41 protein-coding genes and 2 tRNA genes (1 of these 43 cut by a window edge) are annotated in these 52,266 nt (G+C 64.6%); 10 read left to right on the forward strand and 33 right to left on the reverse strand.

The window, feature by feature from the left end; all coding sequences use genetic code 11:
* The 6 genes from AB0323_RS07000 to AB0323_RS07025 form a co-directional block, all read right to left on the reverse strand.
* Positions 1 to 28, reverse strand: the 5' end (the start) of a protein-coding gene (locus AB0323_RS07000; protein WP_234748189.1) for a gluconate:H+ symporter. It extends 1,346 nt beyond the left edge of the window; only the first 28 of its 1,374 coding nucleotides appear in the window; its start codon is at positions 26 to 28; the stop codon falls past the left edge of the window.
* On the reverse strand, positions 25 to 570 hold the full coding sequence (locus AB0323_RS07005; protein WP_366176672.1) for a gluconokinase: 546 nt from the start codon (positions 568 to 570) through the stop codon (positions 25 to 27). Before AB0323_RS07005 ends, AB0323_RS07000 begins: the two co-directional genes overlap by 4 nt.
* 74 nt (positions 571 to 644) lie before the next feature.
* The gene (locus AB0323_RS07010) at positions 645 to 1,424 is read right to left on the reverse strand and encodes a PIG-L deacetylase family protein (protein ID WP_366176673.1); all 780 of its coding nucleotides are present in this window, start codon (positions 1,422 to 1,424) and stop codon (positions 645 to 647) included.
* 5 nt (positions 1,425 to 1,429) lie between these two features.
* A complete protein-coding gene (locus AB0323_RS07015) occupies positions 1,430 to 2,383 on the reverse strand; it encodes an electron transfer flavoprotein subunit alpha/FixB family protein (RefSeq protein ID WP_366176674.1) in 954 nt (317 codons plus the stop codon).
* A 14-nt stretch (positions 2,384 to 2,397) separates the two neighbouring features.
* On the reverse strand, positions 2,398 to 3,198 hold the full coding sequence (locus tag AB0323_RS07020) for an electron transfer flavoprotein subunit beta/FixA family protein (protein WP_366176675.1): 801 nt from the start codon (positions 3,196 to 3,198) through the stop codon (positions 2,398 to 2,400).
* A gap of 274 nt (positions 3,199 to 3,472) precedes the next feature.
* Entirely contained in the window at positions 3,473 to 5,140 is a 1,668-nt protein-coding gene (locus AB0323_RS07025) for a trypsin-like peptidase domain-containing protein (RefSeq protein WP_366176676.1), read from the reverse strand.
* A 343-nt stretch (positions 5,141 to 5,483) separates the two neighbouring features.
* Between AB0323_RS07025 and AB0323_RS07030 the strand changes: the two genes are divergently transcribed.
* Complete coding sequence (locus AB0323_RS07030; protein WP_366176677.1) at positions 5,484 to 7,547, forward strand: TPM domain-containing protein; 2,064 nt, start codon at positions 5,484 to 5,486, stop codon at positions 7,545 to 7,547.
* A gap of 99 nt (positions 7,548 to 7,646) precedes the next feature.
* Positions 7,647 to 8,435: a PspA/IM30 family protein gene (locus AB0323_RS07035; protein WP_364533141.1), complete on the forward strand. Its 789-nt coding sequence runs from the start codon at positions 7,647 to 7,649 to the stop codon at positions 8,433 to 8,435.
* A gap of 60 nt (positions 8,436 to 8,495) precedes the next feature.
* Here the strand turns inward: AB0323_RS07035 and AB0323_RS07040 are convergent, their stop codons facing one another.
* The 6 genes from AB0323_RS07040 to AB0323_RS07065 form a co-directional block, all read right to left on the reverse strand.
* Positions 8,496 to 9,632 carry an acyl-CoA dehydrogenase family protein gene (locus AB0323_RS07040; protein ID WP_366176678.1) on the reverse strand — a complete coding sequence of 379 codons (1,137 nt, stop codon included), beginning with the start codon at positions 9,630 to 9,632 and terminating at the stop codon, positions 8,496 to 8,498.
* Between the two features lie 64 nt (positions 9,633 to 9,696).
* Complete coding sequence (locus AB0323_RS07045) at positions 9,697 to 10,629, reverse strand: hypothetical protein (protein ID WP_366176679.1); 933 nt, start codon at positions 10,627 to 10,629, stop codon at positions 9,697 to 9,699.
* Between the two features lie 90 nt (positions 10,630 to 10,719).
* Positions 10,720 to 11,691 carry an electron transfer flavoprotein subunit alpha/FixB family protein gene (locus AB0323_RS07050; protein WP_366176680.1) on the reverse strand — a complete coding sequence of 324 codons (972 nt, stop codon included), beginning with the start codon at positions 11,689 to 11,691 and terminating at the stop codon, positions 10,720 to 10,722.
* A 13-nt stretch (positions 11,692 to 11,704) separates the two neighbouring features.
* Positions 11,705 to 12,472 carry an electron transfer flavoprotein subunit beta/FixA family protein gene (locus tag AB0323_RS07055; RefSeq protein ID WP_366176681.1) on the reverse strand — a complete coding sequence of 256 codons (768 nt, stop codon included), beginning with the start codon at positions 12,470 to 12,472 and terminating at the stop codon, positions 11,705 to 11,707.
* 186 nt (positions 12,473 to 12,658) lie between these two features.
* Positions 12,659 to 13,030, reverse strand: a complete 372-nt coding sequence (locus AB0323_RS07060) for a VOC family protein (protein WP_366176682.1) — start codon at positions 13,028 to 13,030, stop codon at positions 12,659 to 12,661.
* Positions 13,031 to 13,230: 200 nt separating this feature from the next.
* Positions 13,231 to 13,524, reverse strand: a complete 294-nt coding sequence (locus tag AB0323_RS07065; RefSeq protein WP_366176683.1) for a hypothetical protein — start codon at positions 13,522 to 13,524, stop codon at positions 13,231 to 13,233.
* A 366-nt stretch (positions 13,525 to 13,890) separates the two neighbouring features.
* On the opposite strand from AB0323_RS07065, the gene AB0323_RS07070 reads away from it, so the two are divergent.
* Entirely contained in the window at positions 13,891 to 14,031 is a 141-nt protein-coding gene (locus tag AB0323_RS07070) for a hypothetical protein (protein WP_366176684.1), read from the forward strand.
* 119 nt (positions 14,032 to 14,150) lie between these two features.
* Here AB0323_RS07070 and AB0323_RS07075 read toward each other — a convergent pair.
* The 5 genes from AB0323_RS07075 to AB0323_RS07095 all read right to left on the reverse strand — a co-directional run bounded on the left by AB0323_RS07075 (position 14,151) and on the right by AB0323_RS07095 (position 21,212).
* Positions 14,151 to 14,227: transfer RNA gene (locus AB0323_RS07075), tRNA-Met, on the reverse strand.
* Positions 14,228 to 15,172: 945 nt separating this feature from the next.
* Positions 15,173 to 15,538 carry a hypothetical protein gene (locus tag AB0323_RS07080; RefSeq protein WP_366176685.1) on the reverse strand — a complete coding sequence of 122 codons (366 nt, stop codon included), beginning with the start codon at positions 15,536 to 15,538 and terminating at the stop codon, positions 15,173 to 15,175.
* 1,216 nt (positions 15,539 to 16,754) lie between these two features.
* Positions 16,755 to 16,831, reverse strand: a tRNA-Met gene (locus AB0323_RS07085).
* A 229-nt stretch (positions 16,832 to 17,060) separates the two neighbouring features.
* Complete coding sequence (locus AB0323_RS07090; RefSeq protein ID WP_366176686.1) at positions 17,061 to 20,051, reverse strand: UPF0182 family protein; 2,991 nt, start codon at positions 20,049 to 20,051, stop codon at positions 17,061 to 17,063.
* Between the two features lie 132 nt (positions 20,052 to 20,183).
* The gene (locus tag AB0323_RS07095; protein ID WP_366176736.1) at positions 20,184 to 21,212 is read right to left on the reverse strand and encodes a S16 family serine protease; all 1,029 of its coding nucleotides are present in this window, start codon (positions 21,210 to 21,212) and stop codon (positions 20,184 to 20,186) included.
* Positions 21,213 to 21,534: 322 nt separating this feature from the next.
* Between AB0323_RS07095 and AB0323_RS07100 the strand changes: the two genes are divergently transcribed.
* Positions 21,535 to 22,980: a zinc-dependent metalloprotease gene (locus tag AB0323_RS07100; RefSeq protein WP_366176687.1), complete on the forward strand. Its 1,446-nt coding sequence runs from the start codon at positions 21,535 to 21,537 to the stop codon at positions 22,978 to 22,980.
* A 14-nt stretch (positions 22,981 to 22,994) separates the two neighbouring features.
* Here AB0323_RS07100 and AB0323_RS07105 read toward each other — a convergent pair whose 3' ends face one another.
* From AB0323_RS07105 to nudC, 3 genes are read right to left on the reverse strand one after another with little or no spacing between them, the layout of a single operon-like run.
* Complete coding sequence (locus tag AB0323_RS07105) at positions 22,995 to 23,624, reverse strand: M48 family metallopeptidase (protein ID WP_366176688.1); 630 nt, start codon at positions 23,622 to 23,624, stop codon at positions 22,995 to 22,997.
* Positions 23,624 to 25,756, reverse strand: coding sequence for an ATP-dependent DNA helicase UvrD2 (locus AB0323_RS07110; RefSeq protein ID WP_366176689.1), 2,133 nt, complete (start codon positions 25,754 to 25,756; stop codon positions 23,624 to 23,626). Before AB0323_RS07110 ends, AB0323_RS07105 begins: the two co-directional genes overlap by 1 nt.
* Positions 25,753 to 26,739 (reverse strand): NAD(+) diphosphatase, encoded by a 987-nt coding sequence (nudC, locus tag AB0323_RS07115; RefSeq protein ID WP_366176690.1) that lies wholly within the window; start codon positions 26,737 to 26,739, stop codon positions 25,753 to 25,755. The genes AB0323_RS07110 and nudC overlap by 4 nt, the downstream gene beginning before the upstream one ends.
* A 143-nt stretch (positions 26,740 to 26,882) precedes the next feature.
* Here nudC and AB0323_RS07120 point away from each other — a divergent pair, with 143 nt between their 5' ends.
* Positions 26,883 to 28,118, forward strand: coding sequence for a macrolide 2'-phosphotransferase (locus tag AB0323_RS07120; protein WP_366176691.1), 1,236 nt, complete (start codon positions 26,883 to 26,885; stop codon positions 28,116 to 28,118).
* A 34-nt stretch (positions 28,119 to 28,152) separates the two neighbouring features.
* On the opposite strand, the gene AB0323_RS07125 is transcribed toward AB0323_RS07120, so the two are convergent.
* The 3 genes from AB0323_RS07125 to AB0323_RS07135 form a co-directional block, all read right to left on the reverse strand.
* A complete protein-coding gene (locus AB0323_RS07125) occupies positions 28,153 to 31,683 on the reverse strand; it encodes an ATP-dependent DNA helicase (protein WP_366176692.1) in 3,531 nt (1,176 codons plus the stop codon).
* Positions 31,680 to 34,946 carry an ATP-dependent DNA helicase gene (locus AB0323_RS07130; RefSeq protein ID WP_366176737.1) on the reverse strand — a complete coding sequence of 1,089 codons (3,267 nt, stop codon included), beginning with the start codon at positions 34,944 to 34,946 and terminating at the stop codon, positions 31,680 to 31,682. Before AB0323_RS07130 ends, AB0323_RS07125 begins: the two co-directional genes overlap by 4 nt.
* A gap of 98 nt (positions 34,947 to 35,044) precedes the next feature.
* The gene (locus AB0323_RS07135; RefSeq protein WP_366176693.1) at positions 35,045 to 35,461 is read right to left on the reverse strand and encodes an MGMT family protein; all 417 of its coding nucleotides are present in this window, start codon (positions 35,459 to 35,461) and stop codon (positions 35,045 to 35,047) included.
* Between the two features lie 87 nt (positions 35,462 to 35,548).
* On the opposite strand from AB0323_RS07135, the gene AB0323_RS07140 reads away from it, so the two are divergent.
* The 4 genes from AB0323_RS07140 (at position 35,549) to AB0323_RS07155 (ending at position 39,088) form a co-directional block, all read left to right on the forward strand.
* Positions 35,549 to 36,259, forward strand: coding sequence for a 3'-5' exonuclease (locus AB0323_RS07140; protein WP_364533085.1), 711 nt, complete (start codon positions 35,549 to 35,551; stop codon positions 36,257 to 36,259).
* A 356-nt stretch (positions 36,260 to 36,615) separates the two neighbouring features.
* Entirely contained in the window at positions 36,616 to 37,569 is a 954-nt protein-coding gene (locus AB0323_RS07145; RefSeq protein WP_366176694.1) for an ABC transporter substrate-binding protein, read from the forward strand.
* 11 nt (positions 37,570 to 37,580) lie between these two features.
* The gene (locus AB0323_RS07150; protein WP_364533079.1) at positions 37,581 to 38,354 is read left to right on the forward strand and encodes an amino acid ABC transporter permease; all 774 of its coding nucleotides are present in this window, start codon (positions 37,581 to 37,583) and stop codon (positions 38,352 to 38,354) included.
* Positions 38,351 to 39,088: an amino acid ABC transporter ATP-binding protein gene (locus AB0323_RS07155; RefSeq protein ID WP_366176695.1), complete on the forward strand. Its 738-nt coding sequence runs from the start codon at positions 38,351 to 38,353 to the stop codon at positions 39,086 to 39,088. The genes AB0323_RS07150 and AB0323_RS07155 overlap by 4 nt, the downstream gene beginning before the upstream one ends.
* An 86-nt stretch (positions 39,089 to 39,174) precedes the next feature.
* Here AB0323_RS07155 and AB0323_RS07160 read toward each other — a convergent pair whose 3' ends face one another.
* From AB0323_RS07160 to hemE, 10 genes are all read right to left on the reverse strand, one after another.
* Positions 39,175 to 40,485 (reverse strand): glycoside hydrolase family 3 N-terminal domain-containing protein, encoded by a 1,311-nt coding sequence (locus tag AB0323_RS07160; RefSeq protein ID WP_366176696.1) that lies wholly within the window; start codon positions 40,483 to 40,485, stop codon positions 39,175 to 39,177.
* Positions 40,486 to 40,547: 62 nt separating this feature from the next.
* Positions 40,548 to 41,870, reverse strand: a complete 1,323-nt coding sequence (gene hemL / locus AB0323_RS07165) for a glutamate-1-semialdehyde 2,1-aminomutase (RefSeq protein WP_366176697.1) — start codon at positions 41,868 to 41,870, stop codon at positions 40,548 to 40,550.
* Positions 41,871 to 41,932: 62 nt separating this feature from the next.
* A complete protein-coding gene (locus tag AB0323_RS07170) occupies positions 41,933 to 43,009 on the reverse strand; it encodes an LLM class flavin-dependent oxidoreductase (protein ID WP_366176698.1) in 1,077 nt (358 codons plus the stop codon).
* Entirely contained in the window at positions 43,006 to 43,989 is a 984-nt protein-coding gene (gene hemB / locus AB0323_RS07175) for a porphobilinogen synthase (RefSeq protein WP_366176699.1), read from the reverse strand. The genes AB0323_RS07170 and hemB overlap by 4 nt, the downstream gene beginning before the upstream one ends.
* Positions 43,986 to 44,879 carry a uroporphyrinogen-III synthase gene (locus tag AB0323_RS07180; protein ID WP_366176700.1) on the reverse strand — a complete coding sequence of 298 codons (894 nt, stop codon included), beginning with the start codon at positions 44,877 to 44,879 and terminating at the stop codon, positions 43,986 to 43,988. The genes hemB and AB0323_RS07180 overlap by 4 nt, the downstream gene beginning before the upstream one ends.
* A gap of 19 nt (positions 44,880 to 44,898) precedes the next feature.
* Entirely contained in the window at positions 44,899 to 45,885 is a 987-nt protein-coding gene (gene hemC, locus AB0323_RS07185) for a hydroxymethylbilane synthase (protein WP_366176701.1), read from the reverse strand.
* Positions 45,882 to 47,057 carry a ferrochelatase gene (locus AB0323_RS07190; RefSeq protein ID WP_366176738.1) on the reverse strand — a complete coding sequence of 392 codons (1,176 nt, stop codon included), beginning with the start codon at positions 47,055 to 47,057 and terminating at the stop codon, positions 45,882 to 45,884. The genes hemC and AB0323_RS07190 overlap by 4 nt, the downstream gene beginning before the upstream one ends.
* Before the next feature lie 65 nt (positions 47,058 to 47,122).
* Entirely contained in the window at positions 47,123 to 47,824 is a 702-nt protein-coding gene (hemQ, locus tag AB0323_RS07195) for a hydrogen peroxide-dependent heme synthase (RefSeq protein ID WP_366176702.1), read from the reverse strand.
* A 72-nt stretch (positions 47,825 to 47,896) separates the two neighbouring features.
* Complete coding sequence (gene hemG, locus AB0323_RS07200; protein ID WP_366176703.1) at positions 47,897 to 49,411, reverse strand: protoporphyrinogen oxidase; 1,515 nt, start codon at positions 49,409 to 49,411, stop codon at positions 47,897 to 47,899.
* A 5-nt stretch (positions 49,412 to 49,416) separates the two neighbouring features.
* A complete protein-coding gene (gene hemE / locus AB0323_RS07205; protein ID WP_269992852.1) occupies positions 49,417 to 50,544 on the reverse strand; it encodes a uroporphyrinogen decarboxylase in 1,128 nt (375 codons plus the stop codon).
* Between the two features lie 148 nt (positions 50,545 to 50,692).
* Here hemE and AB0323_RS07210 point away from each other — a divergent pair, with 148 nt between their 5' ends.
* Positions 50,693 to 52,018, forward strand: coding sequence for a glutamyl-tRNA reductase (locus tag AB0323_RS07210; protein ID WP_366176704.1), 1,326 nt, complete (start codon positions 50,693 to 50,695; stop codon positions 52,016 to 52,018).
* Positions 52,019 to 52,266 lie beyond the last annotated feature (248 nt).

Raw genomic sequence — 52,266 nt, forward strand, 5'->3', positions numbered from 1 at the left:
GTTGGGTATCGTGCCCGGTCCAGTTCACGCTGCACCACCGACCGCATGGGCGGTCTGTGCCTCAAGGCCGAGCCGTTCGATGATTTCCTCTGCTTCTTCTGCCGGAGAAGCTGAGACGCACAGCGAGATGTGGTTCTCGTCCTCGGTGGGCGCCTCCAGTGCATCGAACTGGGATTCCAGCAGCGAGGCGGGCATGAAGTGTCCGTGACGCGAAGCCAGCCGGTCGGAAATCTTGTCCTTGCTCCCCTGGAGGAAGATGAATACGACGCCCTCGCCGCGCAGGACATCCCGGTAGCGCTTCTTCAAGGCCGAGCACGTGATGATGCCCGGCTTTCCTGCTGCGGTACGCTCCTTGATCCAGTCGGCAATGATGTCCAGCCACGGCCAACGGTCCTCATCGCTGAGTGCGTGCCCCGCCTGCATCTTTGCAACGTTTGCTTCCGGGTGCAGGTCGTCGCCTTCGGCGAGGTCCCACCCCAGCCGGCCCGCCAATACGCCGGCCACTGTCGATTTACCGGAACCGGAGACACCCATGATCACCAATACCGGTTGTTGTGCAGTCTTCGCCATCAAAGTCTGCCTCTCTCAATTAAATATGATTTAAACGAGAGTAAGCATATGACAGAGATTACACATCAGCAATTTCAGAAACCGGCGATGGTTTGGGAACCGTTGACTTCCACCACATGGAACGCCTCGGCGCTGCGCCCTTCCGGCATGCCCGCGCGCAGGGCATTATGCCGGAGCATGCCTCGGACAGCCCGTTCCATGCCCTCCAGATCGGGGTGCTGGCTGGCGTGGATCCGGATGGCGGCCAGCTTCGCGTCGATGTGCTCGGTGACATCCACGAAATAGTTCTCACGGGTTTCGGGACCGGCGAAGAGCCACAGCCAGGGGAGTTTGAAGGCCTCCAGGCCGGCTTCCGCAAGTTCCGGGTAGGCGAAGGGGTTCTCCACCGCCGGGTACACCGCCCGGGTCACGATCTCCCCCACTGCGAGGTGGTCGGGATGGCTCTTCTGGATCCTGTCCCAGGTGCGTTCCGGATGCATGGCAAGGACGATGTCGGGGCGGATTTCGCGGATGAGTCTCACCACTTGCTTGATGACCCCATGTGTCGGTTCCAGGTAGCCATCGCGCTCATGGAGGTAGTGCACATCCGTGACGCCGACGAGGGCAGCGGCTTGTCTCTGCTCCTCGGCGCGCATGGAAATGATCTCTTCGCGGTGGGCAGGATCGAAACCTCCGGCGTCGCCGTCGGTCATGACGCAGTAGCTGACCTCGACGCCGGCAGCGGTCCACGCGGCGATGGTGCCGGCCGCGCCGAAGTCGATGTCGTCCGGATGGGCGGTAAAACAAAGCACCCGCTCAACGCGCTCCCTGGAGGCGTTGAACGGGCTCTTTGCCGACGTGTCGTCAGAAGACAAAGGGATCAGCCTTTCCGCTTTTTGATCTCTTCGGTGGCCTGCGGAACAACCTTGAAGAGGTCGCCGATGATGCCGAAGTCCGCGATTTCGAAGATCGGCGATTCAGCATCCTTGTTGATCGCCACGATGACCTTGGAGGTCTGCATGCCGGCCTTCTGCTGGATCGCTCCGGAGATGCCCGCCGAAATGTAGAGCTGCGGGGACACGGTCTTGCCCGTCTGGCCGACCTGGTAGTCATGGCCGATCCAGCCTGCATCCGTGGCGGCACGGGAAGCTCCGAGTGCACCGCCGAGCGCGTCGGCCAGTTCTTCCAAAGGACCGAAGTCGCCGTCGACGCCGCGTCCGCCGGCAACCACGATCCGGGCTTCGGTGAGCTCCGGACGGCCGCTGGCCGGCTTTTCCGCACGCCCGGTGACCCGTGCGGCATGCGCGGTGGCATCGGCCGGGACATCGATACTCACGGTTTCGGGCGTACTTGCCGCGGCCGGGGCCTCGACGTCGACGCTGTTCGGCTTGACCGTGAGCACGGAGACGGCGGTGCGCGCTTTGGCCGTTGTGGTGTATGAGCCCGCCAGGACCGACTTGTGGGCCGTGCCGTCGGCGTCGACGCCCACAACATCGGTGATGACGCCGGCGTTGAGCTTCACGCCAAGACGGGCCGCGATTTCCTTGCCGTCGGCCGTGTTTTCCAGCAGGACGGTCTGGGCTCCGGAGGTTGCAACTGCCGCGGCAAGATATGCCGCTTTCGGCGCAACCAGGAAGTCGTCCAGGTCCGTGGCGGACGGGCGGTAAAGGACCGAGGCTCCTTGCGCACCCAGGGCGGCCGCGACGTCGTCGTGCAGTTCGCCGTTGAAGGCGACCACCGCTTCCCCGAGGGAACGTGCGATCGTCAGGAGTTCCAGGCTGCTCTTCTTGAGCGCCGCGCCCGGGTTGTCAATGAATACAAGTGCTTTTGCCATGTGTCGGAATCCTCTTAGAGCAGCTTCTGGGCGGCCAGGAACTCAACCAGCTTGATGCCGGCGTCGCCTTCGTCGGTGATGATGGTGCCGGCAGTGCGCGGTGGCCGCGCTTCAGCGGTCTCGACGGCGGTCAGCGAACCCGCGGCGCCCACCTGCGCGGCATCGACGCCGATGTCGGCCAGTGTAAGAGCCGTGATTTTCTTCTTCTTGGCTGCAAGGATGCCCTTGAAGTTGGGGTATCGCGGCTCGTTGATCTGGTCCGTCACGGAGACCAGCGCCGGCAAGGTTGCCTCGACAGTGTCCGCGTGGGCGTCACCGTCACGGCGCGCGACGACGCGTTCGCCGTTGACCTCCAGGGAGGAAGCAAAAGTGACTTGCGGGAGTCCGAGCCGCTCTGCGAGCTGGGCCGGGACCAAGGACGTTTCGCCGTCCGTCGAGGCCATGCCCGTCAGGACGAGGTCCACGGGCGAGTCGGCGCCGAGATACCGGATCGCAGCGGCAAGGGCCAGCGAGGTGGCGGCGGCGTCGGAACCGGCCAAGGCGTCGTCGCTCAAATGCGCTCCCGAGGAGGCACCGATCTGCAAGGACTTCTTGACGGCGTTCACGGCACCGGCGGGACCCATGCTCAAGGCGATGACCTCGTTGCCGGCCTTGGCACCCCCGCGGGCTTCGGTGAGCTGCAGCGCGGCTTCGAGCGCGTACTCGTCCAGTTCGGACAGAATGCTCTCGTCGCGGTCCATGGTGTTGCCTGGGCCGGTGAGGTGTCGGTCGAACTGCGCGTCCGGGACGTGCTTGATCAGAACAACAATCTTCAATGTATCTCCCACTGTGTTCGAGGCAGCCTTCCATACTCGGGGATGGCCAGCAACTAGGCGCGTGGCCAAGAGTGCCCTGCGTACGGGCTCGTCCTAGCTAAGCATATTGCGGGACAAGTCGGACAACGCCGCGTATGTGCATTAACTCCTGTTTCGTGGATCGCTCCCGCTTACGGCAGCAAGGGCACACGACGACGGCGGCCACACCGCTTGAGGTGCCGCCCGCCGTCGTCGAGTGCTGGTCCCGCCGGAATCCGCCGCTACGGTGCAGCTGTCACGGAGCTGCGTCCAAGGTCACATCGAGCTCCTGCGACTGGCCGCCGCGCTGGATGGTCACCTTGACCGTTGCACCTGCCGGCTGCTCACGGACCGCCGCGGTAAGCTGCTCGGGATCGGTGATGTCCTTGCCGGCGAACTTCGTCACGACGTCGCCCACCTTGACTCCGGCCTTTTCAGCGGCGGAGCCCGCGGTCACGGCCGCAACCTGCGCGCCCACCGAGAACCCGGAATTGCTTCCCGTGGCCGACTTGGGCTGGACGCTGACGCCGAACTGCCCGTGCGTGGCCTTGCCGTTCTTGATGAGTTCCTGCGCGATACGCTTCGCGTTGTTGATGGGGATGCTGAAGCCCACACCAATGTTGCCGCTCGACGAAGACGAGGAATTGCTGCTGCCGGCGGAAGCGATCGCCACGTTGACGCCGATGATCTCGCCCTTGGTGTTGACAAGCGCTCCACCGGAGTTGCCCGGGTTGATCGGTGCGTCGGTCTGGATCACGTTGAGCGAAACAGTGCCCTGGCCGGCACTGCTCTGGCTCTGGCCACCGCCTGGAGGAGCGAACTGGAATCCGCCCTGGCCGCCGTTTTGCGAATTGTCGGAGCCGCCGTTGGGAACGGCCGAGGACGCCACGCTGATAGTGCGGTTGAGCGTGGACACGATGCCGTCGGTGACCGTGCCGGGCAGGCCGAGCGGAGCGCCGATGGCGATTGCGTTGTCCCCGACGTTGATCTTGCTGGAGTCGCCCAAGGTGGCCGGCACGAGGCCGGAGGCGTTGTCCACCTTGATGATGGCGAGGTCCGAAAGCGGGTCCGTACCCACTACCGTCGCCTTCAGGACGCGTCCGTCGCTCAGCCGCACTTCAATCGCGGCGTTGGCGCTGGCACCGTCCAGGGTCACCACGTGGGTGTTGGTCAGGATATGGCCCTGGTCGTCGAGGATGATGCCCGAACCGGTCCCGCCCTGGCTTCCGCTCGAGGCCATGATGGTCACGACGCTCGGCGACGCCTTGGCCGCCGCTGCGGTGATGGCGTTGACGTTGTCCGTGTTGTTGACAATCACGGTTCCCGTCTGGCTGCTGCCGGCCGCCGCCGGCGTCCGGGTGTTCAACAATTGATCACTGGCGGCCACCACGCCTCCGCCGACGAGACCGGCTGCCAGGATGCAGGCCACCAGGGTCCCGACGCCGAAGACCGGCTTGCGCTTCGGGCTCGCCGCCGGGCCGCCCGGGTGGGCCGGGAATTGCTGCGTGGGATAGTGCTGCGCAGGGTTCGGTCCGCCATAGAAAGGCTGGTGCTGCGGGTACGGGTGCTGCGGTCCCGCGCTGTGCTGGGGCGCGCCGTGCTGGGGAGCGTTGTGCTGGCCCTGGATCTGCTCGGTGGCGTTCTCAGCCCGGCCATGGGCCCAGGGCGCCGGAGCCTGTGCTGCGTGGTCCGGCTGCGCGGGGTATTCAGGCTTCGCAGGGTATTCGGGCTTCGCTGTGTGTTCGGGTTGCGCAGTGTGTTCGGGCTGCGCAGTGAAATCCTGACCCGGCTGGTATGCCGGCAGCGGGGTCGTAGGCTGGGAATTGGCTTGCTTGTCCGCCTCCGCCCGGCCGGTGCCCTCAGGACCATGGTTCTCAGGGCCATTGTTCTCAGGCGCGGCGCCCTGTGCTGGGTTCTCCGTCATGGGACTTCCTTTCTTCCTCGTCCCCTTAACTATCGTCGCTCTTGCTGGATCAAGGGTCGACGTTCGCTGGGAGCTTGCTGAACGCGTCGGCGGGAACGGTCCTGCGCCCTCGAACTACCCTCGAACGGCACCGGCTAGACCCCTCAACGCTGGAGAAGGACGGATTTCTCCCCGTTTCGCTGGCGGCATATTTACCGCTGTGAACGCCCCAAAAGGTGCACCATAGTATCAAGTGGAATTGCCACAGCGACCCTCCGCTTGACAACCAGGCGTGGGGGCGCTGATGCATTCTGTTTCGATTGTTCCGGCCTGGACCAGTCGCAGACGTGCTGAAGGGTTGCACATGCGGTCAATGTTGAAACGTGTACTCGCCGTCATCGGCCTGGCCGGAATGCTGGTCCTCCCGGCCACCGCAGCCTGGGCCGCCGACCCGGTGACCATCCCGTCCGGCCAGAACATCGTGGACAACGCGAATCTTCTGGGCAACCGCAAGGGCGAAGTCCAGGACGCCATCCAGAAGCTCCTGAAAGACCACAAATACAACTTGTACGTGGTCACGGTGAATTCCTTCGAAAACCCATCATCGCCCGAAGCCTGGGCCACGGCAGTCGCCACCAAGAAGGGCATGGGCCGGTCGGACGTCATTCTGGCCTTCTCCGCGGCCGGTCAGTACTATTTCGCACCCAACTCTGCCAGTGCGATCTACCCCAAAAAGTCGACCATTTCGTCCAATGCCATCGTGGCCAACCTCGGTGCAGGCAAGCGGGACGTTGCCCAGGCAGCCATTGACACAGCGGCCGCCATCGGCGATGCCGCCAGCGGAGGCAGCGGCACGGTTCCGAGCGGCAACTCGGGTGCAGTCGTTTTGATCGGGGCGGGCGTGGTTGCGGCCGGTGGGGTCGGCACATACCTGTACTTCCGCAACCGACGCAAGAAGAGCCAGGCCTCCAGCGCCAGCTACGGCCCGCAAGGGGAACAGCTCGATCCCCTGGCGTCGCTGAGTGTCGCGGACTTGCGGCGCAAAGCCGGCTCCCTGCTCATCGAAGCGGATGACACCATCAAGTCCAGCGAGCAGGAGCTCGGCTTCGCCCAGGCGCAATACGGCGATGCCGCCGTCGGGAACTTCACCAAGGCTCTGCTGGAAGCCAAGAACCACATGACCGAATCCTTCAAACTGCAGCAACAGCTCGATGACCACATCCCGGACACCGAAGAGCAGCAGCGCAGTTGGCTTGGCGAAATCATCCGACGCTCGGAGGCCGCCCTTCAGTCGCTGCGCGAACAGAAGGCCGATTTCGATTCCCTCCGCGAGCTTGAGAAGAACGCGCCGCAGGCTCTGGCCACTGTTGCCGCCGGCGCCAACGAAGCCGAGGCAAGGATCAGCAGCGCGGAGCAATCGCTCAACGCCCTGCGCGAGAAGTACGCAGACAGCGCACTTGGCCACGTGAGCGACAACATCACCCAGGCCAAGGACCGGCTCGCCTTCGTTCAAAACGCAACAACGACGGCACAGGAAAAACTCGCCGCGGGTGAGAGCAGCCTTGCCGCAGTGGCAGTCCGCGCCGCGGAAGAGGGCCTGCACCAGACCAACGTGTTGATAGACGCAATCTCCAAGGTAGCGGGCAGCCTCGACGAAGCCCGGAATTCGCTGGAGGGTGCCGTGGTGGACACCAGCCAGGACCTCGCACAGGCCAAGGCGATGATCCAGTCCGGCGCGCACCCGGAGCTGGCTGGCCCGGTGGCCGGAGTCGAAGCCGCACTCGCGCAAGTCAAGGTTGAAATCCAGGGCGGGAAGATCGATCCCCTTGCCACTTTGGACCGGGTGGAGAAAGCCCACCAGGCCTTGGACCAGTCCCTCTCGGGAATCCGTGACCAGCAGGAACAAGCAAGGCGTGCACAGGCCGCGCTCCAGCAGACCATCATGGCCGCCCAGTCCCAGATCAGCGCCACCTCGGACTACATCGCGGCCCGACGCGGCGGCGTGGGCACTGAGGCGCGTACCCGACTGGCCGAAGCCCAACGGAATCTCGACTACGCCCTCTCCATTTCCCGCAATGACCCGGTCACCGCACTGACGTACGCCCAGCAGGCCCAGGCACTCGCTGCACAAGCCGCGCAACTGGCACAGTCCGACGTCGACCAGTTCGGCGGCTTCGCCAACCAAGGCTACGGCCGTGGCGGCATGTTCGGTGGTGGCGGGAACGGCGGCGGCCTCGGCGGAGCGATCCTCGGAGGCATCCTCATCAACTCCATCCTGCACGGCGGAGGCGGCGGCTGGGGCGGTGGAGACAACGACGGCGGAGGCGGCGGCTTCTTCGGCGGCGACGGCGGCGGGGGCGGAGGCTTCTTCGGCGGCGACGGCGGAGGCGGCGGTGACTTCGGCGGCGGCGACTCCGGCAGCTTCTAGCTCCAAAGACTAGGCGGGGGCCGGTCCCCCGCGTAGGGCGATACAAAAACTGATCACTGGATTCAGTGGGCACCACTGAGCAGGACGAAAGGCAACACCATGGTTAAGCAGTCCATTTTCGGGCGGATCGCACAGCTCGCCAAGGCGAATATCAATGCCTTGCTCGACCAGGCTGAGGACCCGCAGAAGATGCTGGACCAGATGGTCCGCGACTACTCGAACAACATCGCCGAGGCCGAGTCCGCCGTGGCGCAGACCATCGGAAACCTCCGCATGCTGCAGGCCGACTACAACGAAGACCTTAAAAACGCCCAGGATTGGGGCAACAAGGCCCTCGCAGCCTCCCGCAAGGCCGACGAGTACCGCGCGGCCGGCAACGCGGCCGACGCCGTGAAGTTCGACAACCTTGCCAAGGTGGCCATCCAGCGCCAGATGTCCGCCGAGAACGAAGCCAAGGCCGCCGAGCCTAACATCGCGTCCCAGTCGGAGGTCGTGGACAAGCTCAAGAGCGGTCTCGACCAGATGAAGGGCAAGCTCAACGAGCTCACGAGCAAGCGCAATGAGCTGGTTGCCCGCTCCAAGACGGTTGCCGCCCAGACCCAGGTGCACGACGCCCTCAAGAGCATCGACATCATGGACCCCACCAGCGAGGTGGGCCGCTTCGAAGAGAAGATCCGCCGCGAAGAGGCCAAAGTGCTCGGCCAGCAGGAACTTGCAGCGTCCAGCCTGGACGCACAGTTCAACCAGCTTGAGGATCTCGGAGAGCAGACGGAAATCGAGGCCCGACTGGCGGCCTTGAAGTCGGGCGGCTCGAAGGCTGCGATCGGAGCCGGCGCCACCGCACCGGCCGATGACACTGTGGACGAAGCCGACTTCGACAAGCTCTAATCCCTGCGGCGAAGGGCCGGACCTCCCGTGAGTTCCGGCCCTTCGTGCTTCCTGCGTGCTTTATGCCCCTACAGCGAGCCGTCCAACGATGAGTCTCATGATTTCGTTGCTGCCTTCCAGGATCTGGTGGACGCGCAGGTCCCTGGCAATCTTCTCGAGGCCGTATTCCGACAAGTATCCGTAACCGCCATGCAGTTGGATGGCTTTGTTTGCCACGTTGAAACCAGCGTCCGTAGCGACGCGTTTCGCCATTGCGCACAACCTCACGGTGTCCGGGGCGCCACGATCCAAAGCGTCAGCGGCCCGAAGGATCAAAGTCCTGGCAGTTTCGAGTTCCGTATCCATGTCGGCAATATCGAACAGCAGGGACTGCTGGTTGATGAGCGGGCCACCAAAGGCCGAGCGAGACTTGAGGTACGCGATGGACTTCTCCAGGGCCGCCTGACCCCCTCCCAGGGAACAAGCGCCCATATTGACCCGGCCCCCGTTGAGGCCCTTCATGGCGATGCCGAATCCGCTGCCTTCCTCGCCAAGCCGGTTCGCCACAGGGACCCGCACGTCCTCGAAGATGACCTGACGGGTGGGCTGGGCATTCCATCCCATCTTCTTCTCATTCGGGCCGAACGACAGGCCCGGCGCGTCCGCGGGCACAACGATTGCGGTGATGCCCTGGCTGCCCGTGTCCGCAGTCCGCGCCATGACCACATAGATGCTGGAAACTCCCGCACCCGAAATGAACTGTTTGGTGCCGTTAAGAACGTAACTGTCGCCGTCGAGCACTGCTTTGGTACTCAAAGCGGCGGCGTCCGAGCCGGCTCCCGGCTCCGTGAGGCAATAGCTGCCCAGTCCCTCCATGGAGGCAAGCTGCGGAACCCATTTGGCCCGCTGCTCATCGTTTCCGAAAGCGTCGATCATCCACACCACCATGTTGTGGATCGAGATGTACGCCGCGATGGTGGGGTCTGCCTTGGACAGCTCTTCAAAGATCAGCGCTGCATCCGTGCGGGAAAGCCCCGAGCCGCCGAACTCTTCCCGGACATAGATGCCTCCCATGCCAAGGGTGCCTGCTTCGCGCAGGACATCCACTGGGAAATGCTTGGTCTCGTCCCATTCGGCGGCGTGCGGCGCAATAGCCGTGGTGGCGAAGTCGCGCACCATTTCCACCACCGCTTGCTGGTCCTCTGTGAGCTCAAACATTGGCACTCCTTTGCAGTTCTTCCCAGTCTCCGGGTTGTCCGGTATTTCTGGCTATTCAGTGCGTTTACTTGCTGACTTTGCCCATCAGCGAAGCGACAGGGCGAAGGAACAGCGGCCTCGCGAGGAACCAGGCGCCCACAATCACCAGGAGGGACAGGGCGAAAATGCCGAAACCAACCCAGTTGATGTCGTCGCTGCCGCCATACATGTGGTTCAGGTTGCGCAGCGCCCCGGTGGCGAGGACCAAGGTGACGTGCACGATCGTGAAGAGCACGAAGTACACCATCACCGGGAAATGCACTGCCCGGGCCACTTCGATGGGATAGAGCTTGTTCACCGTGCCGGCCTTCTTCGGCCATGCAGAGGACGTGCGCAGCCCGCTGATGATGGCAAGCGGAGCGGCGATGAAGACCGTGACGAAGTACGTCAGCAATTGCAGGGCGTTGTAGTTCACCCAGCCGTCCTCAGTGGGCCAGTTCAACGATGCGTACTGGAGGGCAGCGGAAATGGCGTTCGGGAAGACGTCCCAGCTGGTGGGGATGATCCGCATCCATTGCCCGGTGGCAAAGATCACGATGATGAAGACGATGCCGTTCAACACCCATAGGGCATCCAGGGTCAGATGGAACCACAGGTCCAGGCTGATCTTGGTCGGCGCATTCTTGGTCCGGATGAATCCTTGGTTGTTGCGGGTCCATTGGGCTGGCGGCCTTTTGGCCGTGCGGACCTGCCAGCCCGAGCGGACGATGAGCACCATGAAGAAGACGTTCAGGAAGTGCTGCCATCCGAGCCATGCCGGGAAACCTACGGGAGCGTTCTCCGGGAGGCGGGACGCGCCTGGGAAGTCGTGCAAGAACGACTGCACGCCCGACAGGCCCGTCAACCATTTGGCCAACAAGACGATGAGCAAAAGTACGAGCAGCACCCCTGGAACCACCCAGAGGGGTTGGGACCATTTGCTCTTGGCTGCTGTCGACTTTTTGGCGGGGGTGGACATCTTCTCAGACACCTCTCGGAAGAACTTGCAATCGTCGGACGCATCAAGCTAACAGGCTTTGGACCGAAGCGGCTAAAGCCTGTTACGCCGTCAGTTGGAACGGGCTTTGACGGCCTCGATGAGTTTCGGAACCACCGTGAAGATATCGCCCACGATTCCGAAGTCGGCTACCTCAAAAATGGGCGCGTCCTCGTCTTTGTTGATGGCCACAATGGTCTTGGCGGTCTGCATGCCGGCGCGGTGCTGGATGGCTCCGGATATTCCCAAAGCGATGTACAGCTGCGGGGATACGCTCACACCCGTCTGGCCTACCTGGGCCGTCTGGGCAATGTATCCGGCGTCGACGGCGGCGCGTGACGCACCGACCGCAGCGCCCAGGGTGTCGGCGAGCTGTTCGACCAGCACGAAGTTCTCGGACGAGCCCAAACCCCGTCCGCCTGAAACCACCGTCGCTGCAGTCCGAAGCTCGGGCCGGACCGAGACGTCGGCGTCGTCGTTGAAGCGGTCAATGACTGCCGCACCGTCTGTTGCGGCTTCCAGGGACAACGTCTGCAGCTCTGCAGTGGCTGCCGGAGCGTGGCCTTCGATCGCCCCCTGCCGGATGGTGAGGATGGGCAGCCCGCCTTCCACTACGGACTCGACGGTGTAGGCCCCGCCAAACACAGAATGCTGTGCAACAACGGTTCCGTTGTCGCTGCGCACCTGCACGACGTCGGCGAGCACGCTCCCGCCGACCCGCACAGCTAGCCGGGCGGCGGCTTCGCGGCCGTCCACCGAGTTCGCGGTGAGCACGGCAGCCGGCCCATATGCGTCGACGGCCCCGCTCAGGGCATCCACGGCAGGGGCCACCAAAACAGTGCCGGCGGCAGCTGTCACGGCCGAGTAGATCCTTGCCGCGCCCAACTCACCCAGGCGCGCGACGTCGTCGTCCGCCAGGGGTGCAGGCGAGACGACGACGGCGACCGGTGAGCCCAGCGTGGCTGCGGCAGCCAGCAGCCCGCGGGCGGAAGCGGCAATCTCGCCGCGGTGGGAAAGTTCAATGAGCACCAAGACGTTCGACATTTCTTTTCCTCCCTCAGACCAGGCGGTTCGCAACGAGGAACTCGGCGAGCTCGTCGGCCGCGGTCCCGTCATCGATGAGTTTCCGGCCAGCCGCGCGCGGCGGCCGTTCAACGGTGGAGACCACCACGGTGCGGCTGTGGCCCGCCGGGACGCCGAGTTCGGCGACGGACAATGTGGTGACGGGTTTGCGCTTGGCCGTCAGGATGCCCTTGAAGTTGGGAAAGCGGGCCTCGGGGAAACGTTCGGTCACGGTGAGGATGGCGGGCAGTCCGGCACGGACATTGAGGGTTCCGCCCTCGCCTTGGCGAACCCCGCGTACGCCGTCGTCGGCGATTTCCGCGGAGATCAATGAACCCAAAAGTGGCAGCTGGAGATGTTCGGCGACCATGGCGGGCACGACGCCGGCGCGGCCATCCGTCGATTCATTACCGGCTATCACCACGTCAAATCCGGTAGACCTCAAGGCCGCCGCCAGCGTTGTGGCCGTTCGGCCGGTGTCGGCGCCGTCGAGGGAATCATCCACAAGGTGAACCGCTGAATCGGCTCCCATGGAAAGGGCCTTGCGCAAGGACTGTGTGGCGTCATCAGGACCCATGGTCATTGCCACTACTTCGGTGCCCTTGTTGGCATCCTTGATGCGCAACGCGGCTTCGAGGGCGCGCTCGTTGATTTCATCGAGCACGGAGTCGGCGGCCTCACGGTCAAGCTGGCCCGTTGCCAGGTCAAGCTTCCGTTCCTCGGCCGTATCCGGCACTTGTTTGACGAGCACGACGATCTTCATTCAACAGCTCCCTCGATGCAAATGGCTGACGCTTGGAATCGAGAATACTAGGAACTCCTAGTATTTACCATGGAGGGAGGGAAGGAATGCTTGGAACTCCTAGTGATTCTTGCGGGAGGCGGGACTTCCGCGCAGGGCATGGCGATCCGGCCCGGCGGCAGGTATCAGGCTTTCGAAGCGATCGATCTAGCCTTGGCGGATGCCGAGGGTGTTCCCGTCGGGATCACGGAACCAAGCGCCGCGGGCGGGGCCGAGCTGGGCGATGTGCCCTGTTGTGGCGAGGGGACCCTCCGTGTAGTCGAGGAACTCCACGCCCTTGGCGGCCAAGTCCTGGACGACCACCTCGATGTCGTCCACTTCGAAGTGGGCAAGGGTGTGCTCGGTGGCAGTAGGCGGACGCTTGAAGACCGAGATCTCACTGACCGGTCCGCACCGGTACCGGACGCCTACCGGAGTTTCCCAGAGGAAGGTTAGCCCCAAGACGCCGCCGTAGAATTCCTTCGCCCGCTCCAGATCCGTGACCGGAATTGTCGCCACGACCATCGTTGCATTGATCATCTCGGGCCTCCTCAGGCCGGCCCATTCCGTCAGGATGAACGGGCCATTCGGCCCAAGTGTCGTCCTCCACGAGCTGGACTGTCAACGCTTGGGACTGTCAACGCTTGGAGCGTTCGGATAGGTACGGGTCATGTGGCGGGACCTTGCCTCAGAGCCGCGCGGAGCGTACGCCCATCGCCGTCATCGCGAAGCAGGGCCCACTAGTTATGTACTGAGGGTCCCGGGGATGCGTTGCTGCTTCGCACGGCCATCACCACGCTGACAAGCACCGACAACGCTATGACCACGACGATTCCTGCGAAGTTCGGCTGAAATTCCAAGGCCAGTGCCCCGTTTTCGGTTCCGGCAGTCGCAGTGAAAAGTCCCGGCAGGGTCGCCGGGGAGCCCGTTGAAATGGCGATCACGCTAGTGGCCACGAACAGAATGAACGCCAGGGCCAATCCAACGGCCACGCCGCCCAGGGCCGCACCAACAATTTTCGATGTCTTGTTCATCGAAGCTCCTCCTCAAGTCGGTCCACGCCGAGCGCAGCAGTGCCAGTCAATGGCAAAGACAACATCAAGTCACCAGGCGCGAACCCGATCCATTGCCGCCCGGCCGCCACGCTGCTGGCAGTACCCAAGAAACTAGCGCGATATTTCGCCTGTCAGGGGTCGGAGTGGCTAAGATCCGTACAGATTTGCCAAAAATCAGTGTGTTTTCCGGCAATCTCAGTGTGGATCTCGGCACTTCTACGTGTGGAAAAACGTTTCACCCGGATTGGCGCGCATTGCCGTCTAGAACGGTGTACAAGACATTCCGCCGCCGCACGGCCTGGTGCTGGAACAGTGCCCCGCGGATCCCGATGACCGGGGAGGTCCATGAGCAGATCCAGTTCGATCGTCACCGTCGGATTCTGCTGGATCACTCTCTTCGCCGACGTTGCCGGCGCCGTGATTCCGCGGGCCCGGAATTTGTCCATTCGAATGAATGAGCAGAATCCGGCATCCGAGCGAAGATGACCCGGTGGTGCACATAACGCGCCCGGGATTTACACACGTTATGTCCTGTAATCCGGAAATTGCGAAAACGGGGGTTAAACGAAAGAGTCCGCCCAGCTGGGCGGACTCTTTCGTTTCCTTGGTTGCGGGGACAGGATTTGAACCTGTGACCTCTGGGTTATGAGCCCAGCGAGCTACCGAACTGCTCCACCCCGCGTCGCAGAATCAACTCTACCGCACATTCAGGGACGCCTCTGACCACTTGGGTGTGCGCTGCGGCACGTTGCGATCTGAAGGAGCCTTCGGCAGAAGTAACAGCCCCTGGGAGGGGCGATTCTCGCGGGGACTTGACGCCGTCCCGACCTCGTTTGCTTTGGAAAAGCGCTTGCGACACGGCGAGTCGCGTCATTTTGGCTCCGAGGCGGCTCAAAGAAGGTCAGGACGGACGTGACACGGGCGTACCGGGCACACGCACCACACCCCCCACCCGCAAACCGGTGGAAAAATCGAGTAGGTGGTTCGGGTTTCCCGACCTACCTCTCACACCACCGCGCGTGCGGGCCTCGCATACGGCGGTTCACTAGGTCGTTTGAAAGCGATCCCATGCAGGGGGTAAGTGGATGATGCCTTGACCTTCCCAGTACTCAGTTGGGCCGGCCCTGTGGAGGATGGGTGTCGCGATCCGCCGGTAGGCTCGACTGCTGGTGCCCCATTGATGGGTCAGATCCGGTCTGGTCCCAAGGCTCAAGGCAGTTCTGGTTCGAGCGCTAAGTTTAGCCATCGCGCGGGGATGCCAGCACAGGCGACCTCTTCACGGGCTGCTTGAAGCGAATCAGGCAGTAACTACAATGACACACGATACCGGAATCGATCCGGAAACTTCGCCTAACTTGCCTAGGCGCACGACACCCACCTCATCGGCTAATCCGCGAGGACGCGTGCAGTAAAGCAGCCGCAGGGGCAACCCAAGTAACCGCCGCCGGATCTCCCGAGAATTCAACTGAATCGATCGGACGAAAGCGTACTTTCGCAGAGTGGCCTGCGGCATTTTCGAGGAAGAGAAAGCCAAGCCAAGAGCCGCGGGTTAGTGCGACCAGCGCTACAGCGATCAGAACCCCAACGCCCCCAATTGCCCAGCATGATTTAGGCGATCAGCTTCGGGCTATTTGACGGGAACCTTGCGGTCTACGTAGTAGGCGGAGAACACGAGGGCCACCAGTCCAAGGAGAGCTGCGCCGTAGTAGAACAGGAGGCCAGGAATGCCCAGGTGAACGCTAAACATGCCGCTAAGGAGCAGCTGAACGCCAATGCAAAGCACCAAAAACACGGCGGCGACGTAACCGATCCGTGTGCCCCTGGAGATGCTGGTCCCGCGTGGGGTACGAGACACAAAATCGGCAACGCTGAATCGATCACCTGCTGTCCGGCGTTGTTCCATCGCTTCGTCGAGGAGGCGCGGTATCTCGGTTTCTGCTACGCCCTTCTTCCTGAGGGCGTACACAATATCCTGCTTAAGGTTTAATTCCATTGTTTCACTCCGTTGTCAAGATCATGCGATTAAACTACATCCCGCGTTCGATTGCGCCTCATAATTTCTTGAACTGGCTGAGGGGAATCCAGTGATGAATATTTGTTCTCCCGCCCAAGAAACTATCGCGATATTTCTCCTCTCAGTGGTCGAAGTGGCCAAACTCCGTGCAGATTTGCCGAAAATCAGTGTGCTTTTCGGCAATCTCAGTGTGGATCTCGGCGCTTCTGCGTGTGAAAAAACGTTTCACCCGGATTGGCCCACAGTCGTCTAAGACCGTGTCCAAGACCTCCCTAGGGAAGTGGGGGCGGCCGTCTCCGCTGCGCCTACCTCAGGATCGAGAGCGCGGCGAAAATGGGGGTTAGACGAAGGCACCGTCGGATTCTGCTGGATCATTCTCTTCGCCCAAGTTGCCGGTCTCGGGATTCCGCGGGCCCGCAATTTGTCCATTCGAATCCGACATCCGAGCGAAGACGATCCCGGGCCGGACATGACGCGGTCCTGGAATTTTCACACGTTTTGTCCTGCAACCTCTGCTTCACGATCGACGAGGGGGTTATAGGACAAAACGTGTGTATGGGAGGGGCTTGCTTCCCAGTGTTGGCGGGCGAATTTCGGGATGGCTAAGCTTTGGAAGCTAAGGGTGGCTGGGGTGCTCGCAGCGGCACTGTCGGAGTGTTGGTCCGAAACCGCGGTGCAACGCTGCCTGGTCCATGGCCAGCGCAGCGTCGCACTTACCTGACCGGTCGGTCCAGGACTGGGGCGAGCAAGGTATTGCTGCGGCTGGGACGGGCCCTGACCAGGATTCACGCCCCGGCGGAAGCGGCGGCCTGGCTGGCAGGGCTCCATGACTGGCACCAACAGCACGGGGACGCGTCGAAGCCCGCACCTACCGGAGCACGACCGCGAGCGAGTGGTACCTCTACCTGCACAGGGAACAGCCCCTGCCGCCGGCCAAACTCATCTAAGCCCGCCACCACCGCCTGCCCAAGACCAAAGCCACTACCCCCCCACGGAACAGCACCCCGGCCCAGAGCTCTACAGCGCCGAGCTCAGCGCAGAGGAAGGCCTCTGGCACCGCGCAGGCTGGGCCGGAGGCAGATGACACGCCCGGGATTTACACACGTTTTGTCCTATAACCCGGATTTACGCACGTTTTGTCCTGTAGCCCTTAAACGAAAGAGTCCGCCCTTATAGGCGGACTCTTTCGTTTATTTGGTTGCGGGGACAGGATTTGAACCTGTGACCTCTGGGTTATGAGCCCAGCGAGCTACCGAACTGCTCCACCCCGCGTCGCAAGAACTACTTTACCTGCAGGTGAATGTCAGGCCAAATCCAGACGACGTGACCTCCGTCTCCCCGGCCCTATCGGCGGAGCAACCCTGTCAGACGGCCGGCCCAGGCACCTCGGGAAACCCGGCCAGGCTAGACAGATCAAAAGAAAGACCGGGCCAGCCCTTGTCAGGGCTGGCCCGGTCTTGCAAAACAACCAGCTAAGCCGAATTCAGCCGGCTGGAGTTACCTACTTGCTCCGCGAAGGTGAAGGCGACGGGCTCGCCGAGGGGGTGGCGCTTGCCGACGGAGCCGGGGTGACTCCAAGCCGGGACTCGGCGTCGAGCGCTTTCTGTATTGCAGCGGCCAGAATTTTCTGCTGGTCACCGTAGCCCCCGAAGTCGCCCTTGGCGAGAGCAGCCTGGCCATCCTGGATGGCCTTGTTGGCCTGGTCCAGTGCAGCCTTCAGCTGGGCCTGCGCGTCCGCTGCGGCGGGTGGCGTAGTGGTCCCCGGCGGAGTGGGGGTCTGGCCGTTATTGGCCGAGTCTCCCGCCGAGGCCCCTGAGTCGCCCCCGAAGAGGATCTTCAACGCAGCGTCAAGCGTGGGGGCAAAGCCGACCTTGTCGCCAAAGGCCACGAGCACCCGCTGAAGCGTTGGATAGGACGTCTCACCCGTGGACTTCAGATAGACCGGTTGGACATAGAGCAGGCCTCCGCCCACCGGTAATGTCAAAAGGTTGCCGTTGAGCACATCGGATGCTCCCTGCCTGAGCAGGTTCAGTTCCCGCGACACTTCAGGATCGGAGTTGAACTTGTTCTGGGCCTGGCCCGGGCCCGGAACCTGGGTATCCGTTGGCAATTGGAGTAACCGCAGCTGGCCATACGTGTCAGCCTTCACCCCCTTCTGGCTACCGGCGTCGGAATCGGCGGCGAGGAAGCCGTACAGGATGTTCCGGGCGGCGCCGTTGACCACCTGCGGGATGAAGGACGACGTCAGCTGGAAGGCCGGCTTGGTCTGGTCGGGCATCTGCAGGGACATGTAGAACGGGGGCTGCCGGACGGGATCCGTGACCGTGGGGTCGTTCGGAACGCTCCATGCGTCGTTGTTCTGATAGAAGCTGTCCGCATTGGTCACGTGGTAACGCCCAAGCAACTCACGCTGGACCTTGAACAGGTCCTCCGGGTAGCGGACGTGGCTCATCAGCTGACCGGACATCTCCGAGTACGGCTTGACGGTCGTCGGGAAAATCTTCTCCCACGATTTCAGGATCGGGTCCTGGTCATCCCAGGCGTACAGCGTGACCGAGCCGTCATAGGCGTCAACAGTGGCCTTGACCGAGTTCCTGATGTAGTTGACGGCGCTGTTCGGCAGGGCCACCGTGCGCCCGGAGGTCGTCTGCGAATCGGCCGTAGCATTTCCCAGTTGCTGCTGCTGGGAGTAGGGGAAGTACTGGCTGGTGGTGTAGCCGTCCACGATCCACTTCACACGGCCGTCGACCACTGCGGGATAGGCGCTGCCGTCCACCGTCAGGTAGGGAGCTACCTTTTGCACGCGCTCACGCGGAGTGCGGTCGTAGAGGATCTGGGACTTCTCGTTGACGCCGTCAGACAGCAGCAGGTCCGAGGACTGGAACTTGATGGAGTACAGCAGGCGGTTGAACCAGTTGCCCACGTTGGGGCCACCGTTGCCGGTGAAGGTGTACTGCGTTTCAGTAGAAGTATCCTTGCCGGCGGGTCGGTCCTGTTCGCGGTGCGGAGCGCCATCCGGGGCACCAACCACCGAGTAGTCCGGCGAATCTTCACCGAAGTAGATGCGGGGTTGGTAGCTCGCATCGCTGCCAAGGGTACCCATTGACGGGATTCCGGACAGCAGGAAATCCGGCTTGCCATCAACCGTGAAGGTATTGCCCTTGGCGGCCACGACACCATAACCGTGGGTGTAGACGATATGGCGGTTGACCCAGGTCTGCTGGCTGGCGTTCAGCCCGTCCTGGTTCAATTCGCGGACCGCGATCACTGTGTCCTGGGTCTTGCCGTCCACGGTGTAACGGTCGACGTTAAGGGCCTTGGGGAACTGGTAGTACGGACGGTACTGCTCCAGCTGGGAGAACGCCGAGGAAACCAGGTTCGGGTCCAACAGCCGGATGTTCGCGGCCGTCTGGGCGTCCTTGGCAAGAGCCCCGGTCTTGGCGTCCGTCGTGGCGTTGTAGGGAGAAACCTTGATCTTGTCCAAACCGTAGGCGGACCGGGTCATGGCAATGTTGCGGTCAATGTACTTGTTCTCCAGCGTCTGCTCCGAGGGCCGGACCTGAAACTGCTGGATGACCCAGGGATAGACGCCGCCCGCGAGGATGGACGTGATGATCAGCATGGCCGTGCCGATCACGGGCAAGCGCCAACGGCCGATCACGGCGGCCACAATGAAGAGGATAGCCACCAGACCCGCGGCAACGGCCAGGATGGTCTTCGTCGGGATCACGGCGTTGACGTCGGTGTAAAGGGCGCCTGCCCAGTGTCCGCCGTTGTTCTGGACGGTGCTGTAGACGTCAAGCCAGAAGTTGGCTCCGAGCAGGAGCAGGAAAATGGCCCCGGTCACGGCCAGGTGGATTTGGGCGGCACGGCTGGTGAAGATGCCGCGTTCCATGAGCCGGATACTGCCATAAAGGTAGTGGGTAAGGATTCCCGCGATTCCGGCAATCACCACAACGCTCATAAGGAAACCCGTGACAAAGCCAAGGAACGGCAAAGTCATGAGGTAGAAACTGATGTCCAGGCCAAACTGGGGATCGGCCTGGCCGAACGGTACCTGGTTGAAGAACAAAAGCACCGCTTGCCACTGGCTCGCGGCCGCGCTGCCGGCGAAGAGGCCGAACAACACGGGGATGCCGATCATGACCACGCGACGTACGGGTTCAAGTTGGGCCTGGTAACGGTTCAGGTTGTCCCTGGCCTCGGAGTCCGGAGCGTAGACGGGCCGTGCATGGTAGGCAACGCGGATTGCGTAGAAGACCGGCAGGAACATCAGGACGAAGCCCGCGAGGAAGATCAGGATCCGGGCAAGGTTTTCCTTGAAATAGACTTCGAAGAAGCCCAGCTGCTGATACCAGAGGACGTCTGTCCACACGTTGGCGAAGAATATAAATCCCACCACGGCGACGGCGACGATGATCAAAGTTGGAGTGAGTGCACCCCGTCTCCGCTGCGGTCTTCCGGGCGGGCTGGTGCTGGCTGGACGGGACAAACTCGATACCTCATCGCTGGTCGTCAGTTAACGGTCATCAGTGCGTGTGTTCGTCGGCCCCCGTGCCGGTGCTAATGGCGGAGGCCGTCATTAGTGCCACGAGTGGCAGTGGAGCTAAGTTCCATCATCAGTCTAGTTGTTGGAGCATGTCGGGAGGCGGGACATGTCCTGGCCCGAGGCGAGTCGCTCCACGGCTGATTTTGCGTCCGCCAGAGTGTCCACTTTGACTACCTGCAGCCCGTCCGGAACGTGCCCCACGACCTCATCGCAATTGGCGGCAGGCGCGAGGAAAAGCGTGGCGCCGCCGCTGCGGGCTCCGCGCATTTTCTGGGCGATTCCACCAATGGGCCCCACGGTGCCGTCCGGCGAAATGGTGCCGGTACCGGCCACATGCTTGCCGCCCGTGAGGTCGCCGGGGGTGATGCTGTCGATGATGCCCAGTGCGAACATCATGCCGGCGCTCGGTCCGCCCACCTGGTCCAGGGAGATCTTGACGTCGAACGGGAACGTGAACTTGTACTGCAGCAGTACGCCCAGGATGTACTTCCCGTTTGAGCCCTTGCCGGGGGTAATGCTCACCGTCACGGGCTGGCCGTTCCGATCGACGACGACGACGGCAGGCGCGCCCGCGCCGTCGGCCAGTGCGGTTTGGACGACGCTCAGGGACGTGACCGCCTTTCCGTTGATCGACGTGAAGACATCCCCTGCCTGGAGTTTGCCCGCGGATGCCGAGCCGTCGGACAACCCTGCGACCGCAAGCTTCTGGCCGTACGGAATGTTCTCTTCCTTGAGGGCCGAGGCAACTGCGTTCTCCTGGGAGGTAGTCATGGCAAGCGCGCTTTCCTGTTCGGATTGCTGCTTGGTGACGCCCTTGGGATAGAGCAGTTCTTCGGGGTATACGGCCTTGGAACCGTCCAGCCAGGCCTGGAAGGCCTCGAAAAGGTTGACTGGTCCGTTGGGGCCGCCGTTGATGTAGACGGTGGTCAGGTCCAGGTTCCCTTTGGCGGGATACGTCGCGTGCCCGGTGATGCTGATGACCGGTTTGTTGTGGTCCGTGCCCAGGGTGTTGAACGTTGGTCCGGGGGATTCCACTACGTAGGGAACAGGGAGCACGGCCGCGGCGATTCCCAACACAATGGTCAGGGCGCCGGAGACCAGCATCGCGACGTACCGTCCGTCGCGGCGCCGCGCCGCTTGGGGCGGGTTGGAGGGGCCGAGAGGCTGTCCGGGTTCCCCGGCAGCTCCGGGGCTCGGCAAACTAGTCAATGAAAGACCTCTCCGCGCCGGGAACCGTGTGCCCTACGCTACCGTTTCGACCCCCTCAGGGCGGAGGCCAGTAAACATACCAACGATCCACCCTACTTTGCTGTGCCCGCCCTACGTGCTTTGCCTAGAGCGAACGACGCGTTCTTGAGGCAGACAGCCCCCGGGCATCGCGGTACCTTGAAAGTGATCACCAGTCACACCGACGATCGGCGGCACCATGACCTCCAACCCCAATAACCCCTCCAATGGAGACGATTCACCCGTGGATCCCTTGGCGGAAATGCTGAAGAACCTGATGGGCGGGCAAGGCATGGGCAACATCGACCCCGCCGAATTGGCAAAGGCCGCAGGGCTGCCAAACGACCCCAACATGCTGCAGCAAATGTTCGCCCAGGTGCAGGCCATGATGAGCTCCACTTCCGAAGGCCCGGTCAATTGGCAGCTCGCCCACGAGAATGCCCGCCGCGTTGCTGCTGCCGGCACGGATCCCTCAGTGAGTGCTTTGCAGGCCCGCGAAGTCGACGAGGCGCTCCGGCTCGCGGAACTCTGGTTGGATCCGGTCACCGATCTGCAGGCGACGGGCCTCATCGGCCGCGCCTGGTCCCGCGCTGAATGGGTGGAAGCCACCCTCGCTACATGGAAACGACTCACGGAGCCGGTGGCCAACAGCATCGCCAATGCGCTGTCGGACGCCCTGACCCAGCAGATGCCGGAAGAAGTGAAGGCCATGATGGGCGGCACCTCGTCCATGTTGCAGAACATGGGCGGGGCAATCTTCGGCATGCAACTGGGACAGGCCATCGGGGCGCTGTCCGCCGAGGTGGTCAGCTCCACCGACATCGGCGTTCCACTCGCTGATCTCGAGATGGCCTTACTGCCGGCCAATGTGGCAAAGTTCGGCGAAGGCCTGAGCATCCCTGAGAATGACGTCCGGTTGTTCCTCGCGGTCCGCGAAGCCGCGCATGCCCGGCTCTTTGTGCAGGTTCCGTGGCTGCGGGGCCATCTCCTCGGGGCGATTGAAGCTTATGCCCGCGGCATCCACATCGACCTGTCCCGCGTCGAGGACCTCGCCCGGGACCTGGATCCGAGCAACCCCGAGGGCATTCAAGAAGCTCTCTCCCAAGGGGTGTTCACGCCCGAGCGCACTCCCGAACAATCGGCTGCCCTGGAGAAACTCGAAACAGCCCTGGCGCTGGTGGAGGGCTGGGTGGACGAACTCACGGCCGCAGCCACCGAGAACGTGCTGCCATCCGCCGTCGCACTCCGCGAGACGGTGCGCAGGCGCCGCGCCACGGGAGGACCCGCCGAACACGCGTTCTCCTCGCTCGTGGGCCTTGAGCTGCGCCCGCGGCGCCTTCGCGAAGCCGCCACGCTGTGGGCGGCGCTGAAGGACGAACGTGGAATCGCCGGCCGCGATGCCATCTGGCAGCATCCCGATTTGCTCCCCACGGCGCATGACCTCGACGACCCGGCGGGCTTCACCGAACGGCGCCGCCTGGCTGAAGCCAGCGACACCGAAGTGGACGATGCACTGCAGAAGCTCCTTGAAGGCGGCTACGACGCTCCGAAGGATGAGGGGAACACTGAGGGCAGCCCGGAGGCTCCGAAACCTGAAGACGGAGACTCCCCTGACACCACGGAACCCGGGGAGCCCACGGCCTAGCGCTTCCGAAACGCCTAGTCGGCGTCGGCGTCCCAGCCTCCGGCTGGCGCGTCGGCGCCTTTGTCATCCGGTCCAAGCCCCCGCGACGTCGCAAAAGCGACGCCCTCCAGGAACGCCTTGGCCCGCTGCGTTTCGGGGTACGCCTCCAGCAAGCGCCAAAACGCGGCGTTGTGCCCGGCCACCAGCAGATGCGCGAGTTCGTGGAGCAATACGTAGTCGATCACCCACGGCGGCATCGATTGGAGCTTGTCCGAAAGCCGGATGCTCCCGTCCGCCGGGGTGGCCGACCCCCACCGTGACTTCTGGTTGCTGACCCAGCGGACCGACGTCGGGCTGGCACGCCCGCCCAGATACCTTGCGGAAAGTTCCGCGGCATGTCCGGCAAGGGCCGCATCGCTCGCGGGTCTCCGCCTGCCGGCGCCCTGGGCACCCCTCTCCCCTTGGCGCTTGAGCTTGTCCAGCATCCGCCGGACCCATTCGCCCTCCTGCGCCTTCGTGAAGTGGGCAGGGATCGCCACAACGGCATTCCCGTCCTCCCAGAAGGCCGCCACAGTACGGCGGCGGCGGGCCGAGCGACGAACGACGACGGGCGCGCCGTCTTCGGTGGTCAGCGGCAAAGCGGGCTGTCCCGCGGTCCTCGGCACTAGGCAGACCCGTTCTCGACCAGGACTGTCAGCACGGCTTCGCCGTACTTTTCCAGTTTGGAAGGCCCGACACCAGCGAGTCGCGCCAGTTCCTCAAGCGACGCCGGCCGGGCCTCTGCGATGGCCGTCAACGTCGCGTCCGTGAAGACCACATAGGCAGGAACATCGTTGCTCAGCGCCTCTTCCTTGCGCCATTGCCGCAAAGCCTCAAAAGTCTGTTCCTCGTACGTGGGCGGGCACTGGCTGCAGCGGCCCACTTTGCGCTCGGCGCCAGTGGCGAGCATCGTGCCGCAGACCCTGCACGACGCCGGTGCTGCCGCCTTGCGCCGTGGCGTGGCGCGGCTGCGCGCGCTGGCCCCGAGCACGGAATCGGGGCGGAGCCCGTCGAGGAAGCGCGAAGGTTTGCGGTTGGCGCGGCCACCCGGCGTGCGGGCCGTGGACCAGGACAGGTTCAGGTGCTCCCGTGCCCGCGTGATCCCCACGTAGAGCAAGCGGCGTTCCTCGTCCACGCTTTCGGGAGTGTCGGCGAAGGAAATGGGCATAAGGCCCTCGCTCAAGCCCACCAGGAACACGGCGTCCCATTCCAGGCCCTTCGCTGCGTGCAGCGATGCGAGGGTAACGCCCTGGACTGTCGGGGCGTGCTGGGCCACCGAACGCTCCTGGAGTTCGTTGACGAATTCCATCAACGTGAATTCCGGCCCGCGGCTGATGGCGAGTTCGTCCGCGAGGGCCACGAGCGCGGCGAGGGACTCCCAGCGTTCGCGGAGTGCACCGCCACTATGCGGGGCGGCGTCCGTGTAGCCGAGCGAAGCCACGATGTCCCGGACCAGTTGGCCCAGTGGCTCCTTGGCGGAATCCTCGGCTACCGCACGCGTTGCGGCGCGCAGCTGCAGGATGGCGTCCCGGACTTCCTTGCGGGCGAAGAACCGCTCACCGCCCCGGAGCTGGTAGCCGATGCCCGCCGAGGCAAGGGCTTGTTCGTACGCTTCCGATTGGCCGTTGGTGCGGAAGAGCACGGCGATCTCGCTCGCCTTGGTGCCGGCGTCGATCAGTTCCCGGATCCGGCCCGCGACGACCGCCGCCTCTGCCTCGTCGTCCGGGCATTCCATGAAGCGCGGTTCCGGTCCGGCCGGGCGCTGGGCCACCAACTGCAGGGGTTTGGCCCAAGCGGCGTCGGCAACCGTTCCACCACTGCGGCGGGACCCGAGGAGATCGTTGGCGAGCTTCACCACTTGGGGCGTGGAACGGTAGTCACGAACCAGTTTGACGACCGTCGCCTCCGGGTAACGGCCCTTGAATCCGAGGAGATGTTTGGGGGACGCTCCCGTGAACGAGTAGATGGTCTGGCTGGAGTCGCCCACCACGCAGAGTTCGTCGCGGCCGCCAAGCCAAAGTTCAAGAAGCCGCTGTTGCAACGGAGAAACGTCCTGGTACTCGTCCACCACAAAGTGCCGGTACTGCTCGCGGACCGTGGCTGCCACTTTCGGGTCTTCCTGAAGGATGCCCACCGTGATCAACAAGACGTCCTCGAAGTCGATCACGTTGCGGTCCGTCTTCACGTCCTCGTAAGACTGGAAAACCCGCGCGACGGCGGTAAGGTCGAAGCCGCCCGGAGTGCCGCGGCCGTGCGCGTTCTCAAGATAGTTGGCCGGCGTCAGCATGGAAACCTTGGCCCACTCGATCTCCGCCGCAAGGTCACGGATGGAAGCCCGGTCGGTACTCAGCCGGAGCCGCCGTGCCGCTTCAGCAATCATGTTCGCCTTGTGGTCCAGCAAGTTCGGCAGGACGCCGCCGACCGCCTGCGGCCAGAAGAACTGCAGTTGCCTGAGCGCAGCGGCGTGAAAGGTGCGTGCCTGGACGTTCCCGACGCCGAGATCCCGCAGCCGGCTGCGCATCTCGGCGGCGGCCCGGGACGTGAAGGTGACGGCCAGGAGGCGCTGCGGGCTATAGACACCGGAGTGCACACCATAGGCAATACGGTGGGTAATGGCCCGGGTTTTTCCCGTACCCGCTCCTGCGAGGACGCACATGGGACCGCTAAGGGTGCTGGCGACTTCCCGCTGTTCGGCGTCAAGGCCGCCGAGTATCCGGTCCTCGAGCGAAACGGTGTCGCTGAAAATACCGCCTGTCACTGCTGGAGGTCCTCGATGACGCCGCCGTACCAGTGCTCGATCAGGGAACGCGCAATCGAGAGCCTCGTGGAGATCGTGATCTCGCCGCTGAGCACTGCCGCCTGGAGTTCCGCGCGGCTGAACCAGCGGGCCCGGGTGACTTCGACGCCGTCGGGCCGGGCCTCGACGTCGTCCGTTGTTGCGGTGAACCCGAGCATCAGCGAGGCCGGAAACGGCCACGACTGCGAGCCAAGGTACTGGCAAGCGGTGACCCGCACACCCACTTCTTCCCCGATTTCGCGAACCACGGCCTGTTCAAGCGATTCCCCGGGCTCAACGAAGCCGGCAAGCGTGGAATAGTTCTTGGCGTCAAGCGGCCCTCCTCCACCCAGGAGCAGCCTGCCGTCGGAACCGACCACGGTGACGATGATGGCCGGATCGGTCCTCGGATAGTGCTCCGATTTGTCCCGCGGGCACCGCCGAACCCAGCCGCCGGCTTCGATGTCCGTGGGAGTTCCACACTGCGGGCAGTGGGTATGGGTGGCATGCCAGTTGGAAATGGCGCTGGCCTCGACAAACAAGGCTGTGTCCATGGCACCGAGGCGGGCGGCGACCTCCCGGAATCCGGCCCAGGAGCCGTCGGCCGGAAGGCCCGCGGCTCCAGGCGGAACCGGCTCGGCGGGCACAAAGAGGACGATTGGTGTTTGCTCCGGTACAGAGGAAGCAGCAAGGGTCCGGCCGAGATAAATGGCTGTGAGCGGCCTACCGGCGGCCTGAAGGGTTTCGAAGAGCGGCGCGGCGTCGCCCAGCCACAACGTGTCCCCCACGACGAGGGCTTGGCGCTGCGACAACACCATGGCCTTGGCCGAACCTGAGGAGATCACTTCGCCAAGCATGCCCGGCTTCAGGCGTTCAGCAGATCCGCGGTCAACCATGGCAGGGCGCACCGGAAGTACGGTATCGATAAGGTGGTTTGCCGGCGCCTGGAACTCGGTGAAACTCATGTACCTACCGTACTGACTCGCACCGACAATTGACATTTGGATCTTTCAGCGATGCACGTCCCTGGATGCTGTTTTCCAGCGGATCTCAAGACTCGCCGCACTGCATCGCTGCCAGAGGCGCTTGTCAATCTACCGTGGAAGACGTGAGAAGAACACCGTTCGAACTGGCCGCTGTAGCTACTGCGGCGGTGCCCGGCCTGACGCCGATGGCTGCCGCCTCCGCCCCGGACGATGCCGCCGATTTCGATTCGGCGCTTCTGCTGGATTCGGAGGGCAAGCGATGGCGCGTCCGTTCGCCGCGTCATCCCGAAGCCAGCGCCCGGCTGGAGACCGAGTTCATGATTCTGCGGGCTTTCGCGCCGGCGATCCGGGCCGAGCTGCCTTTTCTCATGCCCACTGTGGCCGGAACGGTGCGCCAAGGCGCGCTGAGCACGTTTGTCTACGCCCACTTGGCCGGCGCCACACGGAGCATCGAAGAGTTGTCGAGCTGCAGTGATGCCTTGGCCAAGGAGATCGGTGCGGCTCTGGCTGCCGTCCACGACCTCCCCCAGTCCCTCGTCAATAATGCCGATCTTCCCAGCTACACGGCCAATGAATTCCGCCAGCGCAAGTTGAACGAGCTGGACCAGGCCGCTACCACGGGCAAGATTCCGCCGGCCCTGCTGCGTCGCTGGGAGCACGCACTGGAGGACGTCGCACTGTGGCGCTTCAACCCGTGCGTAGTCCACGGCGATCTCCATGAAGACAATTTGCTGATCGACGGCGACAGCGTGACGGCGGTGACGGGGTGGACCGATTTGCGCATCGGCGATCCCGCCGATGACTTCGCCTGGCTCGTGGCGTCAAACGAACAGCGCTTCGTGGAGTCCGTACTGCGGCACTACACGGAGGCTCGGCGGGATACGCCTGACGGCCACCTGCTGCGACGCTCGGCACTTCTTGCCGAGTTCGCCCTGGCCCAGTATCTCGTCAAGGCCTTGGCCGCCGGTCACAGTGACATGACGGAAGAAGCCGAGGCGATGCTCAAATCCCTCGCCGACGACATCGAGGAACAAAACGCTTTGGCAGCCGAGGAGGCCGCGGCCGCCGCGGCGGAGCTTGCCGCTTCAGAGCTCGCCGCTTCGGAGCTTGCCGCTTCGGAGCTTGCCGCTTCGGACGGGTTGGCAGCACCGGCAGTCGTCATTGCTTCGGAAGCCAAGGCCTCGGAGGGCGGCTCAGCAAAGCCCACTGTGAGTGTTACGGCCATCCCGGAGCCCGCGGGAGATCCGGCGAACGGGACCGCCTCCGCGCCGGAGGCACCGTCCGAAGCGGACGACACCTCGACGACGGCCCTCCAGATAGTGGAGCCGGCCCCGCTCCAGGACGCCAAGAAGCATTAGTCCTGCCCGGCCTAGCTGGGGCGGTTTCGGCTGCCTATCGGCTTCGACTGCCTAGCGCGGTTGCAATGATCTTTTCCAGTTCATCGGCCGAGCCGAGGTCGTGGGGCCTGGCGACGGCGTCATCGGCAACGTAATAGAACGCCGCACTGACCTGCTCCAACGGCACACCCTTGAGGCGCGCCCATGCCAGCCGGTAGACGGCCAGTTGCACCGCGCGGGTCTTGAGTTGCCTCCCGGCCGGGCGCTTGCCCGTTTTCCAGTCCACCAGTTCCCATGTGCCGTCGGCGCCGCGGAAGACTGCGTCAATCCGTCCGCGCACCACGACGTCCCCGATCCTTGTTTCCACGGGAACTTCGACGAAGGCCGGGGACCGGTGCGCCCATTCTGAATTGCTGAACGTCGCCACCATGTCGTCAAGTCCGTAGGCTTCGTCAATGTGGGAGTCAGAGCCGGGAGCTTCGTCGAGATCCAGCATGCCGGTGGTTCCGTAGTATTCCTCCACCCAGGAATGGAATGCGGTACCTTTGCGTGCTGAGATCCCGGGTTGGCGGGGCACCGGGCGCCGAAGCTGGGCAAGGACCGCCGTGGGGTCATCTCCCAGGTCCACGAACATCGATGCCGAGATGTGTCCGGGCAAATGGACGTCCTGGACGGGTTTCCGCCGCAGCTGCCGTTCCAACAACAGCTCCGCTTCGGCGGCCCAGCCGGCTGCCGCCCCGCGGAGGGGGGTCGGCGCACCATCGATGACGAGCGGCGAATCCGTCCGCAGTGCCTCGATGGCGTCCCTGACCCGGGTTGCTGCCGCCTCCATGGCGGCCCGCCGCCCCGGTACTAAGCGGAGCCGTTCCCCCGTGCGAGGGTCGGAGGGACCTTCGAGCGGATCATAGGGGAAGGTAGCCACCTCCGTGCCGACGGTCAGGGGGCTCTCCGTGGGCAGCGCGTCTTCGCTGAGGGACTGAGGATGAATGGTGGCGACCGATGCTCCGCCGGCACCGTTGCCTGCCTCGCCTGCAAGGCCTGCCAGCTCAGCAAGGAAAGGCGACGTCTCGGCAATGCCCGCCCGCGAACCATTCCACGCGGCGCTCGATGCCCACAGGACGAACTTTGCGCGGGTATAGGCAACGTAGGCTAGTCGGCGCTCTTCAGCCTCGCCGTGGTGCTGGACTTCGGATTTGAAGTCCTTTTCGGCATCCAGCCAGCCCTTTTGGTCCGGCTGGTCCAGATCCCATTGAGGGAGATCAGCGCGGTCGCCACGCAGGGGCCAGGGCAGGGCCGCGGTACCGCTGCTCCACCGAGAGTCCCGGTTGCTCGGGAAGGCCCCGGCATTGAGACCGGGAACAAAGACAACGTCCCATTCCAAGCCTTTGGAGGCGTGGACTGTCAGTAATTGCACGGCCTCGTGGTTCACCTCGGCGTCGGCCATGTCCAGTCCGTCCTCCTCCGATGCGGCTGCTTCGAGCCATCCCAGGAAAGCCAGTAGATCCACGCGCTGCGAAGTCTGCAGGAAACCCGCCGCGGCATCATGGAATGCGTCCAGGTTCCGGCGGGCCTGGTGGATGCTCGTCCCGGGCTTGGCAGCGACCTCGATGTCCAGCAGCATCGCACGTTCCACCTCGCCGATCAGCGTGGTCAGATCGTCTCCGATGAACCCCCGCAGGTTCCGAAGCTCGGCCGACAGCCGGCCGAGGCGGTCCAGGGCCGTCGTGCTGAGGGAGCGCCCATGGCCGGAAGTCCACCCCGGCCGTGGCAGGAAGTCCAGCGCTTCCACAAGGCTGGCCGCATCGGTGATGTCGCTCTCCACGACGGTGTCCATCGCGCTTTCGTCGGCACTTGACGGATCGTCTCCCGCGCCGCTATCTCCCGCACCGCCGTGGGATCGCCGCCGGGCAAGGAACTGGGACCAGTCGCGGAAGGCCATCAGATCTGCAGTTCCGATCCTCCACCGGGCACCTGCCAGCAAACGCATCAGGGCATCGGAACGGCCGGGATCGGCGAGGACCCGGAGCGCGGCCACGAGATCCACTACTTCAGGGGTGTCGAGGAGCCCGCCGAGGCCGACTATTTCGTAGGGGATCCCTTGGACCTCGAATTCACGCCGCAAGCACTCCATCTGTGCCCGCCGGCGGCAAAGCACGGCCATGGTGGGGGAATCCGGCGTACCGTCGGCCGCGGTTTCAAAGACTGTGCGCCGGTAGCGGCGGACGTCCCGGGCAATCGCTGCGGCTTCGTCTTCGTCGGTGGCAAATCGTCCGAGGACGACGTTGCCGTCCACGGCTGCCGGGCTCGGCTGCAGCGGAGGCACTGCCACGGAACTCTCTTCGGCCCTGGAGCCCGGGGCTCCACCACTAGCAGCGGCCTTGTTGAGCGGCGCGGAAATGACGTTGGCGGCGGCCAGGATGTTGCGCCCGTTCCGCCAGGCAGTGGTCAGGTACGAGGTGGGTGCGGTGGCAAGGGATGCCGTTCCGGAACTGTCTTCGACCCGGACGGGAAACTCCTGGACAAAGTGGAAGAGTTGGCCGGCCGAAGCACCCCTGAACCCATAGATGGATTGGTTGGGATCCCCCACCGCCGTCACTGCGTGTCCGCCCCCGAACAGGCGGGAGAACAGGACGAGTTGCGCGTGCGAGGTGTCCTGGAATTCATCCAACAGCACCACCTTGTAGCGGGCCCGCTCGGTGGCAGCCGCCAAGGGTATGTCCTGGGCAATCTTCGCGGCGAGCGCAACGAGATCGCCGAAGTCCAGGACGCCGCGATTCCTCTTGGCCTCTTGGTAACGCCCCACCATGTCCGCGACGCTGGCCCTGGTCCGCAACATGGCGCCGAGATCGCCGGCAGCTTGGCTAGGGTTCTTTTTCGCCGCGGACATATAGGGCAATTGCGCGAATTCGGACACCCGGTCCATCAGCCAGCGCCGAACCTCGGCAGGTTCGCGCAAGTGTTCGGCGCACTCGCCGGCCAACTGCATCACGGCGTTGACCAACGTGGACTTTGCAGTGGTGAAGTGTTCGTAGTCGCCGTCGTACGCTTCGACCACCTCGCTCGCAAGTTGCCAGGCCTGGGCGCCGCCGAGCAGCACCACATCGCGCTCGATACCCAGCCGCAGGCCGTAGTCGGAGACGATCCCGCTGGCGTAAGAGTGGTAGGTGGACACTTTGGGTTCAAGCTCATCGGAACCTGCAACCCCGTCCGGGAAGCCGTACTGCCCGTTGTCCGAGGACGCGATGCGCTGCAGGGTGGCCAATTTGGCGCGGATACGGCTGGCCAGCTCCCCTGCCGCTTTGCGGGTGAACGTGACGCCAAGGACCTCTTCGGGGCGAACCCATCCGTTCGCGACGAGCCACACCACCCGGTCTGCCATGGTTGCGGTTTTCCCGGATCCGGCGCCTGCGATGACCAGCCGAGGGGTCAACGGTGACGCAATAATTGCGGATTGCTCTTCGGTGGGACGGTTGCGTTCGCCGAGAATATCGGCCAATTCGCCGGGCGCGAATCGAGGTTCCGGCAATACCGCGGCATCTTCGGCGGCTTCTCCGCCGTCGATTCCGGCGAGTGTCTGGACGGTCATTCTGTGACCTGCTTTCCCCTGGCGCACAACGGGCAGATATCGGGCAGTCGGCAACCGTGGCCCCCATGGCTGCCTTTTGAGGGATCATGGCGCGCTTCGAAGCTTGCTCCGGCCATGAGCACGGCGGCTTCGCCGACAAGGTCCTGTGCCCAGTTATCTCCCGGGTCCAGGGGCTCCTGCACTTGGACCGCCGGCGTCTTTGTCTTGGTCCCCAGCTGTGCCAGGACGGCACCGCCGGGAACAAGCCCCGGAACAGGCAGATCCTGGAATGCCCCGTGCAACACGGCCGCCTGATAGGCACCGAGCTGGGGGTGCCTGGCGAGTTCGGCCTTGCCTGGCTGGCGTTTGCCCGTCTTGAGGTCGACAATCACCAGCCTGCCCTCTGCGTCTATTTCCAGACGATCCACTTGTCCCCGGAGCACGGCGTTCCGGACACCATCGGAATCCTCGCCGACGTGGCCCAGTCGCACCTCCGGAAGGGGAACCTCGAAGTCCACTTCGACCCCGGCCAGGCTTCGGCCTTCGCTCCGCATGACAAGCACGTATTGGGCGAGTTTCCGGACCATCTGCTCCGCCCGTTGGAAGTCCAGCCGGCCTTCCCAGTTGTCCTTCATGCCCAGTGTCGGCCAGCGACGCACGAGCTCGGCGACATACTCAGCGCCGGAGGCATCGGGCAACTCCTGGGCAATCGCATGGACCAAGGTGCCCAGGCTGCGTGCAAAGTCGGTAGCGGCTTCGCCCCCGGCCGCCTGGACAAACCAATCCAACGGCGATTTGTGCACGGTTTCCACCTTCGAAGGAGAAACGAACACGGTCCCTTGCGCCGGGACCACCGGTTCCTCGCTGCTCAGTTGTGCCAGTCCCCACCAGGAATCCGGATGTGCGCCCGGCACTGCGGGCTCGGCGGTGGCCAGATGTGCCAGCACGCGCGCGGCTTCGGCGGCATCCTCGGCCACACCCGGGCGGGCAAGCGCGGCGTCGTCCGGCTGAACACGCTGGCGTAACTCAGCCACCAAGGCACGCAGCGTCATGGGCCTGCCTACTGGTGTGTACTCACGTTGGTACTGTCCCGGTTCCAGGGGCGCCACGTAGTCGAGAAAAGCCGATTGCTGCTCGTCTTCGGAAGAAACCGCCGTGCAGATGAGGACTTCCCGGGCACGCGAAACGGCCGTGGAGAAGCTCCGCAGTTCGTCGTAGCGGATATCCCTCAGCCTGCTGAGGGGCCCGCGCTGCAAGGCGTGTTGAACTCCGTGCTCCACGGCATCGGCAAACAAGGTACTGCCGAGGAGTTCACCCCGGAGCCTGGTGTTGGGCCAGACGCCTTCCTGCAGGCCCGCGACGATGACCACGGCCCATTCCCGCCCGGCAGCGCTGGCCGGCGTCATGAGCTCCACCGCTTCCTCCAACTGGGCCCTGGCGGCAAGGGTGTCCATGGGGAGTTCCTGGCTGAGCAGATACTCCAGGAACTGTTCGGGACCGGAGCCCGGGAGCTGGTCGACATAGCGCTCGGCAGTGTGGAACAGGGCCATCATGGCGTCAAGGTCCCGGTCCGCGCGGGCGCCGGCCGCGCCGCCGTCGAGCGCCATTTCCGTCCAGCGCGAAGCCAGACCGGTGGCTTGCCACAACGCCCACAACACTGTTTCAGCGTTGGCTCCGGGCTCGGCGGCCGCCGAACGTCCCGCCGCGATCATGCGGGCCAAACGCCGTGCCGAGCTACCCTCGATACCCAAAGAACCCAGCGCCCCCGGCTCCAGCAACGCTTCAACCAGCAATACATCGCTGGACCGTCCGCCACCGCCCAACAGTTCCTCCCGGCGCAGGGATTGCCGCAGGCGGCGCAACTCGATGGCGGTAGCCCCGCCGATCCTCGACGTGAGAAGAGAGACGGCGGACTCGGGCGTCAGCTTGGCCGCATCGAGCACCACTCCGTACACCTCGAGCAGGGGACGGACTGCCACTTCGTCGCGGACAGCGGAATCCGCGACGGGAACGCGGACCGGGATTCCCTGACCGCTCAGGTAGCGCTGAAGTTGCGCCAATTGCCCGCCGTTGCGCACAATCACAGCAATGTCGCCGAACTCGTGGTTCTCGCGCAGCTGTGCTTCGAGGATGCGTTGTGCCACGTAGCGCAATTCGTGGACGGTGGAGGGAAGGACATGTGCTTCCACCCGGCCCGCGGCCTGGCTACCTCCGGAGCGAGCCTCCTCCGCCGACGCAGGCAGCGGGTCAAGCCGCCGGGCCAATTGGCCGCCCGCACGCTGCGAGATACGCGCGGCCACACCCGTCCATGCTTTTGCGACGCCGGGGAGGTGCCGGTGGGTGTGCCAAAGCGGAAGCTCCCGCACGGTGCCCGCAAGGCCTCCAAGAAGCCTCGGCAGTTCGGCGACGAGGTCGGGCCGGGCACCGCGGAACCCCTGGACCACGGTGTCCGGGGAGGACGCCACCAAAACGTCCTTTCCTTCTCCGATGTCTGCGAGCAGTTCAAACACGGCAGGGTTTGCCTCTTGGACGTCGTCCACCAGGATCAATTGCAGCCGCTCGCGCTCCGCCGCCAGGAACCCGGGCGAGTCCTGGAAGATCTGGCGCGCCGCGGTAATGATTCCGGCCGGGTCAAAGGCTTCCGGCATGCGCAGGTCCAGGACGTCGCGGTACTCCGAGTAGAGGTCCGCGGCAGCAATCCAGTCCGGCCTGCCGCATTCATAGGCAAGCGCCGTGAGGTCTTCCGCAGTGCGGCCGGATTCGATGATCCGGTCGAAGAGCTGCCGGATCTCCTGGCGGAAACCCCTGGTGGGCAATGCCGCGGACAAGTCCTGCGGCCACGGAAGTTCAAAACCCGGCCGGGCGTGACCCTCCAGCAGCTCCTTGATGATGAGGTCCTGTTCCGGCCCGGAGAGCAACTTGGGTGGCCGCTGCAGCGGCAGCACGCCCTCGGCTTTGGCCCGCCGGATCAGATCGAAAGCGTATGACGCCCAGGTGCGTGCCGGCGTCGTACTCAAGCTACGGTCCAACCGCCCCGTAAAGGTGTCCCGCAACGCCGACGCCGCATGCCGGCCGGGTGCGAGAATCAGGATCCGTTCCGGATCCACGCCGTCACGCTGGACCCGCCGGACGGCGGTTTCCACCAGCACGGTGGATTTTCCGGTGCCCGGTGCCCCAGGTACCAGGACCGGCCCGGATCCGTGCGGGAGGCCGACGACGGCGGCCTGGTCCGCGGACAACTCCGGGGCTGCGTAGTGGACCTCGCGCGGAGGAAGCAGGCGCAACCGGGCGGGCGCTTGCCGGGACTGGACCTGTGGCGGCTGTTCCTGTCGCGGTGCCGTTGTTGCTTCCTGCGTTGTTGCTTGAGGTGTCGGTGTTGGACTCACACGGTCATTTCATCATCGGGTACCGACAATTTATGGAGCTGACGCTCGAGTTGCTCCGAGATCGCGTCGATACTGTCGAAGTCGCGGTCCGTCGGAGCCCACCGGGCCAGGGCGAGGTCAACCCGCCAGCGGCCCTCGCCTGTCCGCAGGTATTCCGCGAAGGCGCCGTGCAGCGGCGTTCCCTCATCCAAGTAGTGGTGCAGCGCTTCCGATTCAAGTCCTGGGGGAGCTTCGCCGCTCGCACGAAGGACGCGCCACCAAGCCACCGTGCTCCCGTGGTGGCTCATGACCGATCCGATCTGCCGGGGACCGCCCGAACCAAGAAGCTCGGCAACATCTCCGTAGGACACGGCAACACCGGGCGGCATGAGATCCACGACGGCAAGCACAGCCGTCACAAACTCCATCCGCATGCCACCAGCCTATCGGCCCGTCCGCCGGATCCGCGCACAAGGAGTGTCGGTCCGGTTCTTGTCGTAGGGCGCCGGTAGCGTTGAAGCATGAGTTCCTGGAACACCCTCCCCCGCGCAGCGTTCGACCTTGAAACCACCGGACGGAACTCCCGTTCCGCGAGGATCGTCACGGCTTCCGTCACGGTAGTGGACGACGACGGCGGCATCATCAAGGAACTCGAATGGTTGGCGGATCCCGGGGTGGAGATTCCACTGGAGGCCAGCGAGATCCACGGCATCACCACGGAAAAGGCGAGGGCCGAGGGCCGTCCGGCAGCGGAAGTGACACGCGAAGTTGCGGCCGCACTCCAGGAACTGTTCGACGACGGCGTCCCGGTCATTGCGTTCAATGCCAGCTATGACTTCACCGTGCTGGCCGCCGAATCCGCCCGTTACGGCGTGCCGCAACTGAGCCGTTTTCCCGTGCTTGACCCCTACGTCATGAATAAGCAGGTCGACCGGTACCGCAAAGGCAAGCGCACCCTGACCGCGCTGTGCGAGGAGTACGGCGTGAACCTCGATAACGCCCACACCTCCGCCGCAGACGCCCTCGCCACCCTGCGCGTCCTGGATGCCATGGCCGGCAAATTCCCGAAGCTGCAGATGCCCGCTTCCAAGCTGCACCACCTCCAGGTTGATTGGGCGGCTGCACAGGCCGCCGATTTCCAGAGTTACCTGCGCAAGACCAAACCAACAGCCGTCATCGAAGGCAATTGGCCGGTTCTTCCCCCGGAAGATGCCAGCCGCGGAGACTTCTAAAGCGTCGGGACCCTTAAGGCGCCCGTCCACGGACCGGACGCTTTTCCAGGGTCCGGATGATGGGACGCACGTCACATGGCCCTCGTTGCCTGAAAGCAAGCTGGACGTCAGTCACGAATTCCACGTCAACGCCATAGGGTGCGGCACTTCAGGGACAAATCACATTCGATGCTGAATTTAATTCGGAGTTTCCGGAAAATGCGCGTCTTATCTCCGTCAATTTAGCGCTGAATGGGCGGATGACATAATTAAGTTTGGCGGGTCGAGTTCTGATATTGCGGCCCAAACCTGCTTTGGCTGCGTTCCCCGCCCGTCTCGATATGAACGCGTGTTCCCCGATGAAAGTGATTTGCTTGATGAAAATCAAAGCCCTGAAGTGGTTCTCTGCTGTCCCCGTGGCTGCAGTTCTCGCCGTGTCCCTGGCCGCCTGCGGTGGCGGAGCGGGCAGCACCGGCAGCGCCTCGCCGACCGACGCCCTCCAGGGCAGCGACCAGAAGACGCTCGACAAGTACACCACCAAGGACGTCACTCCGGTGGACAAGATCGACAAGTCCAAGCTGGGCCTCATCACCGACGGCACCCTGCGCGTCGGCACCCTCTCGGACGCCCCGCCGAACATCTTCATCGATCCCTCGGGCAAGTTCACCGGCTATGACAACGAGCTCCTGCGCGCCGTTGGAGCGAAGCTGGGCCTGAAGGTCGAGTTCGCCTCCACTGACTTCTCCGCGCTGCTCTCCCAGGTCAAGAACAAGCAGTTCGACGTCGGATCCTCCTCGATCTCCACCACGGACAAGCGCCGCGAGTCGGTCGGCTTCACCAATGGCTACGACTTCGGCTACATGGCTGTCGTGACGAAGACCGACTCCAAGGTCAAGGGCTTCGCGGACCTCAAGTCCGACGTCCGCATCGGCGTCGTCCAGGGCACCGTGCAGGACGACTACGTCACCAACACCCTCAAGCTTGAGCCCGTCCGCTTCCCGGACTACAACACGGTTTACGCCAACGTGAAGAGCGGCCAGGTTGACGCCTGGGTCGCCCCGTCGCAGCAGGCTACCGGCCAGGTCAAGGACGGCGACAACACCAAGATCGCCGAAAAGGTCGTCAACACCCAGAACTTCACTGCCTGGGCCGTGAACAAGGACAACCAGCCCCTGATCGACGCCCTCAACTCCGGCCTTGACGCCGTGATCGCTGACGGTACCTGGACCAAGCTGACAGCCGAATGGTACAAGGACCGCCCGACCACGGCGGAGCAGACCCCGCAGGGCTGGAAGCCGGGCAGCAAGGCCGTCCAGATCCCCGCTAAGTAACCAGGCGTTCCATGGATCTCCAGGAAATCCTTAAACAACTCGCCGAGACCTTCCTCGACTGGAAGTCGATGGGCGAAGTCATCCCCAAGATGTTCGCAGTCGGCTTGCCGAATACGCTCGTCCTGGCCGTCACGTCGGGCATCATCGGAACGCTGCTCGGCATGTTGCTCGCCCTGATGGGGATCTCCCGGAATCCTGTCGCCCGGTGGATTGCCAGGGTCTACACGGATGTCCTCCGCGGGCTCCCGGCCGTGCTCACGATCCTCGTGATCGGGCTCGGCTTCGGCCCCATCATCCGGCATTTGACGGGCTCAACAAGCCCGTACCCGATGGCCGTCGCGGCGCTGGCACTGATGTCGGCTGCCTATATCGGCGAGATCTTCCGTTCCGGCATCCAGAGCGTGGACAAAGGGCAGCTCGAGGCAACCCGCGCCCTGGGGTTCGGCTACGGCGCTTCCATGCGCCTCGTCGTCGTACCCCAGGGCATCCGGCGCGTCCTGCCCGCACTCGTGAACCAGTTCATTGCGCTGATCAAAGAGTCCTCCCTGGTCTTCGTCCTTGGCCTCCTCGCCTCCGAACGGGAAGTCTTCCAGATTGGCAAGGACTTGGCGTCGACGAGCGGCAACCTGTCCCCCTACGTGGCAGCGGGGCTGTTCTACCTGGTCATGACGATTCCGCTCACGCACTTCGTGAACTGGATGGACAACCGCCTGCGTTCGGGCCGGCCTGAAAAGAAAGAGCCGGACGAGGCAGCCGCCGTCGTCGGGAAGGGAGCCCAAGCATGAGCGAGTTCGCTTCAGGAACACTGACGGCCAAAAACATCCATTTGTCCTTCGGGTCGAACCATGTCCTGCGCGGCATCGACCTGCACGTCGAGAAGGGCACCACGGCTTCCGTGATCGGCCCTTCCGGCTCCGGGAAATCCACGCTGCTGCGGGTCATGAACCGGCTGATCGAACCCGAGCAGGGTGACATTCTGCTCGATGGCCGTTCTGTGCTGAAGGACAACCCGGATGAACTGCGCCGGCGGATCGGCATGGTCTTCCAGCAGTTCAACCTGTTCCCGCACAAGACCGTCGTGGAAAACGTCTCCCTCGCCCTGCGGAAGCTCCGTGGCATGTCCAAGGAGCAGGCACGGGAAGACGCCTTGGCCCAACTGGACCTCGTAGGACTCAAGCACAAGGCCGACGCCCGGCCAGCCAACCTCTCCGGCGGCCAACAACAGCGTGTGGCCATTGCCCGCGCGCTTGCCATGAAGCCCGAGGTCATGTTCTTCGACGAGGCAACATCGGCCCTGGACCCTGAACTGGTCAAGGGCGTGCTCGCGCTCATGACCGATTTGGCCAACGGCGGCATGACCATGGTGGTGGTAACCCACGAAATGGGCTTCTCAAGGAACGTGTCGGACACCGTGACCTTCATGGACGCAGGCGTCGTCGTCGAGACCGGATCGCCGGAACAACTCTTCACCGAGCCGCGGACCGATCGCCTGAAGGGCTTCCTTTCGGACGTGCTCTAAAGCCTTGGCAACGAGAATCCCCGGCTTCCGGACGAAACACCCACAGTGGTGAATCGTCCGGAAGCCGGGGATTTTTCGCGTCCGCCTTACTTCCCCGCCTTCACTTGAAGAACAGTCAAAGCCGCGCTATCGACTGATTTGCGGAATTCAGGGTCTGTCTGCGCACGCTGCAGGACCTGGGCGTACATCGCCGGAACTGAAGCGGTGTCTGCGCACAGGACCATGGTGCCGCCCGCTCCGACGAAATTCGCTGCCCTGTCACCCATGCTCCAAGGCGACAGCTGCACGGCGCTGCACAGGTCATCGGACACGATGATGCCGGTGAACCTTGCGTCCGCCCGCAACATGGTGCGCATGATCACCGATGAAAACGGCGCCACATGGTCGGGATCGATCTTGTCGTAGTAGGCATTCGAAATCATGACCCAACGGAGTCCCCCGTCGATCGCGGCTTTGAACGGCATCAGGTACGGATCCGTCCGGGTGGTTTCGGTGTCGTGGACGTTCGCGCTGACATCAGTGTTCAGGCTTACGCGCCCCATCCCCGGAAAGTGCTTGACGACCGGCGCCACCCCCGCGTCCCGCAGTCCGGCCGCCATCGCGTTCCCGTGCTCGGACACCGCAGCCGGGGTGAAGCCGTATTCACGCTTGAACGCCCCGATGGGCTTGTTCGAGGCCGCGAATTCGGGGCTGGGAACCGTATCAAGTACGGGCGCCAGGTCAACGTCCACTCCGGCCTGCAAGAGTTCGGACCCCCAGTTCCGGGCATCGGCGCGTAGTTGTCCGGGGCTCGAATTGCCCTGGTCCAAGGCTGCGGGAATAGGCAGGAATCCAGGCCCCCGGAGGACTTGAACGGAGCCGCCTTCCTGGTCCGTCGCGACGGACAGAGGCAACCCTCCGCTTGAGGCCGGTGAAATCGCCGCCCTCAGCTTTTCCACGACCGATGCCGTTGCCTCAACGCCTGCCTGGCTGCGTCCGGCCAGATAGATGTTGCCCACGTGATTGTTCAGAAGATCAGCCACTGCACCCGAATCGCTTCCGTCGGCCTTGGCCGCCACCATGAACAACTGCCCTACCCTTTGTTCCAGGGTCAGGCCCGCGAGTAGCTGTTCCGGCGTCGGGTGCGGAGGCGGCGGCGGATCAGCAGCCCGGGCTGGCGTTGCGGAAGCACTCGGCGATGGCCCGGACGGCGAGCGGGAAGGCCCAGGGGCCGGGGCGGCCTGCGGGGTGCTTGGCGCCGGGGGCGGGTCTCCGACCGCCGTGACCCCGCGGTCAGGGGCGTCGGCATGCGCAATACCGGCAAATGCCCCGGCCATCAGGGCGAAAACCACGAGCAGTGAAATTCTGGACGGCTTGAGCAGATAAATCATCGCCTTGTCGATTCGATCGTTGCGCACAGCCTGCTCCCGGCGCGGTGGTCCATGCAAGGAGCGGGCTGCAAAACATCGGAAAAGACGCGCTACAACGCGGTGGCCTCCGCTGCCGCCTTGGCTGCCGCGGGGAGCGCGTCGAAGATCCGGTTCATCGCTGCGTCGTCGTGGGCAGCAGAGAGGAACCATGCCTCAAAGACCGACGGCGGCAGGTAGACACCGGAGTCCAGCATGGAATGGAAGAACGGTGCGTAGCGGAAGGCCTGCTGGGCCTGGGCGTCCGCGTAGTTGTGGACTCCGTTGGCCGAAGTACCGAAGGCCACGGAGAAGAGGTTCCCTGCGCGCTGGATCGAGTGGTCCACGCCGGCGGTGTCCAGCGCCGAGGAGAGCGCTGCCGAGAGTTCCAGGGAGCGGGCATCCACGAAGCTGTAGACCTCCGGGGTCGCGAGCGTCAGGGTAGCGACGCCGGCGGCCATCGCCACCGGGTTCCCGGACAAGGTTCCGGCCTGGTACACCGGGCCAACGGGCGCAAGGTAATCCATGACGTCGGCACGGCCGCCGAGCGCCGCCGCCGGCATGCCGCCGCCGATGACTTTGCCGAAGGTCAGCAGGTCCGGCGTCCAGCCTTCCTGGCGGCCCGTGAGGCCCCAGTAGCCTGCGTAACCGGTGCGGAAGCCGGTGAGCACCTCGTCCAGGATCAACAGCGCGCCGTGTTCGCGGGTGATGCGTGACAGTCCTGCGTTGAAGCCTTCGTTCGGCGTGACGACGCCCATGTTGGCCGGAGCGGCTTCGGTGATGACGGCAGCGATGTTGTTGCCGTGCGCAGCGAAAGCGGCTTCCACCGCGCCGAGGTCGTTGTACGGCAGGACGAGGGTCTCAGCGGCGGCAGCCTCGGTGACACCTGCGGAACCGGGCAGAGCCATGGTGGCAAGGCCCGAGCCGGCCGCGGCGAGCAGTCCATCGAGGTGGCCGTGGTAGCAGCCGGCGAATTTCACGATCAGGTTGCGGCCAGTGAACCCGCGGGCCAGGCGTACGGCGGTCATGGTGGCCTCGGTGCCCGTGGAGACCATGCGGATGCGTTCGACGGCGGACACGCGTTCCTTGACGATCGCGGCGAGGTTTGCCTCATCGGGCGTGGAGGCGCCGAAGGACAAGCCGCGGTCGACGGCGGCGTGGACGGCGTCGAGGACGGCCGGGTGCGCGTGACCCAGCAGTGCCGGGCCCCATGAGCAGACGAGGTCGACGTATTCGCGGCCATCCGCGTCAGTCAGGTACGGACCCTGCGCCGAAACCATGAACTTCGGGGTGCCGCCGACGGAACCGAAGGCGCGTACCGGAGAGTTGACGCCGCCGGGCATCAGGGAACGGGCGCGGTCGAACAGCTGGTCGGAGACAGGGGTGTGTGAAGTCATGGTGTCCATTCTTTCAGGGAGTCGGGGAGGTTCAGGCGCCGGCAAGGACGGTCCAGGCACGTTCAGGCGCCGGCAAGCTGCTCGGCCACGAGCGGGGCCACCACCGTGCCGAAGAGTTCGATGCAGCGCATCATGGATTCGTGGGGCAGGGTTCCGTTGCTGTATTTGAGGTCGAAACGGTCAACGCCGAGGTTCTGCTTCAGCAGCACGATTTTCCGGGCGACCGTTTCCGGGGAGCCTACGTAGAGGGCGCCCTCGGGTCCGCACATGGCGTCGAACTCGCCCCTGCTCGCCGGTCCCCAGCCGCGCTCGGCGCCGATGCGGTTGCGCTGGGCAAGCCAATGCGGGAACAGTTCCTCCCGGGCCTGCTCGTCAGTGGGGGCGACATAGCCCGGCGAATGGGTGGCGATCTGCTGCATCGGGTGCCCGTATTTCCCCATGGCCTCGCGGTAGAGCTCCACGAGAGGAGCAAAGCGGCGAGGTTCCCCGCCGATGATGGCGAAAATGATCGGGTAGCCGTATTGGGCGCAGCGCAGCACCGACTCAGGAGTACCGCCCACACCGATCCACGTTGGCAACAAGTGGTGTTCCAGCGGCGGAAAGACGCTCATTCCGTTCACGTTCGGCCTGGTGCGGCCTTCCCAATACACGGGCTTCTGGGCCCGGACCTTGTCGAAGAGATCCAGCTTCTCCTCGAACAGGACTTCGTAGTCTGCCAGGTCCAGGCCGAACAGCGGGAACGATTCCACGAACGAGCCGCGGCCCAGCATCACTTCCGCCCGACCATTGGAGAGCGCGTCAACAGTGGAGAACCGTTGGAAGACCCGGATGGGGTCGTCGGAGCTGAGCACCGTCACTGCCGAGCCGAGCCTGATCCTTGATGTCCGGGCGGCCGCGGCGGCGAGGAACACTTCGGGCGCCGAGACAGCAAAGTCGCGGCGGTGGTGCTCCCCCACGCCGAAGGCATGGAGCCCGACGGCGTCCGCCAGTTCCGCTTCCGCCAGCAGCTCGCGCAATACCCGGGCATGGGGTTTCGGGTTGCCGTCGGCATCCACCCCCGCGTCGCCGAAAGTATTCAGTCCGAGGAGGATTTCCGTAGCGCCGACGGGGGACGTGGGTGTGGAAACGGTATCTGTCATCGGGACTCCTTAAGCCAGCCGGCAAGCTCGGAGGCCCAGTATGTCAGCACCATGTCGGCGCCGGCCCGCTTGATGCCGAGCACGGATTCTGTGATGGCGCCGCGGCGATCGATCCAGCCGTTCGCCGCAGCCGCTTCGATCATGGCGTATTCACCGGAGATTTGGTAGGCCGCCACGGGAACAGGGCTCATGGCGGCGACGTCGGCGAGGATGTCGAGGTAGCTCATGGCCGGCTTGACCATCACCATGTCAGCGCCCTCTTCGAGGTCGAGTTCCACCTCGATGATCGCTTCCCGGCGGTTGGCGGCATCCATCTGGTACGTCCGGCGGTCACCCTTGAGCTGCGAGTCCACGGCTTCGCGGAATGGGCCGTAGAAGGCAGAGGCGTACTTCGCCGCGTAGGCCAGGAGCGCCGTGTTCTGGTGTCCTGCTTGTTCAAGGGCCTGGCGGATCACGGCGATCTGGCCATCCATCATCCCGGACGGTCCCAGGACGTGGGCGCCGGCGTCTGCCTGTGCCACTGCCATCTGTGCGTAGATTTCGAGGGTGGCGTCGTTGTCCACGTAGCCGTTGGCGTCCAGGACACCGCAGTGGCCGTGGTCGGTGAATTCGTCGAGGCACACGTCGCCCATGACCACCAGGTCATCGCCCACTTCTGCGCGGACGTCGCGGATGGCCTTGTTCAGCACACCGTCCGGGTCCAGGGAGGCTGTGCCGCGGGCATCGCGGACGGCGGGCACACCGAACAGCATGATGCCGCTGACGCCCAGTTCCACGGCCTCGGCAGCAGCGCGCTTGAGCGAGTCCGTGGTGTGCTGGACAACACCGGGCATGGAGCTGATCGGGGCCGGTTCGCTGAGTCCTTCGCGGATGAAGGCCGGCAGGATAAGGTCCGCGGGCGCGAGCCGGTGTTCGGCCGTCATCCGGCGCATGGCGGGGGTGGTGCGGAGCCGGCGGGGCCGGTGGTTTGGAAAGCTCAACTTTCGTTCCCTTCGGTGGCGAATACGGTGCGTAGGGCGGCCACGATGCCGTCGGGTGTGGGTTCTTTGGCGGTTGCCGCGACCGGGATGCCGAGAGCGGCAGCTTCTGCCGCCGTCGAGCGCCCGATCGCAATGAAGCGGCAATCCCGCAGCGGCTGCAGCGAGGCGTGGATGCGGCGTGCCGCACTGGGTGAAGCGGCGACGACGGCGTGGAGCCGGCCGCTGGAAAGTTCGGCCTTGGCGGCTTCGGGGGTGAGCTCCGGCGCCCCGGATCCCGACCCCGTCTTCCAGCCGTTCGCCGCCGCCAAGGCAGCAGTCATCCTGCGTTCGGGGGCGGCCGGGTAGTCCACCGTGTGGTAGGCCGTGACTGCTTGGACCACGGCTCCCCTGGCTTCGATCCCCGTGGCCAGCACAGCGTCGGCGATGTCGGCTTGGGGCAACAGCACATTGGCCGGGCCTGTCGGCCAGACGGAGACGAGTCCTGCGGCGGACTGGACGTCATCCGGTGCGAGGTCCACGCGAATGCCCTCGGCTTCGAGGACCCGCCGGCTCGAAGGGCCAATCGTCGCGACCCTGACCGAGTCCGGAATCAAGTCCTTCAACTCCGAGCGACGCTCGGCCGCCTTTTCCTTCAGGGCCCGCACCGTGGTGATGCTGCTGACCACCAACCAGCCGTATGCCCCGGCGCGGAGGGCGTCCAAGGCGACCTCGAGGGAATGCTGGTCCCGGGCACGCTCGAAGTCGATCAAGGGCAGCAGGAGCGGCTCCGCGCCGGCTTCGCGCAGGGCGCTGACGAGCGGGGCGGCCCGGTCCGGGCTGCGCGTCACAAGAACCCGGGCGCCTTCAAGGACCCGGGCCTCCCCCGACTTCACTGCGCTGTGCCGTCCCATGGTCTCCTGTTGGCTCCGGTTATCGGGAAGCTGCAAGATCTGTGATGTCCGCAGCACCCGCGGCAAGCAGGAGCTCGGCGACTTCGATGCCGAGCAGCGTGGCGCCCACCTCAGTGAGCCCGTCCGTGGCCTTCTTCTCGCGTACTGACTTGCTCCCGTCCACGGCGCAGACAACGGCTTCGAGGTACAGCATGCTGCCCTTGCGGTAAGCGTAGGCGCCCACGGGCGCTGCACAGCCGGCTTCGAGCCGGGCCAGGACGGCGCGCTCCGCGGTGACGGCCAGCCGGGTGTCTTCATCATTGAGCGCGGCCAGGGCCTGGGCTAGGGCGCCCTGGGAACCTTCGGCCGAGCCGGACTGCCCGGGGGCGTCGGCGGTGCGGCACTCGATCGCAAGTGAGCCCTGTCCGGGGGCAGGAAGCATGACGTCGGTCTCGAAGAACTCCGTCACGACGTCGAGCCTGCTGATGCGTTCCAGTCCCGCCGCGGCGAGGACGACGGCGTCAAGGTCGCCGGGTGAATCCTCCGCGTTTCCGGCGAGCCCGGGAACGCGGCCCAGCCGGGTGTCCACGTTGCCGCGGATGTCCACGACGTCGAGATCCGGGCGGGCGGCGCGCAGCTGGGCGGCGCGGCGCGGCGATCCTGTGCCGACCTTTGCGCCTGCCGGAAGGTCCGCCAGCTTCAGACCGTCGCGGGCGCACAAGGCGTCCCGGACGTCGACCCGTTTGGGCGTTGCGGCAATGGTGAGTCCCGGTGCCGCACCCGTGGGGAGATCCTTCAGGGAGTGCACAGCGACGTCGCACGCGTTCTCCAGCAGCGCATCGCGAAGCGCGGCGACGAACACTCCGGTGCCGCCCATCTGGGACAAGGAGCCCGTCCGGACATCGCCTTCGGTCTTGATGCGCACTAGTTCAACGGGAAAGCCACCGACGGCGGCCAGCTGGTCCGCTGCCTGCTGGCTCTGGGTGAGCGCGAGTTTGCTCGCGCGGGTACCGATCCGAACGGTCATTTCGCGCCTTCTCCTACGGGGTAGGCATCGTGTCCGGTGCCGACCGTGGAGTCCGCACCCGCGATCGCGGGCTTCTCTCCGCGGAAGTTGGCGCAGCAGCCCGGACGGCAGATGTCATACCACGGCCCCAGCCCGGTCATGGCGGGGCGATCGGGGATGTTGTTGGCTACGGTCCGCTCGCAAATGAGGTCCACCAAGCCGGAAACGAACTTGCGGTGGGTTCCCGGGGTGGGGACGCGGGTCGCGGCGAGCCCGAGGTTCTTGCACGTTTCCAAGGCTTCGGTGTCCAGGTCCCAGGCCACTTCCATGTGGTCGGAGACGAAGCCGAGCGGTACGATCACGACGCCTTTGATTCCCTGGCCGGCCAGTTCCTCGATGGCATCGTTGATGTCCGGCTCAAGCCATGGAACACTCGGCGCGCCCGAACGGGACTGGTACACCAAGGACCATGGCGCGGTGAGCCCGGACTCGGCTTCAACCCGCCGGACCACCCCGGCGCCGGTTGCCAGGTGTTGGGCCACATAAGCCGAGTCCTGCTCGAACTCGCGGGGCTCGGCCGCCGAACGCCCGGCGGCCTCGGCGTCACGGGTCGGAATGGAGTGCGTTGCAAACAGGATGTGGACCGGAGCGTCCTGGAGACCGGCTGCGGCCAGCTTCTCCTTTACCTCCGCAAGTCCCGCGGCAGTTCCTTCGACGAAGGGTTCGACGAAGCCGGGGTGGTCGAAGTACTGGCGGACCTTGTCCACCTCGAGCTTGCCGTCAAGGCCGGTCTCCGTCAGCGCGATACCGATGTCCTCACGGTATTGGCGGCAGCTGGAGTAACAGGAGTAAGCGCTCGTGGTGACCATCAGCAGCTTGCGGTGGCCGGCGTCGTAGGCTTCCTGGAGCGTCTGCGGGATGTAGGGATCCCAGTTGCGGTTGCCCCACAGCACGGGCAGGCTGATGCCCCGCGATGCGAGCTCCGCTTCAAGGGCCGCCTTGAGGTTCCTGTTTTGCTGGTTGATAGGGCTGATCCCGCCAAAGGCGCGGTAGTGGTGGGACACCTCTTCGAGGCGCTCGTCCGGGATGCCGCGGCCACGGGTCACATTGCGCAGGAAGGGAATGACGTCGTCCTGGCCTTCGGGTCCGCCGAAAGAGGCGAGGAGGACGGCGTCGTACTCCTTGGGAGCCATGCGTCCGGCCTCGGTGACGTCGTTGACCTCGGTGAGGCTGGCCGGACCAGTGGAGTGGCGGCCGCTCACGCGAGGACCTCGGCGATCTCCGCTGCGGTGATGCGGCGGCCGGTGTAGAACGGGATTTCCTCGCGGACGTGGTTGCGGGCGTCGGTGGCCCGCAGGTGGCGCATGAGGTCGACGAGGTCAACAAGTTCGGGTGCTTCCAGGCCGAGGATCCACTCCCAGTCGCCCAAAGCGAAGGAGGACACGGTGTTGGAGATGACCTGGGGGAAGTCGCGGCCCAGCATGCCGTGATCGCGCAGCATCTTTCCACGCTCTTCGGCCGGCAGGATGTACCACTCGTAGGAGCGGACGAACGGGTAGACGCATAGCCAGATGCTGGGCTCGACGCCGCGGGCGTAGGCCGGAACGTGGTTCTTGGCGAATTCGGCTTCGCGGTGGACGCCCATGGCGGACCAGACGATCTCGGTGCCGGCGAACAGGGCACTGCGGCGGATGTCGCGGACTGCCTGTTGCAGGGCCTCGGGCTTGGCGCCGTGGAGCCACACCATGATGTCGGCGTCGGAACGCATCGCGGAGACGTCGTAGCTTCCGCGGAGGACCACGCCGTCCTCAGCGAGCTTGGCAGCCAGCTTCTCGAAATCCTGGACAGCATCGGCGCTGCGCAGGACATCGCCCGACCGCTTGAAGACGGTCCACAGCGTAAAGAACTGCTCTTCGGATTCGGCAGTTTTAGTGACAGATTCGGCAGAAGTGTGGCTCATGGTACAAGTCTGCCCCGTGGATGCCGCTAAGTCGAAATGCACCACTTCTACAAGGCGTAGAAGTGGTGCATTTCACAAAATTGCGTCGATCTGCGCGGACGTGTCCGCAACCACCGCGGCCAGGCCGTTTCCGGCGAGCCAGCCGCCCACGACGGTCAAGCCGTCGGCTTCGGAGCAGATGCGGCGCACCTGGGCAACGCGCTGTTTGTGACCGACGGCGGCGAACGGCAAGGCGCCCGCCCAGCGGACGACGTCCCAATCGAGCACGTCCTCTCGGACGATCGGCACCGTCAGCAAGGTCGAGGCGTCGCGGAGCGCAGCGTCGAACAGAGCATCGTCATTGAGTGAGGCGACGGATTGCACGGCCGCCGATTCACGGCCGTCCGCTCCCTCGCCCCGTCCATAGGACAGGCGCAGCACGTGCGTTCCCGGGCCGGCTTCTTCCGCCAGCCAGTCCCACTTTGCCGTGGCATGCGTGAGCGCCTTCGCCTCGATCCCGACGGTTTGCGGAGCGACGAGAATGCCCGTGCCGCGCGGACGGCGGTCCAGTTCGGGCACGTCCACCACGAGGGTCACCAGGGTCACCAAGGGCCCCGGGCCCGGACGCAGCGCGGACAATTCCGGAAGTGCCCCCTCCAGCAGCCCGACGGCGGCCGGACCGTCGAGCGCCACCACGAGCCGTCCGGCGTCGTACACTGTGCCCGCCGCGGTGGCCTGCCAACCGCTTTCAGTGCGGGTGATCGAATCCACCCGGGCACCCGAAACCAGGGTGACGCCTTGCGAACGCAACTCCTTCACGAGGGCGGAGACGAGCGTGTTCATCCCGCCTTTCAAGCCGCCGACGGCGGATCCGGCCTTCGCCGTCCCGCTTCCGTTTTCGTCCGCGGCGGCCAACCCGGGGGCGGCCGGCCCGGAGGCGGCCTTGCGCTGGCTGGCCACAGCCTCGGCCAAAGAACCGTGCTTGCGCAATGCTGCACGCAGTCCTGGGGCCACCATGTCGACGTCGAGCAGTCCAGGATCCGCGGAGTGGACTCCCCCGACGACGGGTGCTACAAGCCGTTCGAGGACCCGCTTGCCCATCCGCGCCCGGACCAGCGAGGAGACACTCGTGACCTCGGCGGAGGTGCCCACCGATGCGGGCAGGTAGCGGTCAAGCGAGGCCCGCAAGGAGCCCGCGAAGCCCAAGGAACGCCGGACCTCGGCGTCCCACGGATTCGCCGGAATTCCGAGCACTCCGGTCTTGGGTAGTTCCTGCGGACCGTCGGGCAACTGCACCCAGGCGCCGCCAGGATGGGGTGCCACGATGTTGCCGCCGAGCCCGAGATCGCGGGCGAGGTCGGCCACGGCGGTGGAGCGCGTGGCGAAGGACTCTGCGCCGCTGTCCAGTTCAAGGCCGCCAACAGTGTGGCTGCCCACGCAACCGCCCCACGCGTCGCCCGCTTCGAGCACGGTGACAGCGATCCCGGCCTTGGCCAGTGCGCGTGCGGCGAGCAGGCCGGAAATGCCGCCGCCCACGACGACTGCCGTCAACCTGGTTGATGAATCTCCGGGAAGTGCGTGTTCGGGCTTTGTTTGTGCCCCGCGCATGCCCGCTATCCTGCCGGGATCGAGTGGATGAGTTCCACTACCCGGGTCAGGACGGCGGGGTCCGTCTCCGGGGGCACGCCGTGGCCGAGGTTCAGGACGTGGCCCGGCGCTGCGGAACCGGCGGCGATCACCTCGCGCACATGGGCTTCAAGGACCTCCCACGGCGCGGAAAGCAGCGCAGGGTCAATGTTGCCCTGCAAGGGCACGGTGCCACCCAGTCGACGGTTTGCTTCGTCAAGCGGCAGCCGGTAGTCCACGCCTACGACATCCACGCCGACGTCGCGCATCGCGACGAGCAACTCTGACGTTCCCGTGCCGAAGTGGACCAGCGGCGCGCCGAGGTGGCGGACGTGGTCGAGGGCGCGGGTCGAGGCGGGAGCTACGTACTTGGCGTAGTCGGCCAACCCAAGGGAACCGGCCCAGGAGTCGAACAGTTGCCCTGCGGAGGCACCTGCTTCCAGCTGCGCCCGCAGGAACATGCCCGATGCGTCGGCTGCCCAGTTGGCCAGGGCGGTCCAGGTTTCCGGGTCGGCGTGCATCATGGTGCGCGGACCGAGGTGGTCGCGGGAGGGCTTGCCTTCCACCATGTATGCGGCGAGCGTGAACGGCGCACCGGCGAAGCCGATCAGGGGCGTGGTGCCGAGCTCCGCCACTGTCAGGCGTACGGCCTCGCGGATCGGCTCAAGCGCTTCCCAGGTCAGCTGCGGCAGGGCGGCCACGTCGGCCGCGGTACGGACGGGCTTGTCCAGGACGGGGCCGACCCCGGGAACGATATCCACGCCGACGCCTGCCAGCTTGAGGGGAATGACGATGTCCGAGAAGAAGATCGCTGCATCAACGTCGTGGCGGCGGACCGGCTGCAAAGTGATCTCGGAGGCGAGTTCGGGACGCAGGCAGGAGTCCAGCATCGCGACGCCTTCGCGGACTTTGAGGTATTCCGGCAACGAGCGGCCGGCCTGGCGCATGAACCACACCGGACGGCGGGACGGTTTGCCTCCGCGGTAAGCCTGGATCAGCGGGGAGTCTGCGGTGCGGCCATCCATGAGCGGGTGGCTTGCATCAAGGCTTGGGGCGGCGGTGCCGGAAACGCCGTTGGCCGACACAGAATGAGGCAGTGCGGAACTGGAAGTCATGCCTTCGATTGTGCCGAAGATCGGGTTCAAAAGATAACGACAGCCTGTCCCGCACGATCCAAGGTGACCGGCGTCACTCCGGGCAGTGCGGAGAACCACTGGCGTGCGTTGTTCTACATGGCGCCGAAAAAGCTATGATTGCTTTGCTGTGGTTCTTTTCTCATTGGTGGCTACACACGCCGACATCGATCTTGAAACCGTCGCTCAGTTGAGCAACGGTTCATCCGAGGTCGCCTCGTCCGCTTTGGCCGATTCCCAACTTGTGTCGGGCGCCGTGGTCCTGGCCACCTGCAACCGCTACGAAATCTACGGCGAAACGCCTCACGTCGAGAACCTTGAAGCCGCCCGCTCGGCGCTCGTCACGCAGATCAGTGGCTTGAGCGGACTCAACGAGCAACTCGTCTCGCGCGCCTTCAGCACCCATACCGGCCCCGAGGTCAGCAGGCACCTGTTCGCCGTCAGCGCCGGACTGGACTCCGCCGTCGTCGGCGAACGCGAAATCGCCGGCCAAGTGCGCCGCGCCCTCATCACTGCCCAACACGAAGGAACCGCGAGTTCCGGGCTGGTCCGCTTGTTCCAGGCCGCTTCCAAGACGGCCAAGGACGTCGGGGCCCAGACCGCCCTCGGTTCGCGGGGCCTCTCCATCGTTTCGGTTGCCCTGGACCTCGCCACCGACCTCTCCGAGAGTGCCGACTGGAGCACCAAGAAAGTAGTTGTCTTCGGGACCGGGGCCTACGCCGGGGCCACTATGTCCCTGCTTCGCGATCGCGGCTGCACCGACGTCTCGGTGTATTCGTCTTCCGGCCGGGCCGAAGCTTTCGTGGCGACCCGCGGCGGAACCGCACTCGACGCCGAAACCCTTCCTGCCGCCGTCGCTGCCGCCGATGTCATGATCGGTTGCAGCGGGTCGGACACCCGCGTTGAGGCTACAGAGCTTGCCAAGGTCCGCGCTTTGTCCACCCAGACACTCATCGCCATCGACCTCGCGCTCACCCACGACTTCGACCCCGCGGTGGGCGAGCTCGACGGCGTCGAGCTCCTGACGCTCGAATCCGTTCGGCTCGCGGCGCCCCAGGAACAAGCGGAGTCGCTGGCGCAAGCGAGCACTATTGTTTCCGGCGCGGCAGAGGCCTTCGAGCAAGAGCGCGAAGCCCGGTCCATGGATTCGGCCATCGTGGCACTGCGCCGCCACACCATGAACGTGCTCGACGCCGAGATGGAGAAAGTTCGGGCCCGGCACGGCTGCACCGCTGCGGCCGAAGAGGTCGAATTCGCGCTCCGCCGCATGGTCAAGCAATTGCTCCACATCCCCACGGTCCGGGCACGCGAACTCGCCGCCAACGGCCAGCAAGACGATTACGTGGCAGCCCTCGAGGCTTTGTACGGCATCCAGGTGGAGCAGCCGGCCGCGTCACCCGCAGCCGCATGCCCTGTCGACCACCAACAGGCATCCCAGCAGGCTGAAAGCGCCTAACCCACGCGGCACTGCCCGCCCCTCGTGGCCCGTGTGGCGTTGTCCATGCTCGGACTCACTCAGAGCATGCCCTCCCCTGATCACCATGACCGGACATAACAGGATCATGTCCAGCAGCAATCACCACCAATGAGCATGTCCCTCTGAGGCAGTGGCTCGCGAATCACCGCGCTGGTACGCCCCACGCAGAGCATGCCCTCCCCTGATCACGAGGACCGGACATAACAGGAATATGTCCAGCAGCAATC

The sequence above is a fragment of the Arthrobacter sp. NPDC080031 genome (assembly GCF_040702485.1).
Classification (GTDB): Bacteria; Actinomycetota; Actinomycetes; order Actinomycetales; family Micrococcaceae; genus Arthrobacter.

Coding starts and splice junctions, on each gene's coding strand:
- AB0323_RS07005 (WP_366176672.1), bottom strand. CDS start 570: ATGGCGAAGACTGCACAACAACCGGTATTGGTGATCATGGGTGTCTCC.
- AB0323_RS07015 (WP_366176674.1), bottom strand. CDS start 2,383: ATGGCAAAAGCACTTGTATTCATTGACAACCCGGGCGCGGCGCTCAAG.
- AB0323_RS07025 (WP_366176676.1), bottom strand. CDS start 5,140: ATGACGGAGAACCCAGCACAGGGCGCCGCGCCTGAGAACAATGGCCCT.
- AB0323_RS07030 (WP_366176677.1), top strand. CDS start 5,484: ATGCGGTCAATGTTGAAACGTGTACTCGCCGTCATCGGCCTGGCCGGA.
- AB0323_RS07035 (WP_364533141.1), top strand. CDS start 7,647: ATGGTTAAGCAGTCCATTTTCGGGCGGATCGCACAGCTCGCCAAGGCG.
- AB0323_RS07040 (WP_366176678.1), bottom strand. CDS start 9,632: ATGTTTGAGCTCACAGAGGACCAGCAAGCGGTGGTGGAAATGGTGCGC.
- AB0323_RS07045 (WP_366176679.1), bottom strand. CDS start 10,629: ATGTCCACCCCCGCCAAAAAGTCGACAGCAGCCAAGAGCAAATGGTCC.
- AB0323_RS07050 (WP_366176680.1), bottom strand. CDS start 11,691: ATGTCGAACGTCTTGGTGCTCATTGAACTTTCCCACCGCGGCGAGATT.
- AB0323_RS07055 (WP_366176681.1), bottom strand. CDS start 12,472: ATGAAGATCGTCGTGCTCGTCAAACAAGTGCCGGATACGGCCGAGGAA.
- AB0323_RS07060 (WP_366176682.1), bottom strand. CDS start 13,030: ATGATCAATGCAACGATGGTCGTGGCGACAATTCCGGTCACGGATCTG.
- AB0323_RS07065 (WP_366176683.1), bottom strand. CDS start 13,524: ATGAACAAGACATCGAAAATTGTTGGTGCGGCCCTGGGCGGCGTGGCC.
- AB0323_RS07070 (WP_366176684.1), top strand. CDS start 13,891: ATGAGCAGATCCAGTTCGATCGTCACCGTCGGATTCTGCTGGATCACT.
- AB0323_RS07080 (WP_366176685.1), bottom strand. CDS start 15,538: ATGGAATTAAACCTTAAGCAGGATATTGTGTACGCCCTCAGGAAGAAG.
- AB0323_RS07095 (WP_366176736.1), bottom strand. CDS start 21,212: ATGCTGGTCTCCGGCGCCCTGACCATTGTGTTGGGAATCGCCGCGGCC.
- AB0323_RS07100 (WP_366176687.1), top strand. CDS start 21,535: ATGACCTCCAACCCCAATAACCCCTCCAATGGAGACGATTCACCCGTG.
- nudC (WP_366176690.1), bottom strand. CDS start 26,739: ATGAGTTTCACCGAGTTCCAGGCGCCGGCAAACCACCTTATCGATACC.
- AB0323_RS07125 (WP_366176692.1), bottom strand. CDS start 31,683: ATGACCGTCCAGACACTCGCCGGAATCGACGGCGGAGAAGCCGCCGAA.
- AB0323_RS07135 (WP_366176693.1), bottom strand. CDS start 35,461: ATGCGGATGGAGTTTGTGACGGCTGTGCTTGCCGTCGTGGATCTCATG.
- AB0323_RS07140 (WP_364533085.1), top strand. CDS start 35,549: ATGAGTTCCTGGAACACCCTCCCCCGCGCAGCGTTCGACCTTGAAACC.
- AB0323_RS07145 (WP_366176694.1), top strand. CDS start 36,616: ATGAAAATCAAAGCCCTGAAGTGGTTCTCTGCTGTCCCCGTGGCTGCA.
- AB0323_RS07150 (WP_364533079.1), top strand. CDS start 37,581: ATGGATCTCCAGGAAATCCTTAAACAACTCGCCGAGACCTTCCTCGAC.
- AB0323_RS07155 (WP_366176695.1), top strand. CDS start 38,351: ATGAGCGAGTTCGCTTCAGGAACACTGACGGCCAAAAACATCCATTTG.
- hemL (WP_366176697.1), bottom strand. CDS start 41,870: ATGACTTCACACACCCCTGTCTCCGACCAGCTGTTCGACCGCGCCCGT.
- AB0323_RS07170 (WP_366176698.1), bottom strand. CDS start 43,009: ATGACAGATACCGTTTCCACACCCACGTCCCCCGTCGGCGCTACGGAA.
- AB0323_RS07180 (WP_366176700.1), bottom strand. CDS start 44,879: ATGGGACGGCACAGCGCAGTGAAGTCGGGGGAGGCCCGGGTCCTTGAA.
- hemC (WP_366176701.1), bottom strand. CDS start 45,885: ATGACCGTTCGGATCGGTACCCGCGCGAGCAAACTCGCGCTCACCCAG.
- AB0323_RS07190 (WP_366176738.1), bottom strand. CDS start 47,057: ATGGCTCCCAAGGAGTACGACGCCGTCCTCCTCGCCTCTTTCGGCGGA.
- hemQ (WP_366176702.1), bottom strand. CDS start 47,824: ATGAGCCACACTTCTGCCGAATCTGTCACTAAAACTGCCGAATCCGAA.
- hemG (WP_366176703.1), bottom strand. CDS start 49,411: ATGCGCGGGGCACAAACAAAGCCCGAACACGCACTTCCCGGAGATTCA.
- hemE (WP_269992852.1), bottom strand. CDS start 50,544: ATGACTTCCAGTTCCGCACTGCCTCATTCTGTGTCGGCCAACGGCGTT.